At 59.3% G+C, this 57,446-nt stretch carries 51 protein-coding genes, 1 tRNA gene and 1 pseudogene (1 of these 53 running past the window's edge); 41 read left to right on the top strand and 12 right to left on the bottom strand.

The features are described 5' to 3' along the window. A protein-coding gene (locus tag V3W39_RS15280; protein WP_330212896.1) for a colicin E3/pyocin S6 family cytotoxin crosses the window boundary here: on the bottom strand, positions 1–354 show its start. It extends 801 nt beyond the left edge of the window; 354 of the gene's 1,155 nt are visible here — the first part of the coding sequence; its start codon is at positions 352–354; its stop codon lies off the left edge, out of view. Between the two features lie 256 nt (positions 355–610). Here V3W39_RS15280 and V3W39_RS15275 point away from each other — a divergent pair, with 256 nt between their 5' ends. After that, on the top strand, positions 611–2,365 hold the full coding sequence (locus V3W39_RS15275) for a hypothetical protein (protein ID WP_330212895.1): 1,755 nt from the start codon (positions 611–613) through the stop codon (positions 2,363–2,365). A 104-nt stretch (positions 2,366–2,469) separates the two neighbouring features. Here V3W39_RS15275 and V3W39_RS15270 read toward each other — a convergent pair whose 3' ends face one another. After that, a complete protein-coding gene (locus V3W39_RS15270; protein ID WP_003210321.1) occupies positions 2,470–2,838 on the bottom strand; it encodes a PH domain-containing protein in 369 nt (122 codons plus the stop codon). A gap of 157 nt (positions 2,839–2,995) precedes the next feature. On the opposite strand from V3W39_RS15270, the gene V3W39_RS15265 reads away from it, so the two are divergent. Further along, entirely contained in the window at positions 2,996–3,631 is a 636-nt protein-coding gene (locus tag V3W39_RS15265) for a LysE family translocator (RefSeq protein ID WP_177114802.1), read from the top strand. On the opposite strand, the gene V3W39_RS15260 is transcribed toward V3W39_RS15265, so the two are convergent. Together V3W39_RS15260 and V3W39_RS15255 are read right to left on the bottom strand one after the other, a co-directional pair. Next, a complete protein-coding gene (locus V3W39_RS15260; RefSeq protein WP_177114800.1) occupies positions 3,628–3,957 on the bottom strand; it encodes a hypothetical protein in 330 nt (109 codons plus the stop codon). The genes V3W39_RS15265 and V3W39_RS15260 overlap by 4 nt on opposite strands. A 94-nt stretch (positions 3,958–4,051) precedes the next feature. Continuing rightward, positions 4,052–4,136: transfer RNA gene (locus tag V3W39_RS15255), tRNA-Leu, on the bottom strand. A gap of 108 nt (positions 4,137–4,244) precedes the next feature. On the opposite strand from V3W39_RS15255, the gene queA reads away from it, so the two are divergent. The 6 genes from queA to V3W39_RS15225 all read left to right on the top strand — a co-directional run bounded on the left by queA (position 4,245) and on the right by V3W39_RS15225 (position 10,324). Beyond that, on the top strand, positions 4,245–5,294 hold the full coding sequence (queA, locus tag V3W39_RS15250; protein ID WP_177047065.1) for a tRNA preQ1(34) S-adenosylmethionine ribosyltransferase-isomerase QueA: 1,050 nt from the start codon (positions 4,245–4,247) through the stop codon (positions 5,292–5,294). 5 nt (positions 5,295–5,299) lie between these two features. After that, entirely contained in the window at positions 5,300–6,415 is a 1,116-nt protein-coding gene (gene tgt, locus V3W39_RS15245) for a tRNA guanosine(34) transglycosylase Tgt (RefSeq protein WP_330212966.1), read from the top strand. Positions 6,416–6,458: 43 nt separating this feature from the next. Further along, on the top strand, positions 6,459–6,797 hold the full coding sequence (yajC, locus tag V3W39_RS15240; protein ID WP_076017553.1) for a preprotein translocase subunit YajC: 339 nt from the start codon (positions 6,459–6,461) through the stop codon (positions 6,795–6,797). Between the two features lie 62 nt (positions 6,798–6,859). Then, on the top strand, positions 6,860–8,728 hold the full coding sequence (gene secD / locus V3W39_RS15235; protein ID WP_010176872.1) for a protein translocase subunit SecD: 1,869 nt from the start codon (positions 6,860–6,862) through the stop codon (positions 8,726–8,728). A 9-nt stretch (positions 8,729–8,737) separates the two neighbouring features. After that, complete coding sequence (gene secF / locus V3W39_RS15230; protein ID WP_003210311.1) at positions 8,738–9,652, top strand: protein translocase subunit SecF; 915 nt, start codon at positions 8,738–8,740, stop codon at positions 9,650–9,652. 123 nt (positions 9,653–9,775) lie between these two features. Continuing rightward, positions 9,776–10,324, top strand: a complete 549-nt coding sequence (locus tag V3W39_RS15225) for a glycine zipper 2TM domain-containing protein (protein WP_003210309.1) — start codon at positions 9,776–9,778, stop codon at positions 10,322–10,324. Between the two features lie 51 nt (positions 10,325–10,375). Here V3W39_RS15225 and suhB read toward each other — a convergent pair whose 3' ends face one another. Beyond that, positions 10,376–11,191 carry a type III secretion system regulator SuhB gene (suhB, locus tag V3W39_RS15220; RefSeq protein WP_003175971.1) on the bottom strand — a complete coding sequence of 272 codons (816 nt, stop codon included), beginning with the start codon at positions 11,189–11,191 and terminating at the stop codon, positions 10,376–10,378. 145 nt (positions 11,192–11,336) lie between these two features. Here suhB and trmJ point away from each other — a divergent pair, with 145 nt between their 5' ends. The 21 genes from trmJ to V3W39_RS15115 all read left to right on the top strand — a co-directional run bounded on the left by trmJ (position 11,337) and on the right by V3W39_RS15115 (position 30,206). Continuing rightward, positions 11,337–12,107 carry a tRNA (cytosine(32)/uridine(32)-2'-O)-methyltransferase TrmJ gene (gene trmJ, locus V3W39_RS15215; protein ID WP_330212894.1) on the top strand — a complete coding sequence of 257 codons (771 nt, stop codon included), beginning with the start codon at positions 11,337–11,339 and terminating at the stop codon, positions 12,105–12,107. Between the two features lie 2 nt (positions 12,108–12,109). Next, a complete protein-coding gene (gene cysE, locus V3W39_RS15210; RefSeq protein WP_177114798.1) occupies positions 12,110–12,892 on the top strand; it encodes a serine O-acetyltransferase in 783 nt (260 codons plus the stop codon). Between the two features lie 299 nt (positions 12,893–13,191). Further along, entirely contained in the window at positions 13,192–13,683 is a 492-nt protein-coding gene (gene iscR, locus V3W39_RS15205; RefSeq protein WP_003210305.1) for a Fe-S cluster assembly transcriptional regulator IscR, read from the top strand. Positions 13,684–13,733: 50 nt separating this feature from the next. Continuing rightward, positions 13,734–14,948, top strand: a complete 1,215-nt coding sequence (locus V3W39_RS15200) for an IscS subfamily cysteine desulfurase (RefSeq protein ID WP_008438290.1) — start codon at positions 13,734–13,736, stop codon at positions 14,946–14,948. A 102-nt stretch (positions 14,949–15,050) separates the two neighbouring features. Then, positions 15,051–15,437, top strand: a complete 387-nt coding sequence (iscU, locus tag V3W39_RS15195) for a Fe-S cluster assembly scaffold IscU (protein ID WP_003209682.1) — start codon at positions 15,051–15,053, stop codon at positions 15,435–15,437. Positions 15,438–15,464: 27 nt separating this feature from the next. Then, complete coding sequence (gene iscA, locus V3W39_RS15190) at positions 15,465–15,788, top strand: iron-sulfur cluster assembly protein IscA (RefSeq protein WP_003209680.1); 324 nt, start codon at positions 15,465–15,467, stop codon at positions 15,786–15,788. Positions 15,789–15,796: 8 nt separating this feature from the next. Beyond that, positions 15,797–16,318, top strand: a complete 522-nt coding sequence (gene hscB, locus V3W39_RS15185) for a co-chaperone HscB (RefSeq protein ID WP_330212893.1) — start codon at positions 15,797–15,799, stop codon at positions 16,316–16,318. A gap of 51 nt (positions 16,319–16,369) precedes the next feature. Continuing rightward, entirely contained in the window at positions 16,370–18,232 is a 1,863-nt protein-coding gene (gene hscA / locus V3W39_RS15180) for a Fe-S protein assembly chaperone HscA (RefSeq protein ID WP_177047062.1), read from the top strand. A 3-nt stretch (positions 18,233–18,235) separates the two neighbouring features. Then, positions 18,236–18,577: an ISC system 2Fe-2S type ferredoxin gene (fdx, locus tag V3W39_RS15175; protein WP_010176867.1), complete on the top strand. Its 342-nt coding sequence runs from the start codon at positions 18,236–18,238 to the stop codon at positions 18,575–18,577. A 14-nt stretch (positions 18,578–18,591) separates the two neighbouring features. After that, on the top strand, positions 18,592–18,792 hold the full coding sequence (gene iscX, locus V3W39_RS15170) for a Fe-S cluster assembly protein IscX (protein WP_177047060.1): 201 nt from the start codon (positions 18,592–18,594) through the stop codon (positions 18,790–18,792). A gap of 91 nt (positions 18,793–18,883) precedes the next feature. Further along, on the top strand, positions 18,884–19,309 hold the full coding sequence (gene ndk / locus V3W39_RS15165) for a nucleoside-diphosphate kinase (protein WP_003175956.1): 426 nt from the start codon (positions 18,884–18,886) through the stop codon (positions 19,307–19,309). Positions 19,310–19,339: 30 nt separating this feature from the next. Then, positions 19,340–20,488, top strand: coding sequence for a 23S rRNA (adenine(2503)-C(2))-methyltransferase RlmN (gene rlmN / locus V3W39_RS15160; RefSeq protein ID WP_003209670.1), 1,149 nt, complete (start codon positions 19,340–19,342; stop codon positions 20,486–20,488). A 12-nt stretch (positions 20,489–20,500) separates the two neighbouring features. Continuing rightward, complete coding sequence (gene pilW, locus V3W39_RS15155) at positions 20,501–21,259, top strand: type IV pilus biogenesis/stability protein PilW (protein WP_330212892.1); 759 nt, start codon at positions 20,501–20,503, stop codon at positions 21,257–21,259. Further along, positions 21,259–22,242: a RodZ domain-containing protein gene (locus V3W39_RS15150; RefSeq protein WP_177114792.1), complete on the top strand. Its 984-nt coding sequence runs from the start codon at positions 21,259–21,261 to the stop codon at positions 22,240–22,242. The genes pilW and V3W39_RS15150 overlap by 1 nt, the downstream gene beginning before the upstream one ends. A 4-nt stretch (positions 22,243–22,246) precedes the next feature. After that, positions 22,247–23,356 carry a flavodoxin-dependent (E)-4-hydroxy-3-methylbut-2-enyl-diphosphate synthase gene (ispG, locus tag V3W39_RS15145; protein WP_003209666.1) on the top strand — a complete coding sequence of 370 codons (1,110 nt, stop codon included), beginning with the start codon at positions 22,247–22,249 and terminating at the stop codon, positions 23,354–23,356. Between the two features lie 23 nt (positions 23,357–23,379). Then, positions 23,380–24,669, top strand: a complete 1,290-nt coding sequence (gene hisS / locus V3W39_RS15140; RefSeq protein ID WP_330212891.1) for a histidine--tRNA ligase — start codon at positions 23,380–23,382, stop codon at positions 24,667–24,669. Positions 24,670–24,709: 40 nt separating this feature from the next. Further along, positions 24,710–25,351: a YfgM family protein gene (locus tag V3W39_RS15135; RefSeq protein WP_177047046.1), complete on the top strand. Its 642-nt coding sequence runs from the start codon at positions 24,710–24,712 to the stop codon at positions 25,349–25,351. Next, the gene (gene bamB / locus V3W39_RS15130; protein ID WP_177047044.1) at positions 25,344–26,495 is read left to right on the top strand and encodes an outer membrane protein assembly factor BamB; all 1,152 of its coding nucleotides are present in this window, start codon (positions 25,344–25,346) and stop codon (positions 26,493–26,495) included. The genes V3W39_RS15135 and bamB overlap by 8 nt, the downstream gene beginning before the upstream one ends. 205 nt (positions 26,496–26,700) lie before the next feature. Next, complete coding sequence (der, locus tag V3W39_RS15125) at positions 26,701–28,170, top strand: ribosome biogenesis GTPase Der (protein ID WP_088423691.1); 1,470 nt, start codon at positions 26,701–26,703, stop codon at positions 28,168–28,170. A 108-nt stretch (positions 28,171–28,278) separates the two neighbouring features. After that, complete coding sequence (locus V3W39_RS15120; RefSeq protein WP_330212890.1) at positions 28,279–29,427, top strand: pyridoxal phosphate-dependent aminotransferase; 1,149 nt, start codon at positions 28,279–28,281, stop codon at positions 29,425–29,427. Further along, positions 29,415–30,206, top strand: coding sequence for an amidohydrolase (locus tag V3W39_RS15115; RefSeq protein ID WP_177047040.1), 792 nt, complete (start codon positions 29,415–29,417; stop codon positions 30,204–30,206). The genes V3W39_RS15120 and V3W39_RS15115 overlap by 13 nt, the downstream gene beginning before the upstream one ends. 198 nt (positions 30,207–30,404) lie before the next feature. Here V3W39_RS15115 and leuA read toward each other — a convergent pair whose 3' ends face one another. From leuA to V3W39_RS15090, 5 genes are all read right to left on the bottom strand, one after another. Then, a complete protein-coding gene (leuA, locus tag V3W39_RS15110; RefSeq protein ID WP_330212889.1) occupies positions 30,405–32,084 on the bottom strand; it encodes a 2-isopropylmalate synthase in 1,680 nt (559 codons plus the stop codon). Positions 32,085–32,461: 377 nt separating this feature from the next. Continuing rightward, the gene (locus V3W39_RS15105) at positions 32,462–36,472 is read right to left on the bottom strand and encodes a membrane-targeted effector domain-containing toxin (protein ID WP_330212888.1); all 4,011 of its coding nucleotides are present in this window, start codon (positions 36,470–36,472) and stop codon (positions 32,462–32,464) included. Between the two features lie 137 nt (positions 36,473–36,609). After that, on the bottom strand, positions 36,610–37,431 hold the full coding sequence (locus V3W39_RS15100) for a peptidoglycan DD-metalloendopeptidase family protein (protein ID WP_177114788.1): 822 nt from the start codon (positions 37,429–37,431) through the stop codon (positions 36,610–36,612). A 3-nt stretch (positions 37,432–37,434) separates the two neighbouring features. Next, on the bottom strand, positions 37,435–38,814 hold the full coding sequence (xseA, locus tag V3W39_RS15095) for an exodeoxyribonuclease VII large subunit (RefSeq protein WP_177129113.1): 1,380 nt from the start codon (positions 38,812–38,814) through the stop codon (positions 37,435–37,437). A 10-nt stretch (positions 38,815–38,824) separates the two neighbouring features. Next, on the bottom strand, positions 38,825–39,715 hold the full coding sequence (locus V3W39_RS15090) for a LysR family transcriptional regulator (protein ID WP_177047030.1): 891 nt from the start codon (positions 39,713–39,715) through the stop codon (positions 38,825–38,827). 99 nt (positions 39,716–39,814) lie between these two features. Between V3W39_RS15090 and V3W39_RS15085 the strand changes: the two genes are divergently transcribed. The 4 genes from V3W39_RS15085 to guaA all read left to right on the top strand — a co-directional run bounded on the left by V3W39_RS15085 (position 39,815) and on the right by guaA (position 44,508). Further along, a complete protein-coding gene (locus tag V3W39_RS15085; RefSeq protein ID WP_177047028.1) occupies positions 39,815–40,582 on the top strand; it encodes a sulfite exporter TauE/SafE family protein in 768 nt (255 codons plus the stop codon). Between the two features lie 144 nt (positions 40,583–40,726). Then, positions 40,727–41,275: a hypothetical protein gene (locus V3W39_RS15080; RefSeq protein WP_003209647.1), complete on the top strand. Its 549-nt coding sequence runs from the start codon at positions 40,727–40,729 to the stop codon at positions 41,273–41,275. Positions 41,276–41,379: 104 nt separating this feature from the next. Continuing rightward, on the top strand, positions 41,380–42,849 hold the full coding sequence (gene guaB / locus V3W39_RS15075; protein ID WP_010176852.1) for an IMP dehydrogenase: 1,470 nt from the start codon (positions 41,380–41,382) through the stop codon (positions 42,847–42,849). A gap of 81 nt (positions 42,850–42,930) precedes the next feature. Continuing rightward, on the top strand, positions 42,931–44,508 hold the full coding sequence (guaA, locus tag V3W39_RS15070) for a glutamine-hydrolyzing GMP synthase (RefSeq protein WP_155581705.1): 1,578 nt from the start codon (positions 42,931–42,933) through the stop codon (positions 44,506–44,508). Between the two features lie 164 nt (positions 44,509–44,672). Here guaA and V3W39_RS15065 read toward each other — a convergent pair whose 3' ends face one another. Beyond that, positions 44,673–46,367 (bottom strand): TerD family protein, encoded by a 1,695-nt coding sequence (locus tag V3W39_RS15065; protein WP_330212887.1) that lies wholly within the window; start codon positions 46,365–46,367, stop codon positions 44,673–44,675. A 650-nt stretch (positions 46,368–47,017) separates the two neighbouring features. Between V3W39_RS15065 and V3W39_RS15060 the strand changes: the two are divergent. The 3 genes and pseudogenes from V3W39_RS15060 to V3W39_RS15050 form a co-directional block, all read left to right on the top strand. Continuing rightward, positions 47,018–47,155: pseudogene (locus tag V3W39_RS15060) on the top strand (GMP synthase (glutamine-hydrolyzing)); the annotation flags it as partial. Between the two features lie 135 nt (positions 47,156–47,290). Beyond that, positions 47,291–47,536, top strand: a complete 246-nt coding sequence (locus tag V3W39_RS15055) for a helix-turn-helix domain-containing protein (protein WP_330212965.1) — start codon at positions 47,291–47,293, stop codon at positions 47,534–47,536. Further along, a complete protein-coding gene (locus V3W39_RS15050) occupies positions 47,529–48,761 on the top strand; it encodes a type II toxin-antitoxin system HipA family toxin (protein ID WP_330212886.1) in 1,233 nt (410 codons plus the stop codon). Before V3W39_RS15055 ends, V3W39_RS15050 begins: the two co-directional genes overlap by 8 nt. Before the next feature lie 57 nt (positions 48,762–48,818). On the opposite strand, the gene treR is transcribed toward V3W39_RS15050, so the two are convergent. Further along, positions 48,819–49,523, bottom strand: coding sequence for a trehalose operon repressor (gene treR / locus V3W39_RS15045; protein ID WP_330212885.1), 705 nt, complete (start codon positions 49,521–49,523; stop codon positions 48,819–48,821). A gap of 318 nt (positions 49,524–49,841) precedes the next feature. On the opposite strand from treR, the gene treP reads away from it, so the two are divergent. The 5 genes from treP to V3W39_RS15015 all read left to right on the top strand — a co-directional run bounded on the left by treP (position 49,842) and on the right by V3W39_RS15015 (position 57,432). Further along, a complete protein-coding gene (gene treP / locus V3W39_RS15035) occupies positions 49,842–51,284 on the top strand; it encodes a PTS system trehalose-specific EIIBC component (protein ID WP_177047024.1) in 1,443 nt (480 codons plus the stop codon). A 119-nt stretch (positions 51,285–51,403) separates the two neighbouring features. Further along, positions 51,404–53,050: an alpha,alpha-phosphotrehalase gene (treC, locus tag V3W39_RS15030; RefSeq protein ID WP_330212884.1), complete on the top strand. Its 1,647-nt coding sequence runs from the start codon at positions 51,404–51,406 to the stop codon at positions 53,048–53,050. Positions 53,051–53,252: 202 nt separating this feature from the next. Next, a complete protein-coding gene (locus tag V3W39_RS15025; RefSeq protein WP_330212883.1) occupies positions 53,253–54,473 on the top strand; it encodes a maltoporin in 1,221 nt (406 codons plus the stop codon). A gap of 129 nt (positions 54,474–54,602) precedes the next feature. Continuing rightward, positions 54,603–57,134, top strand: a complete 2,532-nt coding sequence (ptsP, locus tag V3W39_RS15020; RefSeq protein ID WP_330212882.1) for a phosphoenolpyruvate--protein phosphotransferase — start codon at positions 54,603–54,605, stop codon at positions 57,132–57,134. A 1-nt stretch (position 57,135) separates the two neighbouring features. Continuing rightward, positions 57,136–57,432, top strand: a complete 297-nt coding sequence (locus V3W39_RS15015) for a PTS transporter subunit EIIB (protein WP_177075507.1) — start codon at positions 57,136–57,138, stop codon at positions 57,430–57,432. The last annotated feature ends 14 nt before the right edge of the window (positions 57,433–57,446 follow it).

The following is a 57,446-nucleotide window of genomic DNA, read 5'->3' as shown; positions in this document are numbered from 1 at the left end:
ACGCAGCACAAGCTGGCCAAGCCCCAAGGGTAGGGCACTACCACTGATTTTCCTTAGGGCCACACCGCCGTGGCTATCCACCTCGCGCCCGCCTAGCAGCGTGAAGTGGCCGTAGTCCTTGATCTGCTCAAGCGGCACATAACCGGTGGGGTTGTTGTAGCTGATGATCCCGTCGGGTAGTTGGCAGGACTTGGCGAACACATGGCCTGGAATCCTTGTAGGTTCAGGCGATGGCGCAGGAGGCGCTTTATACAAATCAATGAACGGTGAATACGGAATCTGCTTAGGCTGCGGCGTCAGAATTCGCCGCTTCAACTGTTCTTCTTCGGTAATCGGATACGCGCGCTCTGTCATGACGACTCACTTCCCTGTGCAAGGAAGCGAGCCTATGAGAGCTGAGAAGAACCTGAAATTCTCGTTGTTCGATGGTGTGCGTAGGAAAACTCACTTTCTGAATGGGTGCTCACCTCCTAATCAAGTGTAGGAAGCTTCCAGTTCGCGTTCAGGCGTCGAAAAACCGGTGTGTCGATATGCTACGGTCGTGCCCCATAAACGATTAGGGATGAGGCGAGTGCCGGCCCTCCGTGGAAATTAGACAGGACGTCAGTTGATGATTTATGAAGATGTAGACCCGCAACTACTCGCCTTTTTGCATAACCCTATGGCGAACACGACTGCCCTCCCTCCAGCTGGCAAACGCCTCAATTGGCGCAGCCGAATGCTCTACAAAATACCCGCACTGCGTCGGTTGATTTGCCCCGAACAGGTTCAGTCAATACTCTGGGAGAAACTTCAGGCAAACCTGGAACAGGCCCGACAATCGCTGCCGCAGTATCTATTCGAAGACAACACACCGCTCAACCCTAATACGGTGCACAGGTTCACAGATCAACTGAGCCGCTATTTCAGGATTGAGGTAGCGCCTGAAGGTCATGGTGTGTCATCAGCGCCGGGAAGTGATACGTACGCTGACTTTAGTAAAGCTTACACATGGGCGGCGCTTGAATATACGTGCAACAGGATTGCCGAAAACCTGCAGCTGCGGGCCGTCCATAACTTATCCATCTTGAAAAATGCCAACTTGTGGTTGTGTTATTACCTCAGTGAAATCTATTTTCTTATTGGTCATGGACTTCTGACAGCCAGGTTGGTTGGGAGCACTCTTCACATTGTGCCTACCGCGAAACTGCAGCGACGGATCAAGGGGTATTGGTTGGCAGAGGTCACTGAGGCTAATTCTAAAATAAGTGATACACGCACACTATATGATATGGCGGAACTGTTGCAGAAACACGGCCGTTTGAATCCGGATTTGCGTGGGCTTTTGATAAGTCAGACTCTCGATAAATGCCTCTCTATACATTCGGAATACTTGTCCGCGGCCATGATCCGGCATCCCAAGTATCATTACTTGCGAGAAATAGTCGATTTTGCTGTTCACCTGGAGCTGCGTGTAATGTTGGGTGAACGTACAACCGAGGAAGCTTACCTTAGGACTATTGTCAGTCCTGCCACGGTGGATATGATCAATAGTGCCTTGGCCGGACGCGCACCAACGTTGGACTCCGCCAGCAGTTTCATAGAATACAAGGGCGGCATGTATGTGCGGGGAGCACTAAACTTTAAGTACGGGTTGAGAAAGTTCGTCAGGTATTTGCTGGGTACGGCAACCGTCAACGGCAAAGAGGCGGACTTTGGTCAGTTGCTCGGAGCCGGCTTCGAAAAAGACTACGTTTTAAATTACATAAGAAAACTCAACGATCCGCGCCTGGAAGTATTTGGGGAGTTCAAGTCCGGCAATAATGCGAAAGTCAAGGGCTATGATATTGATTTGATAGTTCGGGATGTTGAGGAAGATATTTATTACTTTATTCAAGTTAAATATCAGTTGTCTGAAATTCCAACCTATCTTTCGGAGCAGTGCCAGCTATTTCTAAATGCTAATTTTCGTACCGGCTTTGTAAGGCAGCTGGCCGTGCTCAGGGATAATATCTGCGATGAGAGTATTCGCCAGAAACTGAGCCAGCATGGCCTGGCCGGTGCTCATGCGGGTAATAGTCACTTCGTGTTGTTGCACAATATCCCGTTCCTGAACTTTTATGAGCTGGATGGTATCTTCTTTTATGAATGGAATCTGCTTCGGAACATTCTACGTGACGGGCGGGTGCAGGTTCGAAAAGATCAACACATTACCGAAGAACGAGTGTTGAGCAAGCCACGGATGCATCGGCCTCAGGAGATGGTAGATGCTTACTTCAACCAGTCGCAGAGTGGAACGCAGATGACCGAGCACTATGATGTCTATTGCAGGGCTAATACGCGCTTTGTTTTTGATGAACTGGACGTGATCTGCAAACTGTTGTGAAATCCAGGGGGCGGCCTGAGTGGGCGTTATTGTTTACGCCCAATCAAGGGTAAGGCTGGCTCCTTCATTAATTTGTTTTAGGTAGTCCTGAGCGGGGCATTGGTTCAGAGTACATGCCTGGAAATCACCCTCGATATCTCCACAATCGACGTCTTCCCCGTGAACTCGAACTTCACTTTCCCCACCGCCGAAAAGTAAATCTCCAGCTCCGAGTCCAGATCAAACGTCCCGGACGTTTCCACCGAATACGCGACGATGTTTTTGTACGGCAGGGACGTGAAGTCTTTCTTGCTGCCGGTAATTCCTTGCACGTTCACGGCGATGATGCGCTTGGTGGTGAACACCACGCCATCGCGCATGGCCTTGTAGGAATCGATGACCTGCTCATCATCCAGCAGCAACGACGATACGCGTTCGGCGTATTCGTTGTTTTGCTTGAGCTTGAAGAAGCCTTTGTTGTTGAAGTCGATCATGTGCCTTTCCTTGGGTGGGTGGTGCGGTAAACGCTGGTGCCTGTGTATGACGTTTTGCTCGCAGATCTGTATCTAACGGCGTTCCTTTTATCGCCCTACCATGGCGCCAACAACCCGCCGGCCATTACAAAGTTTTACCTCGTCAAGGAGCCACACCATGCCCGAACTGTCCAGCCTGCTTGCCTACGGCCTGATCTCTCTTGGTATGGTGCTGACGCCCGGCCCGAACATGATTTACCTCATTTCGCGGTCGATCTGCCAGGGCCGAGTGGCCGGGCTGATATCCCTGGGCGGCGTTGCGATGGGTTTTGTCGTCTATATGTTCTGCGCGGCATTGGGCATCACGGCGTTGGTGATGGCGGTTCCTTACGCTTATGACGCGCTGCGGCTCGGCGGGGCGTTGTACCTGATGTACCTCGCCTGGCAGGCGGTCAAGCCGGGTGGTCGCTCGCCGTTCCAGGTGCGGGATTTGCCCAAGGACAGCCCGCGCAAGCTGATCATGATGGGTTTTGTCACCAACCTGCTGAATCCCAAAGTGGCGGTGATGTATCTGTCGTTACTGCCGCAGTTTATCGACCCTAACGGCCACGCCAGCGTGCTCTCGCAATCCCTGGTGCTGGGTTTTACGCAGATCATGATCAGTGTGAGCGTCAACGGGCTGATCGCTCTTATGGCGGGCTCGATCGCGGGATTTTTCATCCGCAAACCGGTCTGGCAAACTGTACAGCGCTGGTTGATGGGCTCGGTGCTGATGGGCCTGGCCGTGCGCATGGCGGTGGAAGGGCGGCGTTAAAGGATCGCTTTCAGGTAATCCTTGAGCGCGTTGAGCGGGGCATTGAGTGCTTCCAGTGTCGTCGCTTGGCGCACATCCGCCGCAAGCCGTTGCAGCTCGCGGCCCATCACGGTGTTCGCACCGCCCAGGGCTTCGAGGGCCAACGCCAGGCATTCGTCGATCTTCTGTTGGATGGCATTGATATCGCCATTGCGCACCAGCAAGCCAAACACTTCCCGCTCATAGCCGTCCATGACCAGGTCGTCCCGCAGAATCGGGCTCGCGCCTTCTGTCTCATATACCAACTTGAGAGCAAAAAGCGCTACAGCTTCCAGCGTCAGTTCCATGGCCAAGGTTCCTCTTTTCTCGCGTTCGCCCGCTGATCATCACTTTCCTGCAGGCGAAAAAAAAGACCTTGAATTTCAAGGTCTTTTTTTAAGATGGTGCCCCGAGGGAGACTCGAACTCCCACTCCTTTCGAAAACGGATTTTGAATCCGCCGCGTCTACCAATTCCGCCATCAGGGCTCAATGGCGGCGAAGTATAGAGATGAGATTACCGTTGGTCAATCACGTTTCATGGTCAATTTTCACTATTTCCGCTAGACTTCCCGGCCCTGCTAGACGAACCCCATCATGCGCGTTGCTGACTTTACTTTTGAGCTCCCTGATTCGCTGATCGCTCGCCATCCTTTGGCCGAGCGTCGCGCCAGTCGACTGCTGACCCTGGACGGGGTCAGTGGTGCCCTCGCACACCGTCAATTCACTGATTTGCTTGAGCATTTACGCCCGGGCGACTTGATGGTTTTCAACAATACCCGGGTGATTCCGGCTCGCCTTTTCGGCCAGAAAGCGTCCGGCGGCAAGCTGGAAATTCTGGTGGAGCGGGTGCTGGACAGCCATCGCGTGCTGGCCCATGTGCGCTCCAGCAAGTCGCCGAAACCGGGTTCGAAGATCCTTATCGATGGCGGTGGCGAAGCTGAGATGCTCGCCCGTCACGATGCGTTGTTCGAGCTTGGGTTTGCCGAGGAAGTGTTGCCACTTCTTGAGCGTGTCGGCCACATGCCGTTGCCTCCTTATATAGACCGCCCGGACGAAGACTCGGACCGAGAGCGCTATCAGACGGTGTATTCCGAGCGCCTGGGCGCGGTGGCTGCACCGACGGCGGGGCTGCATTTCGATCAGCCGCTGCTGGATGCGATTGCCGCCAAGGGTATCGAGTCGGCCTTTGTGACCCTGCACGTGGGGGCCGGCACGTTTCAGCCGGTGCGTGTGGATAACATCGAAGACCATCACATGCACAGCGAATGGCTGGAAGTCAGCCAGGAAGTGGTGGATGCGGTCAATGCGTGCAAGGCGCGCGGCGGACGTGTGGTGGCGGTCGGTACCACCAGCGTGCGTTCGCTGGAAAGCGCGGCGCGCGATGGCGTGCTCAAGCCGTTCAGTGGCGACACCGATATCTTTATCTACCCGGGCCGGCCGTTCCATGTGGTCGATTGCCTGGTCACCAATTTCCATTTGCCGGAATCCACGCTGTTGATGCTGGTGTCGGCCTTCGCGGGTTATCCCGAAGCCATGGCCGCCTATAAAGCCGCCATCGAGCATGGATACCGTTTTTTCAGCTACGGTGATGCGATGTTTATCACCCGTAATCCGGCGCCGCGCGGCCCAGAGGAACAATCATGAGTCGTATGTCGTTTGAATTGCTGGCCACGGATGGTAAAGCTCGCCGCGGCCGTTTGACGTTCCCTCGCGGTACCGTCGAGACCCCGGCCTTTATGCCGGTCGGTACCTACGGCACCGTAAAAGGCATGCTGCCACGGGATATCGTTGCCACCGGCGCCGAGATCATCCTGGGCAACACCTTCCACCTGTGGCTGCGCCCGGGCACCGAAGTGATCAAGAAGCACGGTGACCTGCACGACTTCATGAAGTGGAAAGGCCCGATCCTGACCGACTCCGGTGGTTTCCAGGTGTTCAGCCTGGGCGCCATGCGCAAGATCAAGGAGGAGGGTGTGACCTTCGCCTCCCCGGTGGACGGCGCCAAGGTGTTCATGGGGCCGGAAGAGTCGATGCAGGTCCAGCGCGACCTGGGCTCCGATATCGTGATGATTTTCGACGAATGCACGCCGTACCCGGCCGATGAAGATGTGGCACGGGTCTCGATGGAGCTGTCGTTGCGTTGGGCCCAGCGTTCGAAGAATGCCCATGGCGATAACACCGCTGCACTGTTCGGTATCGTACAGGGCGGCATGCATGAAAGCTTGCGCAAGCGCTCCCTGGAAGGCCTCGACAAGATCGGCTTCGACGGCCTGGCCATCGGCGGTCTGTCGGTGGGCGAGCCCAAGCACGAGATGATCAAGGTGCTGGACTACCTGCCGGGCCTGATGCCGGCTGACAAACCTCGTTACCTTATGGGCGTTGGCAAACCGGAAGATCTCGTAGAGGGTGTGCGCCGCGGTGTGGACATGTTCGATTGCGTGATGCCAACCCGTAATGCCCGCAATGGGCATCTGTTCATCGATACAGGCGTGCTGAAGATCCGTAACGCGTTCCATCGCCATGATGAATCGCCGCTGGATCCCACCTGTGATTGCTACACCTGCCAGAACTTCTCGCGCGCTTATCTGCATCATCTGGACAAGTGCGGGGAAATGCTGGGTAGCATGTTGAATACCATCCACAATTTGCGTCACTACCAAGTCCTGATGGCTGGTTTGCGCGAGGCTATTCAACAGGGTACATTGGCCGCCTTCGTCGATGCCTTCTATGCCAAGCGCGGGCTGCCTGTGCCGCCCTTGGACTGAGTTTTCCGACCCTAAGATTCACTATTTGCAACTGGAGTGCTAAATGAGCTTTTTTATCTCTAATGCCATGGCTGATGCCGCTGCACCGGCCGCTGCCGGCCCGTTGGGCGGTGGTTTTGAGTGGATTTTCCTGGTCGGCTTCCTGGTCATCTTCTACCTGATGATCTGGCGTCCACAGGCCAAGCGCGCCAAAGAGCAGAAGAACCTGCTGGGCAGCTTGCAGAAAGGTGACGAAGTCGTGACCACCGGCGGCATCGCCGGCAAAATCACCAAAGTGTCCGACGCTTTCGTGGTTCTGGAAGTCTCCGACACCGTAGAAATGAAGTTCCAGAAGGGCGCCATCGCCGCCACGCTGCCAAAAGGCACGCTCAAAGCGATCTGAGTAACAACCTTTACCAATCGACGGGGCGCGCAAGGCGCCCCGCGTTATAAGCGGGCGGCGTGATGCTGAACAAATACCCTCTGTGGAAATACGTACTGATCCTGGCGGTGCTGGCGATCGGTTTTATTTATTCCGCTCCCAATCTCTATCCTGATGACCCGGCGATCCAGATCACTGGCGCCAGCACTGCGCTGCAGGTCAATCAGGCTGATCTGGACCGTGCGAGCAAAGCGCTCACCGACGCGGGTATCCAGGTTAAAGCGGCAAGTTTGGCTGCTGATGCGAAGGGCGGCTTGTTGCGCCTGACCAAGCAAGAAGACCAATTGCCGGCCAAAGATGTTGTGCGCAAGGTCATGGGTGATGACTACGTCGTCGCGCTGAACCTGGCTCAGACCACGCCAAAATGGCTGCGCGCGATTGGCGCACACCCGATGAAGCTGGGTCTGGACTTGTCCGGTGGTGTGCACTTCCTGCTGGAAGTGGACATGGACAAGGCCCTCGACGCTCGCCTGAAAGTCTACGAAGGCGATGTGAAGAGCCTGCTGCGTAAAGAGCGCCTGCGTTATCGCAGCCTGCCGCAGCTCAACGGCGCCATCCAGCTGGGCTTTGCTGACGAAGCAACCCGCGAACAGGCCCGTGCACTGATCCGCAAGAACTTCAACGATTTCGACATTGTTCCGGCCGACCTCAATGGTCAGGCGGTACTGCGTCTGGCGATGACCCCGGCCAAGCTGGCGGAAATCCGTGAATACTCCATCAAGCAGAACTTGACCACGGTACGTAACCGCGTCAACGAGCTGGGTGTGGCCGAGCCGATCGTTCAGCGCCAGGGTGCCAACCGCATCGTGGTTGAACTGCCGGGCGTGCAGGACACTGCTGAAGCCAAGCGTATCCTGGGTAAAACAGCCAACCTGGAATTCCGTCTGGCAGCTGAGCCGGGTGCTACCCGCGCCACTGCCGAAGAATTCGAGTTCCGTGAAGGCAACCGTCCACCTGCACTGATCGAGCGTGGCTTGATCATCACCGGTGACCAGGTGACCGACGCCAAGGCCGGTTTCGGCGAGCACGGCACGCCTGAAGTGAACATCCGCCTGGATGGCCACGGCGGCGAACTGATGAGCCGCGCAACCCGCAGCAACGTCGGTCGCAGCATGGCGGTGATCTTCATCGAACAGCGTCCTGTCACCACCTACACCAAGCAAGTGGTCGACGGCGTCGAGAAAGACGTACCGGTACAAACCTTCAAAGAAGAGAAGAAGATCATCAGCCTCGCGACCATCCAGTCGCCGCTGGGTGCTCAATTCCGCATCACTGGCCTGAACGGCCAGGGTGAGTCGTCCGAACTGGCGCTGCTGCTGCGTGCCGGTGGCCTGGCGGCTCCGATGTACTTCGCTGAAGAACGCACCATCGGCCCGAGCCTGGGTGCTGACAACATCACCAAGGGTATCGACGCTGCGCTGTGGGGCATGCTGTTCGTTTCCCTGTTCATCATCGCCATCTACCGCTTCTTCGGCATCATCGCCACCGTCGCGCTGGCGGGCAACATGGTGATGCTGCTGGCCCTGATGTCGCTGCTGGGTGCAACGCTGACCCTGCCGGGTATCGCCGGTATCGTACTCACCATGGGTATGGCGGTGGACGCCAACGTACTGATCTTCTCGCGGATTCGTGAAGAGATCGCGGCGGGCATGACCGTGCAACGGGCAATCAACGAAGGCTTCGGCCGGGCATTTACCGCGATCCTCGATTCCAACCTGACCACTCTGTTGGTCGGCGGGATTCTCTTTGCCATGGGCACCGGCCCGGTCAAAGGTTTTGCGGTAACCATGTCCCTCGGTATCTTTACCTCGATGTTCACGGCCATCATGGTGACCCGCGCAATGGTCAACCTGATCTTTGGCGGACGTGACTTCAAGAAGTTGTGGATTTAAGGGGCTGCCATGTTACGTACAATCAACTTCATGGGCGTTCGCAACGTTGCGTTCGGCTTCACCATGCTCCTTACCGTTCTGGCGTTGTTCAGCTGGTTCCATAAGGGCCTGAACTACGGTCTGGACTTCACCGGCGGTACGCTCATCGAGCTGACCTACGAGAAGCCGGCCGACGTTAGCCTGGTGCGCAACGAGCTGGTCAAGGCCGGCTATCACGAAGCCATCGTGCAGAGCTTTGGTGCAACCACCGACCTGCTGGTGCGGATGCCCGGCGAAGACCCGCAACTGGGTCACCAGGTAGCCGAGGCCTTGCAGAAGGTCGGCGGTGACAACCCGGCGTCGGTCAAGCGCGTCGAGTTCGTGGGCCCGCAAGTGGGTGAAGAGCTGCGCGACCAGGGCGGCCTCGGCATGCTGATGGCGCTGGTCGGCATCATGATCTACCTGGCTTTCCGCTTTCAGTGGAAGTTCGGTGTCGGCGCCATTGTGTCGCTGATCCACGACGTGATCGTGACCGTGGGCATCCTGGCCTACTTCCAGATCACCTTCGACCTGACGGTATTGGCGGCGGTGCTGGCGATCATTGGTTACTCCCTCAACGACACTATCGTGGTATTCGACCGGGTTCGTGAGAACTTCCGGGTACTGCGCAAGGCGACGTTGATCGAGAACATCAACATCTCCACCACCCAGACCCTGCTGCGCACCATGGCGACCTCGATCTCCACCTTGCTGGCGATTGCCGCACTGATGGTGTTCGGTGGCGACAACCTGTGGGGCTTCTCGCTGTCGCTGTTCATCGGCGTACTGGCGGGTACCTACTCGTCGATCTACATCGCCAACGTGGTACTGATCTGGCTGAACCTCAACAGCGAAGACCTGATCCCTCCTGCCAGCACCGGCAAGGAGGTCGACGACCGCCCTTGATGGGCGATTGTTGATCTGCTGTTACAAATAAGGCGCGAGTATTGAACTCGCGCCTTTTTTTTTGCTCCAAGGCTGGGTATAGCGCGGATCGTTCGGTCCGTTTGTGATGGTCAGGAGGTTCACGTGAACAAGTCGTTACTGGTTGGTGCGGTATTGGGTGCTGTCGGTGTGACTGCCGGGGGTGCTGTTGCCACCTACAGCCTGGTAAAAAGCGGCCCTGAGTATGCGCAAGTGCTGGCGGTGCAGCCGGTGAAAACCCAGATTAAAACCCCGCGTGAGGTCTGCAAGGACGTTGCGGTAACCCGGCAGAAGCCTGTGCAGGATCAGCATCAGATCGTTGGTACGGTGGTCGGTGCGCTGGCGGGCGGCCTGTTGGGTAACCAGGTCGGCGGCGGTAATGGCAAGAAGCTGGCCACGGTGGCCGGTGCGGTCGGTGGTGGTTATGCCGGTAACAAGGTTCAGGAAGGTATGCAGAACCGCGATACCTACACCACCACGCAAACCCGTTGTAACACCGTTAACGACATCAGCGACAAGGTTGTCGGGTACGACGTGCGTTACACCCTGGACGGCAAGGAAGGCTCTGTGCGCATGGATCGCGATCCAGGTAACCAGATCCCGGTCGACAAGGAAGGGCGTCTGGTTATTGGTCAGAACCAGCCGCAGCAGTAATTTCAGGTATAAAAAAAGCACCCCTAGGGGTGCTTTTTTGTGCTCGCTCGCTTAGCGCTTCAGCGAAGCCGGCAGGTGCGGCTGGATCGCCGTCAGTACTGCCTTGAAGCATTTGGTGTTGCCAGCAACCACGTGGCCTTTCTCAAGGAAGTCGTGACCACCGGTGAAGTCGCTCACCAGGCCGCCGGCTTCTTGAATCAGCAGTGCGCCTGCCGCCATGTCCCACTCGGACAGGCCCGACTCCCAGAACGCATCAAAACGACCGGCAGCCACATAGGCCAGGTCCAGGCTGGCTGCACCGGCGCGGCGGATGCCGGCGGTCTGGCCAACCAGGGCGCGGAACATGCCCAGGTAGTTTTCCAGGTTGTCCATCTGGTCGTCACGGAACGGGAAGCCGGTACCCAGCAGGGCGCCGTCGAGGCTGGTGCGACCGCTGACACGCAGGCGGCGACCGTTCAGTTGGGCGCCACGGCCACGGCTTGCAGTGAATTCTTCCTGGCGAACCGGGTCCAGCACAACGGCGTGTTCCAGGCGGCCACGGTATTTGCAGGCAATGCTCACGGCAAAGTGCGGGATGCCGCGCAGGAAGTTGGTGGTGCCATCCAGTGGGTCGATGATCCACAGGTAGTCTTCGCCTTCGCCGCTACCTTTGTGCAGGCCGGTTTCTTCACCGAGGATGCCGTGGGTAGGGTAGGCCTTGCGCAGCGCGTCGATGATTTTCTGCTCGGCGGCGCGATCCACCTCGGATACGTAATCCTTGGCGTCTTTTTCGTCGACCTTGATGGTATCCAGGCGCTCGATGGAGCGGAAGATCAATTCACTGGCGCTGCGGGCGGCGCGCAGCGCGATATTCAGCATGGGCTGCATGGATGTGTCACCTAAGGTTGTTAAAGAAAGCCGAGCATTCTAGCAGAAACTTTCTTCAGGTGAAGGACGACGTTACCTTTCATGGCATAACCTTAGGCTGTTCTGTAAGATTTGCTCCCCTTTCCCGTGTCCGAGAGCGCCTCCCTTGCTGCAAAACATCCGTGTCGTCCTCGTCAATACCAGTCATCCCGGCAATATCGGCGGGGTGGCGCGAGCCATGAAGAACATGGGGCTGACGCGCCTGGTGCTGGTCGAGCCGCGTGTGTTTCCGCACCACGAGGCCGATGCCCGCGCGTCTGGCGCCAATGACATCCTCGAAAAAGCCCAGGTCGTCGCCACTTTGGAAGACGCCCTGGTTGGCTGCAATCTGGTGCTCGGCACCAGCGCTCGCGACCGTCGCATCCCCTGGCCACTTCTGGATCCTCGCGAATGTGGGACCAAGGTCGTGGAAGAGGCTGCCGGCGGCGCTGAAATCGCCTTGGTATTCGGTCGTGAAGACTCCGGCCTGACCAATGAGGAGCTGCAGCGATGTCAGTATCACGTGCACATTCCATCAGACCCTGAGTTCAGTTCGCTGAACCTCGGGGCAGCGGTGCAGGTGTTGAGTTATGAAGTGCGCATGGCCTGGCTGGCTGCAGAAGGCCAGCCGAGCAAGGTAGAGAAGGACGAGGTTGCATCGACCAAGAGTGGCGAACTGGCCACCATGGACGAGCTGGAACGCTTCTATGAGCACCTGGAGCAAACCCTGGTGGCCATCGAGTTTCTCGATCCGGAAAAGCCGCGGCACTTGATGGCGCGCCTGCGCCGGCTATACGGACGCAGCTCGGTCAGCCGGGCGGAAATGAATATATTGCGTGGCATCCTCACGGAAACCCAGAAAGCGGCCCGTGGCGAGCTTCTTAAGCGGAAGGATTAAAAATGTTCGAGCGTTTGCGAGAAGATATCCAGAGTGTTTTCCACCGTGACCCGGCGGCGCGCAACGCCTTTGAAGTGCTGACCTGCTACCCGGGCATGCACGCGATCTGGATCCATCGCCTGTCCGGCGCCTTGTGGAATATGGGCTGGAAATGGCTGGCTCGGCTGGTGTCGAACTTTGGTCGCTGGTTGACCGGGATCGAGATTCATCCGGGCGCCAAGGTGGGTCGCCGCTTCTTTATCGACCACGGCATGGGCATCGTTATTGGTGAAACTGCCGAGATTGGTGATGACGTGACTCTGTATCAGGGCGTGACTCTGGGCGGTACCACTTGGAACAAGGGCAAGCGCCACCCGACACTGGAAGATGGCGTGGTGGTAGGAGCGGGCGCCAAGGTGCTCGGTCCGTTTACCGTCGGTGCGGGTGCCAAGGTCGGTTCCAACGCTGTGGTGACCAAGGCCGTGCCGCCTGGCGCAACGGTTGTCGGTATTCCGGGGCGGATCATCGTCAAGCCGGAAGTTGGCGATGAGCAGGAAGCCAAGCGCAAGGCCATGGCCGAAAAGATTGGCTTTGATGCCTATGGCGTCAGCGAAGACATGCCCGACCCGGTGGCACGTGCCATCGGCCAGTTGCTCGACCACCTGCAAGCGGTGGATGGCAAGCTGGATGGCATGTGCGGCGCCCTGAAAGACCTCGGCAGCAACTACTGCGCCAAGGACCTGCCTGAGCTGCGCACCGAAGACTTCGCCGAGATCAAGAGCGAAAGCGCTACCAAAGCCGGCTGACTCTTGAGCCGGTCGCGATCTCTGTGGGAGCTGGCTTGCCTGCGATGGCGGCAAGTCAGTGCCGGATAGGCTGGCTGGCAAACCGCTATCGCAGGCAAGCCAGCTCCCATATTTGAGCCCCATTGGTCTTGAGGTTGGGGGCTTGACCCTGTTCCCGCTGTTCCATCAGCCTGCGCCCTGCTATTATTCGCGCGCCCTTTTTGCGGGTATTCCTGACTAAAGTACTAGGTCTTATAGTTGACTTAAATACTCGGGAATCGCATACTTGCTCCCATTCTGAAACACCTTGGTACTTGTCCATGAGACTGACTACAAAAGGCCGATACGCGGTGACCGCCATGCTTGACCTGGCCTTGCACGCGCAAAATGGGCCGGTGTCCCTGGCCGATATCTCCGAGCGCCAAGGCATTTCCCTGTCCTACCTCGAGCAGTTGTTCGCCAAATTGCGCCGCAGCAATCTGGTTTCCAGTGTTCGTGGTCCAGGCGGTGGCTATCAACTGTCCCGCGACATGCAGGGCATCCAGGTAGCCCAGGTGATCGACGCGGTGAACGAATCCGTCGATGCCACCAAATGCCAGGGCCTGGGTGATTGTCACGCCGGCGACACCTGCCTGACGCACCACTTGTGGTGTGACCTGAGCCTGCAGATCCATGAGTTTTTGAGTGGTATCAGCTTGGCTGATCTTGTGACTCGCCGTGAGGTACAAGAAGTAGCCCAGCGTCAGGACCAGCGCCGTTGCAATACAAAGGCGCCGCGTCTGGACAAGATTGAAGCGTCCGCCGTCGAGTGACAGCCGAAGAGCTAACGGCACGCCAGCCAGCCTGATTTAGGAGAAAGTCCATGAAATTGCCGATTTACCTTGATTACTCAGCGACCACCCCGGTTGATCCGCGTGTCGCGCAAAAGATGAGCGAATGCCTGCTGGTTGACGGAAACTTCGGCAACCCGGCGTCCCGTTCCCACGTGTTCGGCTGGAAAGCTGAAGAGGCCGTGGAAAACGCTCGTCGCCAGGTCGCTGACCTGGTGAATGCCGACCCGCGTGAAATCGTCTGGACCTCCGGTGCCACCGAGTCCGACAACCTGGCAATCAAGGGTGCGGCGCATTTCTACGCGACCAAAGGCAAACACCTGATCACCACCAAGATTGAGCACAAGGCTGTCCTCGACACCATGCGCCAACTGGAACGTGAAGGTTTTGAGGTCACCTACCTCGAGCCAACCACCGACGGTATCGTGACCCCGGCGATGATCGAAGCCGCGATGCGTGAAGACACCATCCTGGTTTCCGTGATCCACGTGAACAACGAAATCGGCACCATCAACGACATCGCCGCCATCGGCGAGTTGACCCGCTCCAAGGGCGTGTTGCTGCACGTCGACGCCGCTCAGTCCACCGGCAAGGTCGACATCGACCTGTCGAAACTGAAGGTCGACCTGATGTCGTTCTCTGCCCACAAGACCTACGGCCCTAAAGGCATTGGCGCGCTCTACGTGAGCCGCAAGCCACGCGTGCGTATCGAAGCCACCATGCACGGCGGCGGTCACGAGCGCGGCATGCGTTCGGGCACCCTGGCGACCCACCAGATCGTCGGCATCGGCGAAGCATTCCGTGTAGCCAAGGAAGACATGGCTGCCGAAAACGTGCGCATCAAGGCCCTGAGCGATCGCTTCTACAAGCAGGTCGAGCACCTTGAAGAGCTGTACATCAACGGCAGCATGACCGCCCGTGTACCGCACAACCTGAATTTGAGCTTCAACTACGTCGAAGGCGAGTCGCTGATCATGGCGCTCAAGGATCTGGCGGTTTCGTCCGGTTCGGCCTGCACCTCGGCTTCCCTTGAGCCGTCCTATGTCCTGCGCGCCCTGGGCCGCAACGACGAACTGGCTCACAGCTCGATCCGCTTTACGTTCGGCCGTTTCACCACCGAAGAAGAAGTCGACTACGCCGCGCAGAAAGTCTGCGAGGCCGTCACCAAGCTGCGTACCTTGTCCCCGCTGTGGGACATGTACAAGGACGGTGTCGACATTTCCAAGATCGAGTGGGCGGCACACTAAATATAGAAGCCGCCACCCAAAAGGCTCTGTAAAGACGTGGCGGAAAACGCAGGCGTGTTTACAGGGTTCCAGAGCGGCCCTGATGAGTGAGGATTCAGTACCATGGCTTACAGCGAAAAGGTCATCGACCACTACGAAAACCCGCGCAACGTCGGCAAGATGAACGCGGAAGACCCTGATGTCGGCACCGGTATGGTCGGCGCTCCGGCGTGCGGCGACGTTATGCGTCTGCAGATCAAGGTCAACGAAGCTGGCGTTATCGAAGACGCCAAGTTCAAGACTTACGGTTGCGGTTCGGCCATCGCCTCCAGCTCCCTGGCGACCGAATGGATGAAAGGCAAGACTCTGGATGAGGCTGTGACTATCAGCAACACCCAGCTGGCCGAAGAACTGGCCCTGCCGCCAGTGAAAATCCACTGCTCGGTACTCGCAGAAGACGCCATCAAGGCGGCTGTTCGCGACTACAAGCAGAAGAAAGGCTTGATCTAAGCATTTGGCGACGAGTAAGGAGTCACGATGGCTATCAGCATGACAGAAGCGGCTGCGCAGCACATTCGCCGTTCCCTGAATGGGCGCGGCAAAGGTGAGGGGATTCGTCTGGGTGTTCGCACCACGGGCTGTTCCGGCCTTGCCTACGTGCTGGAGTTCGTCGACGAGGTGGTTGAGGAAGATCAGGTGTTCGAAAGTCACGGCGAGAAAGTGATCATCGACCCGAAAAGCCTGACCTACCTGGACGGCACCGAACTCGATTTCGTCAAGGAAGGGTTGAACGAAGGCTTCAAGTTCAACAACCCCAACGTACGCGGTGAATGTGGCTGCGGCGAAAGCTTCAACATCTGAGGCTGATTGTGGGTACTCCTTGTCATTTCGCTTTGTTCGAGCTGCAGCCGAGTTTTCGGCTGGACCTTGAACAGCTTGCCACGCGCTACCGTGAACTGGCGCGTGGGGTGCATCCGGACCGCTTCGCTGACGCTTCCGAGCGTGAGCAACGCCTGGCGCTGGAGCAATCAGCCAGCCTCAACGAAGCCTATCAGACGCTCAAGAACCCTCCCAAGCGCGCGCGTTACCTGCTCGCCATGGGCGGTCGCGAGCTGCCGCTTGAAGTCACGGTCCAGGACCCTGATTTCCTGATGCAGCAGATGCAATGGCGCGAAGAACTCGAAGAGCTGCAGGACGAGGCCGATCTGGCCGGTGTCGCAGTCTTCAAGCATCGTCTGAAAGTGGCCCAGGATGAACTCAACGAAAGCTTCGCAGCCTGTTGGGATGATGCAGCGCAACGTGAGCAGGCCGAGCGCCTGATGCGGCGCATGCAGTTCCTCGACAAGCTCACCTACGAAGTGCGCCAGTTAGAAGAGCGCCTCGACGATTAACCCAGTGCCGCCCAGGTTGCACGCCTGATATACAGATAAGTCCTGATTACCATGGCCCTACTGCAGATCGCCGAACCCGGCCAAAGTCCTCAACCGCACCAGCGTCGTCTGGCGGTCGGGATTGACTTGGGCACTACCAATTCTCTGGTCGCTGCGTTGCGCAGCGGTCTTTCCGAGCCGCTGCCCGACGCTGATGGCCAGGTTATCCTGCCGTCTGCCGTGCGCTATCACGCTGACCGCACCGAAGTCGGTGAGTCGGCCAAACTGGCAGCGTCTTCCGACCCTTTGAACACCGTGCTGTCGGTCAAGCGCTTGATGGGTCGTGGTCTGTCCGACGTCAAGCAACTGGGCGACCAGCTGCCGTACCGCTTTGTCGGTGGCGAATCCCATATGCCGTTCATCGACACCATCCAGGGTCCGAAAAGCCCGGTGGAAGTGTCGGCCGATATCCTCAAGGTGCTGCGCCAGCGTGCAGAAACCACCTTGGGCGGCGAACTGGTGGGCGCGGTGATTACTGTTCCTGCGTATTTCGATGACGCTCAGCGTCAAGCCACCAAGGATGCGGCGAAACTGGCCGGCCTGAACGTGCTGCGCCTGCTCAACGAGCCGACTGCGGCCGCTGTGGCTTACGGCCTGGATCAGCATGCCGAAGGCCTGGTGGCTATTTACGACCTGGGCGGCGGCACCTTTGATATTTCGATTCTGCGCCTGACCGGCGGTGTCTTCGAAGTGCTGGCTACCGGTGGCGACACTGCCCTGGGCGGCGACGACTTCGATCACGCCATTGCTGGCTGGATCATCACCAGTGCCGGCTTGTCTGCCGACCTGGACCCGGGCGCGCAACGTAACCTGCTGCAAACTGCCTGCGCCGCTAAAGAAGCGCTGACTGATGCAGCCTCGGTTGAAGTTTCCTACGGTAGCTGGTCGGCCCAACTGACCCGTGAAGCCTTTGATGCGCTGATCGAGCCGATGGTTGCTCGCAGCCTGAAAGCCTGTCGCCGCGCAGTGCGCGACTCGGGTATCGAGCTGGAAGATGTGGCCGCCGTGGTCATGGTGGGCGGTTCGACCCGCGTGCCGCGTGTTCGTGAAGCGGTGGCTGAGGCCTTTGGTCGCCAGCCGCTGACCGAAATCGATCCGGATCAAGTGGTGGCCATTGGTGCTGCGATCCAGGCCGATACCCTTGCCGGTAACAAGCGCGATGGTGGCGAACTGCTTCTGCTCGACGTGATTCCGTTGTCCCTGGGGCTGGAAACCATGGGCGGCCTGATGGAGAAGGTGATTCCACGCAACACCACCATCCCCGTTGCCCGCGCCCAGGACTTCACCACTTACAAAGATGGCCAGACAGCCATGATGATTCATGTGCTGCAAGGCGAGCGTGAGCTGATCAGCGATTGTCGCTCCCTGGCACGCTTCGAATTGCGCGGTATTCCGGCGATGGTGGCCGGTGCGGCGAAGATTCGTGTGACCTTCCAGGTCGACGCCGACGGCTTGCTCAGCGTTGCCGCGCGCGAATTGGCCTCTGGCGTCGAAGCCAGCATCCAGGTCAAGCCGTCCTACGGCCTGACCGACGGCGAAATCGCCAAGATGCTCAAGGATTCGTTCCAGTACGCCGGTGACGACAAGGTCGCCCGCGTGTTGCGTGAGCAGCAAGTCGATGCCCAGCGCCTGCTTGAAGCGGTGCAGGGCGCCCTTGAGGCTGACGGCGAGCGTTTGCTGGATGCCGAAGAGCGCATGGTCATCGACCTGCAGATGCAGGAACTGGCTGAATTGATGAAAGGCACCGATGGTTATGCCATTGAGCAACAGACCAAGCGCCTGTCGCAAGTGACCGATGCCTTTGCCGCCCGTCGTATGGACCAGACGGTGAAAGCCGCCCTGGCGGGCCGCAACTTGAACGAACTTGAGGATTAACTGATGCCGCAGATCATTTTTCTGCCACACGCCGAGCATTGCCCGGACGGTATGGTTGTGGAGGCTGAGACCGGCAAGTCCATTCTCGAAGTCGCTCACGACAACCACATCGAGATCGAAAGCGCCTGCGGCGGCGTCAACGCCTGTACCACTTGCCACTGCATCGTCCGTGAAGGTTTCAACAGCCTTGAAGAGGCTGATGAGCTGGAAGAGGACTATCTTGATAGGGCGTGGGGTCTGGAGCCGACATCGCGTTTGAGCTGTCAGGCAAAAGTGGGAACAGAAGACCTCACTGTCGAAATTCCGAAATATTCGCTCAACCATGCCGCTGAAGCGCCGCACTGATTCAAGGAAGTGTCATGAGTCTTAAATGGGTTGATGTACAAGATATCGCTATCCTGCTGGCCGACGGTCACCCGGACGTGAACCCTTATTCACTGAACTTTGTAGCTTTGCGTGACATGGTCATGGCCTTGCCAGGGTTTGAAGATGATCGGGAACGCGGCGGTGAAAAGGTTCTTGAAGCTATTCAGACTGCCTGGAAAGAAGAGCAGGACTGAAGCCTCCCTTACGCAGTTAGGCAATACCCAAGAACCCGCGTATAATTCGCGGGTTTAATTTTTCGCAAATTACCGTTTCTGGAGTTACACCATGGCTGTTCAACGTACTTTCTCCATCATCAAGCCTGACGCTGTTGCAAAAAACGTCATCGGCGAGATCACCACTCGTTTCGAAAAAGCCGGCCTGAAGGTTGTAGCTTCGAAACTCAAGCAACTGTCCAAGGCTGAAGCTGAAGGCTTCTACGCTGAGCACAGCGCTCGTGGTTTCTTCGGCGACCTGGTTGCCTTCATGATCTCCGGTCCTGTTGTTGTTCAGGTTCTGGAAGGCGAAAACGCTATCGCTCTGAACCGTGAGCTGATGGGCGCTACCAACCCTAAAGAAGCTGCTGCCGGCACCATCCGTGCTGACTTCGCTGAATCGATCGACGCCAACGCCGTTCACGGTTCGGACTCCGAAGCCGCTGCTGCCCGCGAAATCTCGTACTTTTTCGCTGCTACTGAAGTAACCGCTCGCTAAGCATTGGCTTAAAAGAGCGAAGGTGAATCCATGACTACATTGACTGCAAAAACCAACCTGCTGGGTCTGACTCAACAGGAAATGGAAAAATTCTTCGACTCAATCGGGGAGAAGCGTTTTCGTGCCGCTCAGGTAATGAAGTGGATTCACCATCTTGGCGTCGATGATTTCGACGCCATGACGAACGTCAGCAAGGCCCTGCGCGACAAGCTCAAGGCCATTGCCGAAGTTCGCGGCCCCGAAGTGGTCAGCGAGGACATTTCCACCGACGGTACCCGTAAGTGGGTAGTGCGCGTGGCGTCCGGCAGCTGCGTCGAGACCGTGTACATTCCCCAGGGCAAACGCGGCACTTTGTGCGTTTCGTCCCAGGCAGGCTGTGCCCTGGATTGCAGTTTCTGCTCCACCGGCAAGCAAGGTTTCAACAGCAACCTCACCGCCGCCGAAGTGATCGGCCAGGTGTGGATTGCCAATAAATCGTTCGGCAGCATCCCGGCGACCGCCGACCGTGCCATCACCAACGTGGTGATGATGGGCATGGGCGAGCCGCTGCTGAACTTCGACAACGTGGTTGCGGCCATGCACCTGATGATGGACGACCTGGGCTACGGCATCTCCAAGCGCCGTGTGACCCTGTCGACCTCCGGCGTGGTACCGATGATCGATGAGCTGGCCAAGCACATCGACGTCTCCCTGGCGTTGTCGCTGCACGCACCGAATGACGCATTGCGTAACCAATTGGTGCCGATCAACAAGAAGTATCCGCTTAAGATGCTGCTCGAATCTTGCCAGCGCTACATGGCGACCTTGGGCGAAAAACGTGTGTTGACCATTGAGTACACCATGCTCAAGGACATCAACGACAAGGTCGAGCACGCGGTCGAGATGATCGAGTTGCTCAAGAATGTACCGTGCAAGATCAACCTGATTCCGTTTAACCCGTTTCCCCATTCTGGCTACGAGCGGCCGAGCAACAACGCCATCCGCCGTTTCCAGGATCAACTGCACCATGCAGGCTTCAATGTCACCGTGCGCACCACCCGCGGCGAAGACATCGATGCGGCATGTGGCCAATTGGTAGGACAGGTGCTGGATCGCACCCGTCGCAGCGAACGTTATATCGCCGTGCGTGAACTGAGTGCCGCCGACGATATGCCGCAAAGCGCCGCGACTCGAACCTGAGAGAGGATCTCTATGCCCTTGCGCCTTGCGCTGCTTTTGCTTGTTGCCAGCCTCTCGGCTGGCTGTGTTTCATCGGGCCATGACAGCCCGTTGCAAACCGGCAAGGGCCGTGACGAAGCGCGGGCTGCCTACGTGCAGTTGGGCTTGGGGTACTTGCAGCAAGGGATGGCCGAACAGGCCAAGGTGCCGCTGAAGAAGGCCCTTGAACTGGATGGCCGCGATGCTGACGCCAATGCTGCATTGGCCCTGGTGTTCCAGGCCCAGGCCGAGCCCGAACTGGCCGATCAATATTTCCACAATGCCCTGGCCACACGTCCTGGCGATCCAAGACTGCTGAACAATTACGGCAGTTTTTTGTTTGCGCAGAAACGTTATGACCTGGCGTCCGAATATTTCCAGCAGGCTGCGGCCGATACCCTCTATCCTGAGCGCTCGCGGGTTTTCGAGAACCTCGGGGTTACCTCGATGCGTCTCGGTCAGCGCGACACCGCCCGCCAGCAACTGGAAAAAGCCCTGCACTTGAACCAGCGCCAGCCACGAGCGTTGCTCGAAATGGCTGAGTTGTCCTTCGAAGACAGGCATTATGTGCCGGCACGTGACTATTACGAGCGTTTTAGCCTGCTGAGCGGGCAAAATGCACGTAGTCTATTGCTCGGTGTGCGCCTGGCTGCGGTTCATGAAGAACGCGACAAGGCTGCACGTTTTGGCCAGCAACTCGAACGACTCTATCCCGGTACGCCGGAATATCAGCAATACCTGTCGGAGCAATGATGAAAGCGGCGCACCCGGAAGTTGTAGCAGCTAATCGTGGAAACCCAGGCGAGACCTTGCGTCAGGCCCGCGAAAGCAATGGTTGGTCGCTGGCAGAAGTGGCCCTCAAGCTCAATTTGACCACGACTTCATTGGGCAACCTTGAAGCTGGCGCGTTCGACAAGCTGCCAGGGCATACCTTCGCCCGCGGCTATATCCGCGCCTACGCCAAGTTGCTCGGTATCGACCAGGCCGCATTGGTCCAGGAATTCGACCAGATTACCGGTACCGATTCCCAAGGCAGTAATGTCCATGGCCTGGGCCGCATAGAAGAGCCTGTGCGGGTTTCCCACACTATTTTGCGAATTGTCAGCCTGCTGCTGCTGATCGCCGTGATCGGCGGTGGTTTTGTATGGTGGCAGGACCAGACCGCCCAGCGCGGCAAGGACTTGTCCAGCAACGCCATGGAGCACGTCGAAGTCGAAAGCGCCGACGGCACCACCCAGATTCATCCATTGGACGAGCCGGAAGACCAGGCCGTGGCCCAGGGCCAGGCGGCGCCTGAGGCAGAGCCAGGCGCCGAGCAGCCTGCGCCCGAAGCAGGTACTGCCGCCGCAGTGGCACCCGTCGCACCCGCTCCAGCGGTTGCAGTGACGCCTGCTGCTCCAGCTCATACGCCAGCAGTACCGGCGCAGGCTCCGGCAACAACGGCTCCCGTCGCCCCGGCGATTTCCGCGCCAACCACCCCGGTACTGATCGCCGGTGATGGCCGAGTACAAATTACCTACGTCGCTGACTGCTGGACGCAAGTCTCCGATGGCAACGGCAAGGTGCTGTTCAGTGGTCTGAAGCGTAAGGGAGATACACTTGACCAGGGCGGCAAGCCTCCTTTGACGCTGCGTCTGGGCTTCGCCCGTGGCGCGCAAGTGGCCTACAACGGCCAGCCTGTGGACGTGGCGCCGTTCACCAGTGGCGAGACTGCTCGCCTCAAGTTGGGACAATAAAGTCATGCACGGCGAATCTCCAATCAAACGTCGCGTATCGCGCAAGATCTGGGTCGGCTCGGTGCCGGTGGGCGGCGATGCCCCCATTGCTGTACAGAGCATGACCAACAGCGACACCAATGATGTGGCAGCCACTGTCGCCCAGATCAATCGTCTGGAAGCGGCTGGCGTCGACATCGTGCGGGTTTCTGTGCCGGACATGGATGCTGCCGAAGCCTTTGGCCGCATCAAGCAGTTGGTCAAGGTGCCGCTGGTCGCCGATATCCACTTCGACTACAAAATCGCGTTGCGCGTGGCCGAACTGGGCGTCGATTGCCTGCGTATCAACCCGGGCAACATCGGTCGCGAAGACCGGGTTCGCGCCGTGGTGGATGCCGCCCGTGATCGCGGGATTCCAATCCGCATCGGCGTCAACGCCGGTTCCCTGGAAAAAGACCTGCAAAAGAAATACGGCGAGCCGACTCCGGCTGCATTGGTCGAGTCCGCGTTGCGCCACGTTGAACACCTTGAACGCCTGAATTTCCAGGACTTCAAGGTCAGCGTAAAGGCTTCCGACGTGTTCATGGCGGTAGAAGCGTACCGCCTGCTGGCCAAGGAAATCGTCCAGCCATTGCACTTAGGGATTACCGAAGCCGGCGGTTTACGCTCAGGCACAGTGAAATCTGCGGTGGGTCTCGGTATGCTGCTGGCCGACGGGATTGGCGATACCATTCGCATCTCCCTCGCGGCAGACCCGGTAGAGGAAGTGAAAGTCGGCTACGACATTCTCAAGTCCCTGCATTTGCGTTCCCGTGGCATCAACTTCATTGCCTGCCCGAGCTGCTCGCGGCAGAACTTCGACGTGGTGAAAACCATGAACGAACTGGAAGTACGCCTCGAAGACCTGCTGGTGCCGCTGGATGTTGCGGTGATTGGCTGTGTGGTCAACGGGCCGGGTGAGGCCAAAGAGGCCCATGTGGGCCTGACCGGTGGTACGCCAAACCTGATCTACATCGACGGCAAGCCGTCGCAGAAATTGACGAATGACAATCTGGTGGATGAGCTGGAACGGCTGATCCGCCAGAAAGCGGCCGAAAAGGTCGAAGCTGACGCAGCGGTTATCGCGCGCGGCTGATCGAACGAATTTAAGGATTTGATGTGAGCAAGTCTCTGCAAGCCATTCGTGGCATGAATGACATCCTGCCTGAGCAGACGCCGCTGTGGCGCTACTTCGAGGGCGCTGTCGCGCGTCTGTTGGATAACTACGGTTACAAGCAGATCCGCATGCCGATCGTCGAGTTCACCGAGCTGTTCAAGCGCTCCATCGGTGAAGTGACCGATATCGTCGAAAAAGAGATGTACACCTTCGAAGACCGCAACGGCGATTCCCTGACCCTGCGTCCCGAAGGTACTGCCGCCTGTGTGCGTGCGGTGCTCGAACATGGCCTAACCGGCGGTGGCCAGCCGCAGAAGCTCTGGTACATCGGCCCGATGTTCCGCCACGAGCGTCCGCAAAAAGGCCGTTATCGCCAGTTCCACCAGATCGGCCTGGAAGTGTTCAACCTCGACGGTCCGGACATCGACGCCGAGCTGATCGTGCTGACCTGGCGCCTGTGGGGCATGCTGGGCATCCGTGATGCGGTCAAGCTTGAACTCAACAGCCTGGGCACCAGCGAATCCCGGGGCCGCTACCGCGAAGCCCTGGTTGAATTCCTGTCGGGCCACCTGGACAAGCTGGACGAAGACAGCCAGCGCCGCCTGAAAACCAACCCGCTGCGGGTACTGGACACCAAGAACGCCGAGACCCAGGCCGTACTCGTGGACGCGCCGAAAATGGCCGACTACCTGGACGACGAGTCCCGTATCCACTTCGAGGGCCTCAAGGCTCGCCTGGATGCGGCCGGTATTCCTTACGTCATCAACCCGAAACTGGTGCGTGGCCTCGATTACTACAGCAAGACCGTGTTCGAGTGGGTCACCGACAAGCTCGGCGCCCAGGGCACCGTGTGTGCCGGTGGCCGTTACGACGGCCTGGTCGAGCAGATGGGCGGCAAGCCGACCACCGGTGTTGGTTTTGCCATGGGTATCGAGCGGCTGATCCTGCTGCTGGAAACCCTGGAGCAGGTTCCCGAAGAAATCTCCCGTCAGGTGGACGTGTACTTCTGTGCCTTTGGCGAGGCGGCCGAACTGGTTGCCCTGGCCCTGAGCGAGAAGCTGCGCGACCAACTGCCGAACCTGCGCCTGCAAGTCAATGCCGGCGCCGGCAGCTTCAAAAGCCAGTTCAAGAAAGCCGACAAGAGCGGTGCGCTGTATGCACTGATCCTGGGTGATGATGAGTTGGCCCATCAAGTGGTAAGTTTCAAACCCCTGCGTGGTCAGGGTGAACAACAAAGCATTGCCTTTGATGCGCTTGCAGCGCACCTGGCCACCTGCATCGTGCAGGGTTGAAGCTGTCAAACAGCCGATTTAGCGATTAAGGAGTATTGGGGTGTCGAGTACTGATGATGACCAGCTGGCCGAGTTCAAAGACTGGTGGCAGCGCAACGGCAAGCCCCTGGTCACTGGCGGCTTGCTGGCTTTAGTAGTGGTGTTCGGCTGGCAAGCCTGGCACAAGTATCAGGCTAACCAGTCGCAAGGCGCCTCGATTATCTATCAGCAATTGCTGGAAACCACGCTGACGCCAAGCGGCAAGCCGGACCTCGCCCAAGTGGCAGACCTGGCCGGCAAGCTGAAGAGCGAATTCGGTGGTAGCACCTACGCGCAATACGGCAGCCTGTTCGTCGCAAAAGTTGCGGTGGACAACGGCAAGCTGGATGACGCAGCCTCCGAGCTGAAAGCCATCACCGACAAGCCGGCCAACCCGACACTGGGTGAAATCGCACGTCAGCGTCTGGCTCAGGTATTGGCGGCACAGAACAAGGCCGACGACGCACTGAAACTGCTCGACGGCGATGCTGACAAGGCATTCCTGGCCACTCGTGAAGAGCTCAAGGGCGACCTGCTGGTCCAATTGGGTCGCACCGACGAAGCCAATGCTGCGTACCAAAAAGCCAAGGCGGCGCTGTCTGATGAAGCGGCGGTCGGTGGCTTACAAATCAAGCTCGACGACTTGGCCAAAGGGGATGCGTGACGTGATCCGTTGGAAACATGCAGCATTGCTGGCTCTGGCCGTTTTGGCCGCGGGTTGCAGCAGCAACAGCAAAAAAGAACTGCCTCCGGCCGAGCTGACCAGCTTCAAGGAAGAAGTGGTCCTGCAAAAGCAGTGGAGCCGCTCCATTGGTGACGGTCAGGGCGACCTGTACAACCTGATGGTCCCGGCGATCGACGGTGACACCATCTTCGCCGCAGACTCCACCGGCGTTGTGGTCTCCATGGATCGCATGAACGGCGACGTCAAATGGAAGAAAGACCTCGAACTGCCTGTGTCCGGCGCCGTTGGCGTGGGTTCCGGCCTAGTGCTGCTCGGCACGCTGAAAGGCGATGTCGTGGCACTGGATTCGAGCACCGGTGAAGAGAAATGGCGCGCTCGCGTGACCAGTGAAGTGCTCTCGCCACCGGCTACCAACGGTGACGTGGTTGTGGTTCAGACCCAGGATGACCGTGTGATCGGCCTCGACGCCGCCACTGGTAACCAGCGCTGGTTGTACGACAGCACGCCGGCGGTCCTGACCTTGCGCGGTACCAGCGGTCCGGTTGTGACCAGTAACTTGGCACTGGCAGGCCTGTCGACCGGTAAAGTGGTCGCCCTGGACACCCAGAACGGCGTGCCGGCCTGGGAAACCCGGGTCGCTATTCCTCAGGGCCGTTCGGAGCTGGACCGCGTAGTGGACATCGACGGTGGCTTGCTGCTGTCGGGTGATACCCTTTACGTCGCCACTTATCAGGGCCGTGTCGCGGCGCTGGACGTACAGAGCGGCCGGATCAACTGGCAGCGTGATGCTTCCAGCTACGCCGGTGTCGCCCAAGGGTTTGGCAGCGTCTACGTAAGCCTGGCGTCCGGCACCGTTGAAAGTGTCGACGAGCGTTCCACCACTGCATTGTGGAGCAACGACTCTCTGGCCCGCCGTCAACTGTCGGCACCGGAAGTGTTCTCCAGCTACGTAGCGGTAGGCGACTTTGAAGGTTACCTGCACCTGCTGAGCCAGGTGGACGGTCGCTTCGTGGGTCGCGAACGCATCGACAGCGACGGCCTGCGTGCCCGTCCGCTGGTGGTAGGCAACATGCTTTACGTGTATGGCAACAGCGGCAAACTGGAAGCGCTGACCATCAAGTAAGAACTATGCTTGGGGGGCTACCCCTCAGGCAGCTTCACCTGTAGGAGCAAGCTTGCTCGCGAAAATCGTCAACGATAACGCGTGCAGTCTGGATAAACGCGGTGCCTTTGCGTTTTTCGCGAGCAAGCTCGCTCCTACAGTCGAGCACCAGCCGCTGCCTTGCAGCGGCTTTTGTATTTTCTGAAATAACGAAGTGGAGAGCCGCATGGTTCCCGTAATCGCCCTGGTGGGCCGACCGAACGTCGGCAAGTCCACCTTGTTCAACCGCCTGACCAGGACTCGCGACGCCATCGTCGGCGACTTGTCCGGTCTGACCCGTGATCGCCAATACGGTGAGGCAAAGTGGCAAGGGCGCTCCTACATTATTGTCGACACCGGTGGTATCTCCGGTGACGAGCATGGCATGGACGAAAAGATGGCCGAGCAGTCGCTGCTGGCCATTGAAGAAGCCGATGTCGTGTTGTTCCTGGTGGACGCCCGCGCGGGCTACACCGCTGCCGACCAGATGATTGGCGAGCACCTGCGCAAGCGCAACAAGCGTTCCTACGTGGTGGCCAACAAGATCGACAACATCGATCCTGAGATGGCCCGTGCCGAATTCAGCCCGATGGGCCTGGGCGACGCGATTCCGATCGCCGGTGCCCACGGTCGTGGCATCACCCAGATGCTGGAAATCGCCCTGCGCGACTTCCCGCGTGATGACGTGGATGAAGTCGAAGGCGAAGAAGAGATCGTTGCCGAAGGCGAGGAGGCCAAGCGCATTCCTGGCCCAAGCGAAAAAGACGGTATCAAGATCGCGATCATCGGCCGCCCGAACGTCGGCAAGTCGACCCTGGTCAACCGGATGCTCGGTGAAGACCGGGTCATCGTCTATGACGAGCCTGGTACCACCCGCGACAGTATCTACATCCCGTTCGAGCGTAACGACGAGAAGTACACGCTGATCGACACAGCCGGTGTGCGCAAGCGTGGCAAGATCCACGAGGAAGTTGAAAAGTTCTCGGTGGTGAAAACCCTGCAGGCGATCAAAGACGCCAACGTGGTGATCTTCGTCATGGACGCCCGCGAAGGCGTGGTAGACCACGACCTGAACTTGCTGGGCTTTGCCCTGGAAGCCGGTCGCGCCCTGGTGATCGCGATCAACAAGTGGGACGGCATGACGCCGAGCGAACGTGATTTCGTCAAGATCGAGCTGCAGCGTCGCCTGTTCTTCGTCGAGTTCGCCGATATCCACTTTATCTCGGCACTGCACGGTACCGGCGTGGGCAACCTCTACGCTTCGGTGCAGAACTCGTTCAAGTCCGCGGTCACCCGCTGGCCAACCAACCGCCTGACCCAGATTCTTGAAGATGCGGTCAGCGAGCACGCGCCACCGATGGTCAACAACCGTCGGATCAAGCTGCGTTACGCTCACTTGGGTGGTGCCAACCCGCCGATTATCGTGATCCACGGTAACCAGCTGGAGAAAGTGCCGAAGTCTTACGTGCGTTACCTGGAAAACACCTATCGCCGTGTCTTGAAGCTGGTCGGCACGCCGATCCGTATCGAGTTCAAGGGCGGTGAGAACCCGTACGAAGGCAACAAGAACAGCCTCACCGACCGCCAGGTAAACAAAAAGCGCCGGATGATGACGCACCACAAGAAAGCCGACAAAAAGCGCCGCGACAAGCGCTGATCCTGATCGGTTGAAAAAGGGCTCTTTCAGAGCCCTTTTTTGTGCCTGGCGGTTGACCCTTCGCGGCATGCAGCTTAAAACTTGGAGCTCACCGCAAGGGGCGCCCCGATGATCACCAGCAAGCTGCCGAATGTCGGCACCACCATCTTCACCACCATGTCACAACTCGCTGCCGAAACCGGTGCGCTCAACCTGTCCCAGGGTTTTCCCGACTTCAACGGGCCTCAGGGTTTGCTTGATGGCGTGGGCAAGCATATCGCCCTCGGCCATAACCAATACGCCCCCATGACCGGCCTGTCGGTACTGCGCCAGCAAGTGGCGGCCAAGATCGCCCGCAGCTATGGCGCAACGGTGAATGCCGACAGCGAAGTGACCATCACCCCAGGCGCCACCGAAGCGATCTTCTGCGCGATCCAGGCGGTGATCCGCAGTGGTGATGAGGTCATCGTGTTCGATCCTGCCTACGACAGCTACGAGCCCTCGGTAGAGCTGGCGGGCGGTCGCTGCGTGCATGTGCAACTGGGCCTGCATGACTTCGCCCTGGACTTTGAGCGGCTGCGTGCTGCGTTGTCACCGCGCACCCGCATGATCATCCTCAACAGCCCGCACAATCCCACAGGCGCCCTGATCAGCCGTGCCGAGCTGGACCAGTTGGCCGAGTTGATCCGCGACCGCGATATCTACCTGGTCAGCGACGAGGTCTACGAGCACCTGGTATTCGACGGTGTGCCCCACGTCAGCGTGCTGGCCCACGAAGAGCTGTACCAGCGTGCGTTCGTGGTCAGCTCGTTCGGCAAGACCTACCACGTCACGGGCTGGAAAACCGGCTACGTTGTCGCGCCGCCGGCCCTCAGCGCCGAGCTGCGCAAGGTGCATCAATATGTCAACTTTTGCGGCGTGACCCCGTTGCAGTACGCTTTGGCAGACTTCATGGCCGAACACCCGGAGCATGTCGAGGAGCTGCCGGCTTTCTATCAAGGCAAGCGCGACCTGTTCTGCGACCTGCTGGAACCTTCGCGTTTCAGCTTTACCCGGGTGGCCGGTACCTACTTCCAACTGGTGGATTACTCACAGATTCGCCCGGACCTGGATGACGTCGCCATGTCGCTGTGGATGACCCGCGAACATGGCGTGGCCACCATCCCGGTCTCGGTGTTCTACCAGAACCCACCGCAAGGCCAGCGCCTGGTGCGCCTGTGCTTTGCCAAACGCGAGGAGACGCTGCGCCAAGCAGCCGAGAAACTATGCGTGATCTGAGTACGTTACCCAACCTGAACATTGCCCTGGTGCAAACCACCCTGGCCTGGCACGACCGCCAGGCCAACCTCGAGCATTTCGATCTGCTGCTGGAGCAGGCGAGGGGGGCCGACCTGATCGTGCTGCCGGAGATGTTCACCACCGGTTTTTCGATGGAATCGGAAACGCTCGCCGAGCCCGAAAACGGCCCCACCCATCAATGGCTCCAGGCCCAGGCGAAGAAGTACAACGCGGTGATCACCGGCAGTGTGATCATCCAGGCCGCCGACCGCAGTCATCGCAACCGCTTGCTCTGGGCGCGCCCGGATGGCGAGGTGTTGCACTACGACAAGCGCCACTTGTTCCGCATGGCCGGTGAGCACGATCACTACACCCCCGGCGAGCGTCAGGTGCAGTTCGAACTCAAGGGCTGGCGGATTCGTCCGTTGATCTGCTACGACCTGCGCTTCCCGGTGTGGAGCCGTGACGCCCAGGACACTGACTTGCTGCTGTACACCGCCAACTGGCCGGGCGCACGGCGACAGCACTGGAACCGCCTGCTGCCGGCACGGGCCATCGAAAACCTGTGCTACGTGGCGGCGGTGAACCGAGTGGGCACCGACGGCAAGGGCTTTGCCTATACCGGTGACAGCCAGGTCCTGGACTTCCAGGGAGAAAGCCTGCTGAGCGCAGGGGAGGCGGACGGCGTGTTCCAGGTGTGCCTGGATGCCTCGGAATTGGCGGCGTATCGCACACGCTTTCCGGCGAACCTGGATGCGGATAGCTTCGAGTTCACCTGAACGGTTTTCGTCGCCTGATAGATTGCTATCGCGGGCAAGCCCGGCTCCCACATATGATCTGAGTTGTCTGGAGGAAGGCATTCCCCTGTGGGAGCCGGGCTTGCCCGCGATGGGGCCCTGACAGCCACCACAAATTCTGAGCCCAAAAAAGGCCCCTGGACGCTCATCCAGGGGCCTTTTGCATTTGCGCGGCAGTGTTTACGCCGCTTTCGCTTCCAACTGGCTCAACGAACGGTTCAGCGCGCTGAACACGGCCTTGAAGCTCGCCGTGGTGATGTTTTCATCAATGCCCACGCCGTGCACCGGACGCTCACCGTTCACCCGCAGCTCAATGTAGGCTGCGGCCTTGGCATTGGTGCCCGCGCCAATCGCGTGCTCGTTGTAGTCCATGATCTCCACGCCAATCGGCAGCCCGGCCACCAGCGCTTCCAGGGCGCCGTTGCCTTTGCCGTGCCAGCGCAGGTTGGTTTCGCCCTGGCCCTTGCCGGAGACTTCAACTTCCACCGAGCTGTTGCCGTTCTCTTCCTGCAAGCGATGGCTCACCAGCGCGTACGGCGTGTTGGCTTGCAGGTATTCACGCTGCAACAGGCTGTAGATCTGCGCTGCGGTCATCTCCAGGCCCACACGGTCGGTCTCGGCCTGTACCACCTGGCTGAACTCGATCTGCATGCGGCGCGGCAAGCTGATGCCGTATTCCTGCTCCAGCAGGTAGGCGATGCCGCCTTTGCCCGACTGGCTGTTGACGCGAATCACCGCCTCGTAGCTGCGGCCAATGTCGGCCGGGTCGATCGGCAAGTACGGCACTTCCCACAGGGTATCGTCTTTCTGCTGGGTGAAGCCCTTGCGGATCGCGTCCTGGTGGGAGCCGGAGAAGGCGGTGTGAACCAGATCGCCAACGTACGGGTGGCGCGGGTGCACCGGGATCTGGTTGCACTCTTCGACGACTTTGCGGATGCCGTCGATGTCGGAGAAGTCCAGCTGCGGGTCGAGGCCCTGGGTGTACATGTTCAACGCCACGGTCACCAGGTCGACGTTACCGGTACGCTCGCCGTTGCCGAACAGGCAGCCTTCGACGCGATCAGCGCCGGCCATCAGGCCCAACTCAGTGGCGGCGACGCCAGTGCCACGGTCGTTATGGGTGTGCAGGCTGATGATCACGCTGTCACGGCGGTTGATATGGCGACCGAACCACTCGATCTGGTCGGCATAGATGTTCGGGGTGGCGCATTCAACGGTGGCTGGCAGGTTGAGGATCACCTTGTGCTCGGGCGTCGGGTTCCAGACTTCGATCACCGCGTCACAGACTTCCTTGGCGAACTCAAGCTCAGTGGCGCTGAAAGTCTCTGGCGAGTACTCGAATGTCCACTGGGTTTCCGGCTGCTGGGCAGCGTATTTGACGAACAGCTTGGCCGCGTTGACGGCGATGGCCTTGATGCCGTCCTTGTCCTGGTTGAACACGATGCGGCGGAACGACGGTGAGGTGGCGTTGTACAAGTGAACGATGGCTTTCTTCGCGCCGCGCAGGGATTCGAAGGTGCGGGCGATCAGGTCTTCACGGCCCTGGGTCAGCACCTGGATGGTGGTGTCCGCGGGGATGTGGTTGTCTTCGATCAGGGTGCGCACGAAGTCGAAATCGGTTTGCGAGGCAGCCGGGAAGGAAGCTTCGATTTCCTTCACGCCGACGGCGACCAGGGTCTTCCAGAAGCGCAGCTTTTTCACCGCGTCCATCGGTTCGATCAGCGACTGGTTGCCGTCGCGCAAGTCGGAGCTGCACCAGATCGGCGCGGCGGTGATGGTCTTCGACGGCCAGGTGCGGTCCGGGATATCAATGGTCGGAAACGCGCGGTACTTCGAAGACGGGTCTTTGAGCATGCTCATCGGGAAATCCTTTGTTTAGGGGCCGAGAAGAGGCGGCCTGCCGTAGAACTGTTATTGGGGATAAAGCAGAAGACGAGGCAGATCGATTCAGCCTGGCAGTCGTGCGCTGACTAGGCACAGGCTGCGGTGCTGGCGAAGCTGAATGAGGGTGTGAGAGGTTTTCATAGGTCCAACCCTAACCGCGGGGCGTAAGGATGGCAAGTTGTGAAAAAAAATTGAGATAACTTCTAATTTATTTTGTTTTTTCGCTATTTTATTGTCGTTTTTATTGTTTTGTGTTTGTTTTGTTGCTGCGTGCTCCGCTTGCACGCAATCATCATTGATGGGGCCGTGCTGCTTTCAAGCGGCACGGCCTGGGTGCAATTGCGGTATATCTCCTAGAGGGTGATTTTGTCGATGTTGTAGTCGATATGAATATCACCAATCGGTTCGGGATTGCTCATACCTTGCAGCAGTTTCAAAGGCGGGGGAGGCGTGTAGGGTGGCTGGCTGACGATACTCCCATCACCTTTAGGGGTCGGAGAAATGGACACCCCGACGCTTCCCGTCAGTTCCGAGATGCCCGGAACATTCTCATAAGTATTCATATGTGCATTGCCCACAACGGCCACGAACTTTTCGCCAGCAGGGGTCTGATTGATGATTTGGGTGGCGGCGTAGTTCAACTCTTGCAAGCGCTGTTCATAGAAACGAACGTTGGTGCTCCTCTGGGCGCGGTTGTCGCTGTGGAATGTCAACTCTCGATGTTCCAGGCCAATGACCTTGATGCCGTGTTTGTCTGCGGCATTGATCACGTCCAGCGTTGTAGGGCTGTTTGGTGAGTAAGCCTCGTCATAGAGCCTTGGCGCATAAATGGCGTCTTCAAGAGCATAGGCGCCTGCGCCAAACCCAGGTCCTCTCTGGAGAAAAAGGCCTCCCTCCAGATAGATTGTGGTGACGCCTGCGTTTTTTAGTGTTTGCATTTGATCGATCAAGAATTGAAAACTGGCCGGTTCGTCATGGAGCTCGCCCAGCACCAACCCCTTTACGTCTGCTTGGGCAAGAGCGTCCTGAACGATGCTCTTGGGCGTTGCGTTGACCCCAATGGGTGGAAGTTGAGGGCGTGCAGGCATTTGCCCCGAAGCCATGCTGGTGTAGAAGTCATTCATGTCTCGCTGGAACCAGCGCCTCAGTTGACCGATAGTGGCAGCGTCAGCGTTAAAGTCACCCGCCCCACTTCCTGTGATAACACGGTTCAGATACTCATCCAGCGGTGGTGAAGCTCTGCCGCGGTGTCGCCTGCCACCGGGCAGTTCGCTCAGGCGCCACTCCCCATTTCCGGCTGCCAGCAGGGATGCCTTTATTCGGCTGCTTTTGGGCACCGTCAGGGGCGCGCTGGGGTCCACGATGTTGACCATCCCGCTACGCGCATGAAATGCCGAGTCGATCTGATAGACCTTGTTGGTCCCCGTGCTGTCGGTAAAGCGGATGTACCAATTGTCGCCGACGTTGTACGTTCCGTCGGGCCTCAAGGGGCGGCCCTGAATCAGTTCGTTGGGTACGGCATAGGCGCTGAGGTCGCGGTTGGGTAGCGCCTGCGTCGAGGAACCTGGGCCGGACGGTGCCGGCAGCGCTCTGGGGACGGTACGCGTTGCCGCCGTCACGGGCCTTAAGGGCGGCGATCGATACAGCGGAATGCCCGCTGCGGAAGTCGCAAAATCTGCGTAGATCAATCGTCCCAGGGCCGGGTTCTTTATCAGGGCTGGCAGTACTTTGGTGTTGGCGCGCAAGGCTTTCACGCCCGCCTTGCCGAGCCGGATTCCCAGCGATACGCCTTTACCTGCCACGGGCAACAGGTCGAGGAATATCGAGGCGACTTCGATGCCGAACTGAATCTTGTTGGTCTTCGATTGAGCCGCGACTTCCGCGCTGCTGATGGACTGGGCGTCGGCGTTGTCTATCAGCATTTTGACCTGTTGTTTATACAGCTCATCCTGGATATTTTCGCTGATCGGCTTGAGCTTGTTGCCAATGTCCTTGGTCTTGGGAGCGTTGATGAGTAGGTTGGCGAGGGTTATCTGGGGGTTCGTGAAGGTAGTGATCCAGTTTGAATTCGCCCTGTCCGCCAGTTGTGTAACGCTGTCTTTTTCTACCGGCGACTTTCTGTTGGCGGTGTAGAGTTGCCATTCTTTTTTTGCCATCAGGGCATTCAGCGCGCTTTGGTCCGCCACCTCTCGAAACACCACGCCGTCGGGCGAATCCGGTGTGTACAGCACCAACGGTGAGTCGCTCTGGTTGCCGATGACCATCACCCCTTGAACTGTTAAACCATTCTGGACGAAGGCGTTTGCGACAATGGTTTTACCGTCGACCTGTGCACGGTTGGCCGGGTGGGGATGTTTCAGGACCGCGGCGACCCATTGCGCACCGCGCTTGGTGGTGGTGTTGGTGGTGGCCGCAGTCTTGTAGGCATCGGGATTGAGCTCTGCGAGAAAGGCCTCTTTCTCCATCAGGTCGGCCAAGTTGGCTTTCCAGGCGCTACGCACTTCGCCGGCACGGCCTGAATCGGTGTCAGTCGCCAACTCCCTGCCAAGCAGCTCGGTGTATTCGCCCCCTGCATCTGCCGTATTGACCAGCGTTTTGAGTTGGTCCGTGTCCAGGGTCACGGGGTTGCCGTTGGCGTCGAGTATCGGCTTGCCCTGTGTGTCCTTGAGCGGCAGCGTGAAGGTGACCTGAGTGTGTTTCCCGCTCTCGCCTGCTGGAAACTCGGTGGGGTTTTTCAGGGCCAGATCGGTCAGTGACAACTCACGGTTTTGCACGCTGCGTGTTTCGTTACCACTTGGTCGACCGGTGTGGATTCGGGTATTGGTTTGCACCTGAACCATCAATTTATCCGCATCCACCTGCGCAGTCGGGTACTGCTTTTGGATCGCCTCATTCATCCGGTCTCGTGCAAAGTTCGGCAATGTCGTGATCTTTTCCAGCAGTGGCCTCAGTCGGCTCGCGCTTTTCTCCTCTGCGCGTTCCAAGTGCGCGAAAAGGGCCGCTTTGACGGGGGGCAGGTTTTTCAGCCAGTCGGGTTGCAGTTTGTCGGCCAGTTTCTGGTTGCGTGCCTGCATGGCGTTGCTGCCATCCAGCAGGTAGGACCAGTCGGCAGCCTCATCAATGACCGGGTGCAATGGATAGGTGAGTTGGGTGGATATTTTTGCAAAGCTCGCGTTGATTTCGGCCTGCTGGCGCTTGAGCAATTGAGGTATCCCTTCAGCCAGCACATCCCCTGCAAGGGGCTCGACGCGGAGCATCAGGTCGTCCCCGGTGGGTGGGTTCGGCCGGTTTTGCAACGATAGCGGTAGCGTCTGCAACAGCAGGTCGGCGTCTATTGCGCCTTGATCCAGGCGTTGCGCCAACGTTTCGCGTGCCTGGGCGGGGGTTGCGAACTCTTCGAAGCCTTCGCCGGGTGTATACAGCACGACCGGGCCATTGGCCTCGTCGAGCGCCAGGGATCTGCCTTTGGGCCAGGTCGGCGGGGTGGAGAAGGCCCCGTCAGTCTGGGTGATGAGAAAAGTGCCCGCGAGCAAAGCACCACGCTCGGTGCCGTCATCCAGGGTGAGCGGATACACACCCGGACGGGCGCCATCGGCAAAGACGTTCTCCCGTTCGGCGAGTGTGGGGTATTGCAGTGCGGCGTCGATCAGTTGTTTTCCTGCCGGGCTCAGGGTGCCATCGCTTGCGCGCAAGGCTGCCAGTGTCGACAGTTGGCGCTTGTGCAGGGTCAACAGCTCGTCCTGCGGCGCCTTCAGTACCAGTGGGTTTGTTTTTGACGGGCGTGGTGTTGTCCAGAAGGCGAGTGTCGCCTCGGGATATTGCGTGGTGATGTGCTGGGCGATGGTGCTTAACGAGTGCGTTGTGTCGATGAGTGCGGGCGGTTGACTGGCTTTGCCTTGGCTGAATATGCCCGACTGCACGTTGGCGCCTTCGTCGGTATTCTTCCAGGGCTGACTCGACAGTTCTGCAATCTTTTTATCCAGTGCCTCCAGAAGCGGTTGTTCAGAGAGTGTCTTGATAATGCCGTCGCTTTGTCTGATCCAGCGTTTGAAGGTCAACGTTGCTGGATTGAGATGAGGCTGGTCGGCAAGCATCGCGGCCACTTGTTGCAGTTGGACATCCTTGAAGTTCGGTTGCTGGCCATGCAGCTTTTGCATGGCGAGCGCGAGGGAGTTGTGTTGAGTGATGAAGGCTTGCTGATCGCCGACGTTGAAGTGTCCCGCGAGCGTTGAGCGTTGCTCCGGTGGTATGCCTGTCGAGCCGGGCAACGGGGCAGGCTGGGTGATATTGGCGGCGGACGTCAGTGCGAAGGCGGGCGGCTGGATCGAAGGGCGATGTATCGGCGTCACGGCGGGACTGACCATAAACGAAACCTCACAGTATTTGAATGTCGTCGTTACGCTCCTTGTAAGTCGTCAGATGGGTGAGGGTTCACGGTGAGTCGGTTCCTGATGAAACTGTAAACAAAGTGCGCCGCACCGATTCGGGTGCAGCGCAGCCTTCAAGGCTGAAACGCCCCGATAAAGATCGCCGGATCAACCCGAGCGTCGTTCAGGCTGATGTTCCAATGCATATGCGGTCCGGTCGCCCGGCCCGTGGAGCCGACCTTGCCCACCACTGCACCGCGTGCCAGTTGCTGGCCCACGCTCACATCAATCTTCGACATATGGCAGAACATGCTGATAAAGCCCTGGCCATGGTCGACAAACACGGTGTTACCGTTGAAGAAGTAGTTACCGGTGAGAATCACCTTGCCCGCCGCCGGCGTCTTGATCGGCGTTCCTGCGCCCACGGCAAAATCCAGCCCCGAATGCGGATTACGCTCCTCGCCATTGAAGAAACGCCGTACGCCGAACTTGCTCGACAGCGGCCCGTTCACCGGCTTGTCCAGCAACAGGTTGCTCGGTGTATTCGGGCTGAAACTGCGATACGCCTTGAGCTGGACCGCCAGCTCGCCTTCGATGCGTTTGAGTTGCGCCGGGTCCGGGTTCACCTGGCTTTTGTTCTTCAAGGTGATGTGCTGCTCGGGGTACTTCTTGAAACCGACGATAAACGGCAGGTTCTGGCTGCCGCTGGTGATGCGCTGGGTGCCGGGTTTTACCGTCAGCGGAATACCGACAATGGCCAGCCAGTTGTTCTGCTCCTTCACCACCAGCACTGGCCGGTTCAGGTAAGTGGCCTTGGGCGCCGTCGCCGAAGGGCCGAGGTCGATCACCGCGACGCCGCCGGGCACCGGCTTGTTCAGCAGCCGGGTGATGTAGCTGTCGGCGTGGGCATTGAAGGTCAGGCACAACAGCATCAACAAACTTAAAAAGCGTGGCATCAATCAATCCAGTAACGAGAGGGTGACGGGCGTCAGGTGGTTGTCTTCCACCCGCACCTGCAATTGGCCTTCACCGAGGCGCGCGGTGAGGCGCTGGCCGGTGTGGGTTTGCGCGGCATTGCGAATCGCCTGGCCGCGTTCGTCCAGCAGGATGCTGTAGCCACGGCCGAGGGTCGCCAGCGGGCTGACCACGTGCAGCGTCTGCACCTGGCTTTGCAGTTGCAGGCGACGGGCCTTGAGGCCTTCGCGCATGGCGCGGGGCAGGCGCTCGGCGAGGCTGTCCAGGCGTTGGCGCAGCAGGGCCAGTTGGCGGCCGGGGTGTTGGCCGGCGAGACGTGTTTCCAGGCGGATCAGCCGTTCGCGACGAGTATTCAGGCTGCGCTCAAAGGCCCGGCGCAGGCGCATGTCCAGGTCGTCGAGGCGTTGGGCTTGCTGGCGCAGGCGCTCGCCCGGATGACGCAGGCGACGGGCCATGCCTTCCAGGCGCAGGCGGTCGTGGCTCAGGCGGTTGCGCATCAGCATCACCAGGCGGCGGTGCAGATTCTCTACCTGGCGAGTCAGGTGACTGGAGTCCGGCGCTAACAGCTCGGCAGCGGCGGAAGGGGTAGGCGCACGCACGTCGGCGACAAAGTCACTGATGGACACATCGGTCTCGTGGCCGACCGCACTGACGATGGGCGTCACGCAGGCGTCCACCGCACGTGCCACGGCTTCTTCGTTGAAGCACCAGAGGTCTTCCAGCGAGCCGCCGCCACGAGCCAGGATCAATGCGTCAAAGCCGCGGGCATCGGCCAGCTTCAGGGCGCGGACAATTTGCGCCACGGCCTCACGGCCTTGCACGGCCGTCGGGATCAACGTCAGTTCGACGTTGGGCGCCCGGCGGCGGAATACGCTGATGATGTCGCGAATCACCGCGCCAGTGGGCGAGCTGATAATCCCGATGCGCCGAGGGTGGGCGGGCAGCGGCACCTTGCGCTCGGCACTGAACAAACCTTCGGCGCTGAGTTTTTCCTTCAGTGCATCAAAGGCCAGGCGCAACGCGCCATCACCGGCCGGCTCCACCGTGTCGAGAATCAGCTGATAGTCGCCACGGCCTTCAAACAGCGAGACCTTACCCCGTACCTTCACCGCCAAACCGTCTTTCAACGCCTGGCGCACCCGTGCGGCGTTCTGCCGGAACAGTGCACAACGCACTTGGGCGCCGCTGTCCTTGAGGGTGAAATACACGTGGCCGGAGGCCGGGCGGGCGAGGTTGGAGATCTCGCCTTCAACCCAGATATTGGTGAACACGTCTTCCAGCAACACCCGCGCGCGGCCGTTGAGCTGGCTGACAGTCAGGACTTCGCGGTCCAGGCCCAGACGGGCAAAGGGATCTTTAATCATGGGCGGCAGTTTATAGGCATTCGTGCAGGGTTTGACAGAACTGCTCCACCAGCGCGCTCGGCGTTTGCTGGCAGGCGAGGGCGACGGTGCTTTGGCAATCGGGATCGGCCAGGGGCAAAAAGTGAATGTTGGCCGGCGCGATGTCCTGCATCGATTCCGGCAGCAGGGCAATCCCGAATCCGGCCTGGATCAGCTGCAACTGCGTGGTCTTGCGCGACATCACCCGGGCTGCCTTGGGGAAAAATCCGGCACGCATGCACAACTCGGCTGACAGGTAACTCAGCCCTCCGCGTTGGGGATGAGGGATAGAGATAAACGCTTCGTTTTTTAACTGCGCCAAATCTATACCGGATGTGTGCCCGGCCAACCGATGGTTCGGCGGCACCGCCAATAGCAACCGCTCGCTGTATAAAGGCACGATGCGCACGCCTTCGCGCTGGCGCAACACCGGCAAGCGCAACAGCCCGACCTCCAGCCGACCGTCGGCGATTTCTTCCAACTGCGCTTCGGAGGACAGTTTGGCGATGTCCATTGAAACGCCCGGGCATTGCTCCAGCCAGGCGCCGATGCCGCGCAGCAAGCGGCCACTCATCGGCACTGTGCTCGAATGGCTCAGCCGCAGCGTCCCGAGCTGGCCGTTGCCCACCTGTGTCGCCATCTCACTGGCCTTCAGCAGCTCGCCCAGCAGGTTACGTGCCCGCGGATAAAACGCTTCGCCCGCGGCTGTCAGCCTTGGTTGGCGTGCGGTGCGCTCAAACAGCGGCGTTTGCAGCAGGTTTTCCAGCTCCTTGATCTGCCGGCTCAGCGCCGATTGCGCCACAAACAGCCGCTCGGCCGCCGCGCTGAAGCTGCCGCTCTCGGCGATTTCGACGAAGTAACGCAATTGCCGGGTGGAAATCACAAGTCATGCCTTTTCGAGATGAGTGATGGGCTTTGAAGATATTAGTCGCAACGCTCGCCGATGGCTAAAGTGATGGTCATCTTGAATAAGGAAGACTTCATGAGCCCGGTCGAACTGTTGAGTCACTGGTCATTGGGTGGTGTGGACTGGCTGGTGATCGGCGTGGCGATTGCCCTGGCCTATATCGTGTTCGGCATCGCCGGTTTTGGCACCGCGCTGGTGGCGGGGCCGATCCTGATTCTGTTCATGCCGCTGTCGAAGATCATCCCGTTGCTGGTGTTGCTGGATTTTGTCGCGGCTTTCGGCAACCTCCTGCAATCGCGGCGGGATGTGGTGAAGCCGGAATTGCTCAGGTTGCTGCCGTGCATGGCGATTGGCTGCACCCTGGGGGTAATCTTCCTGCTCAACCTGCATTCGGATTTATTGCTGCTGCTGATGGGGCTTTTCATCAGCGCCTACGCGATCTACAGCCTGGCGGTGAAGGTCAAGCCCACGCAGATGGCGGCCGGTTGGGCGATTCCCATGGGTGTGGTCGGCGGATTGTTCGGGGCGTTGTTCGGCAGTGGTGGCTTTTTATATGCGATCTACCTCAACAGCCGCTTGCCCAAGGACGGTGCGCGGGCGACCCAGAGTGCGTTGATCAGCTGCAGCACGGTGGTGCGCCTGAGCCTGTTCCTGATCGCCGGCGTGTATGCCGAGCTACCTTTGTTGATGTTGGCGGTGTGCCTGTTGCCGGCCATGGCGCTCGGGCTGTGGGCGGGGCGTCGGCTGACCCTGCGCATGTCCCGCGAGGCGTTCGTGCGGCTGGTGACCTGGCTGGTGCTGGCCAGCGGCATTGCCTTGATTGCCCGTTACTTGAGTACTTGACCTGTGGGTGTCAGGGATTAAGCTGCCGTGCTCTAGGGCCCCATCGCGGGCAAGCCCGGCTCCCACAGTTGATCGCATTCCAATGTGGGAGCCGGGCTTGCCCGCGATGAGGCCAGAAGCCACACCGCAGGACACCCAGGCACCATGAATTCCCAAAGCATCCTTGTCCCCAAGATCTCCACCTTGCCCGTCCACGAACCCCGCGCCCGGGCGATCGTGCGCTGGCTGGTGCGCAAGAACATCGTCAAGGAAGAACTCACCACCTGCGGGCGCACCGGCAATCGCATGGGCTACGCCCTGGCCGACGGTGCCCGCGCCGTGGTGCTGCACCCCGACGCGCTGCCGTTCAACGAGCCGATCAACGGCCTGGAGATCATCTACAAGCGCTGCATCTACACCCCGGCCAAAGGCTTCCTGGAAGAAGCCGGTTGCCCCGAGTGCCTCAAGGAAGTCGGCGAAGCCCTGTTCGAAAGCCTGGAAGACTGGATGCCCGGCCACACCGACAACTTCACCTGCCCGCTGTGTGGGCATGAAGACGACATCAACGGCTTCCTGTTCCTGCAGGAATGCGGCTTCTCCAACCTGGGATTCATCTTCAATAACTGGGCGGAGGCGGGGTTCAAGCAGAGTTTTATCGACGAATTTGCCGACTGGCTGGACCAGAAGATGAGTTGGGTCAAAGTCGAACTTTAATCCATCTATCAGTATTACCAAGTTTGTCAGAGTTTTACATTGAACCCGAGGGGGTGTCTGACTATAATGGCGCGCTTCCATTTTCCCGCTCGGGAGCCCCCGCGATGCTGCGTATCAGCCAAGAAGCTCTGACATTCGACGACATTCTCCTAGTGCCCGGTTATTCCGAGGTGCTTCCTAACGAAGTCAGTCTCAAGACCCGCCTAACCCGTGGCATCGAGCTGAATATTCCTCTGGTTTCCGCTGCCATGGATACCGTCACTGAAGCCCGTTTGGCAATCGCCATGGCTCAGGAAGGCGGCATCGGCATCATCCACAAGAACATGACCATCGAGCAGCAAGCTGCCGAAGTGCGCAAGGTCAAGCGTTACGAAGCCGGTGTGGTCAAGGACCCGATCACCATCGAGGCCGATGCCACCGTTCGTGACCTGTTCGACCTGACCCGCCTGCACAACATCTCCGGCGTTCCGGTACTGCACGATGGCGACCTGGTCGGCATCGTCACTTCCCGTGACGTGCGTTTCGAGAACCGTCTTGAAGTCACCGTCCGCGAAGTGATGACGCCTAAAGAGCGCCTCGTTACTGTCAAGGAAGGCGCTGACAAGAACGACGTTCGTGAGCTGTTGCACAAGCACCGCATCGAACGCGTACTGATCGTCGACGACAAATTTGCCCTCAAGGGCATGATGACCGTCAACGACATCGAAAAAGCCAAGGCTTACCCGCTGGCCAGCAAGGACGACCAAGGTCGCCTGCGCGTTGGCGCTGCGGTCGGCACCGGCAAGGACACCGGCGAGCGCGTCTCGGCCCTGGTAGCAGCCGGCGTTGACGTGGTGGTGGTCGACACTGCCCACGGTCACTCCAAAGGTGTGATCGACCGCGTGCGTTGGGTCAAAGAGAATTTCCCTGAAGTACAAGTGATCGGCGGCAACATTGCCACCGGCGCTGCCGCCAAGGCACTGGTTGCTGCGGGCGCAGACGCGGTCAAGGTCGGTATCGGCCCTGGCTCGATCTGCACCACCCGTATCGTTGCCGGTGTAGGCGTGCCGCAAATCAGCGCCATCGCCAACGTTGCCGCTGCCCTTGAAGGCACCGGCGTACCGTTGATCGCCGACGGCGGCATCCGTTTCTCCGGTGACCTGTCCAAGGCCATCGTGGCCGGTGCTTCCTGCGTGATGATGGGCTCGATGTTCGCCGGTACCGAAGAAGCGCCGGGCGAGATCGAACTGTTCCAGGGTCGTTCGTACAAGGCTTACCGCGGCATGGGTTCCCTGGGCGCCATGTCCCAGGCTCAAGGTTCTTCCGACCGTTACTTCCAGGACTCCTCAGCGGGCGCCGAGAAGCTGGTACCGGAAGGCATTGAAGGGCGTGTTCCGTACAAGGGCACCCTGAGCGCCATCATCCATCAACTGATGGGCGGCCTGCGTTCCTCGATGGGCTACACCGGCAGCGCCGACATCGAAGAAATGCGCACCAAGCCTGAGTTCGTGCGGATCACCGGTGCCGGCATGGCCGAGTCCCACGTCCACGACGTACAGATCACCAAGGAAGCGCCAAACTACCGCGTAGGTTGATGCTTCCAGCAAAACGTTAAGTAACCGGGGCTGTTCTTCAGCCCCGAGTTGTTTCTGAATTACATAGACGAGACTGACTCCATGGCCCTCGACATTCACGCCCACCGCATCCTGATCCTCGATTTCGGTTCCCAGTACACCCAGCTGATCGCCCGCCGCGTGCGTGAAATCGGCGTGTACTGCGAACTGCATCCGTTCGACATGGACGACGAAGCGATTCGCGAATTCGCTCCAAAAGGCGTCATTCTCGCCGGCGGCCCCGAGTCCGTGCACGAAGCCAACAGCCCGCGTTGCCCGCAGGCAGTGTTTGACCTGGGCGTGCCGGTCTTCGGTATCTGCTACGGCATGCAGACCATGGCCGAGCAACTGGGCGGCAAGGTTGAAGGTTCCGAGCTGCGTGAATTCGGTTACGCTCGTGTCGACGTGGTCGGCAAGAGTCGCCTGCTGGACGGTATCGAAGACCACATCGACGCCGACGGCCTGTTCGGCCTCGACGTGTGGATGAGCCACGGTGACAAGGTCACCCGGATGCCGGAAGACTTCCACATCCTGGCCAGCACCCCGAGCTGCCCGATCGCCGGCATGTTCAACGACGAGCGCGGCTACTACGGCGTGCAGTTCCACCCGGAAGTGACCCACACCAAGCAAGGCGGTCGCATCCTGTCGCGCTTCATCCTCGACATCTGCCAGTGCGAAGCGCTGTGGACCCCGTCGAAAATCGCTGAAGACGCCATCGCCAACATCCGTGCCCAGGTCGGCACCGACAACGTCCTGCTGGGCCTGTCCGGCGGTGTTGACTCCTCCGTGGTCGCGGCCCTGCTGCACAAGGCCATCGGCGACCAACTGACCTGCGTGTTCGTCGACAACGGCCTGCTGCGCCTGCACGAAGGCGAGCAAGTGATGGCCATGTTCGCCGAGAACATGGGCGTCAAAGTGATCCGCGCCAACGCTGAAGACCAGTTCCTGAACAACCTGGCCGGCGAGTCCGACCCGGAGAAGAAGCGCAAGATCATCGGCCGCACCTTCATCGACGTATTCGATGCCCAGTCCAACAAACTGGACAACATCAAGTACCTCGCCCAGGGCACCATCTACCCGGACGTGATCGAGTCGGCTGGCGCCAAGAGCGGCAAGGCCCACGTGATCAAGTCCCACCACAACGTGGGTGGCCTGCCTGAGGAAATGAACCTCAAGCTGGTAGAACCGCTGCGCGAACTGTTCAAGGACGAAGTCCGCCGTTTGGGCCTGGAACTCGGCCTGCCGTACGACATGGTCTACCGCCACCCATTCCCGGGCCCGGGCCTGGGCGTGCGGATCCTCGGTGAAGTGAAGAAGGAATACGCCGACCTGCTGCGTCGCGCCGACCACATCTTCATCGAAGAACTGCGCAAGGCCGACTGGTACCACAAGGTCAGCCAGGCGTTCGTGGTGTTCCAGCCAGTCAAGTCGGTTGGCGTGGTCGGCGATGGCCGTCGTTACGCCTGGGTTGTGGCCCTGCGTGCGGTAGAAACCATCGACTTCATGACCGCCCGTTGGGCACACCTGCCGTACGAACTGCTGGAAACCGTCAGCGGTCGTATCATCAATGAGATCGAAGGTATTTCGCGCGTGACTTACGACGTGTCGAGCAAGCCGCCGGCGACGATTGAGTGGGAGTAACAGGGCTCCCGGCACGGACTAGAGTGCGGCGCTAGATTCGGAGTAGCGCAGGAAGGGATTTAGCCAATGCCAGTCAGTTATGCTGACTGGCATTTTTGTTTTTGGGTACAACGCTCTGAAGCCAGACTGTCGCTTGCAATGAGCGGCAAAGGCTGGCGCAGGTATTAGAGAAACTGTGATCGAATTAAATCCGTATCGAACGGTGTTACCCCTTGATCAGGAGCAAACACCGCCTCTGCCTGCTGCGGTGTGGCTACTCGTTCTCCCCGTGCTCGAACATGTAAATCGAACAGGGTCTCCAAGTCCGGCCTTGGTGTATGTACCAAGGCTCGCAGCATCAGCGATACGCCACTGAGGTTGGTCTGGACGTTGTTCCAGCGCGGAGATGACGTCAGCCCCAGATCAGCCCAAATCATGCATCGTTCCTGCAAGTCCATCACGAATGGCAGACAGATTCCTGTGTCGGATGCGATATCGATACGGTCGAATACGGAACGCGGCTCGAATACTTCACCCGACGCCGCGTCGGCGCGGGCCATCCAGCCAGCGAAGCATTCTGGAAGATCGCAGTACGGCTGTTCGGTGAATGAGTTGATAGACGTGACGACATAGCGGATACCCTTCTCGACGAGGACATTGAGGTCAAGGTCGATGAACTCCGAAGCTCCTTCGGGCGCGTCGACGATGTCGCCACTGTGGTAGCCGCCGAAGCCCTTCAAGTTGTAGTACGCGACCGTTTGTTTGAATACGAAGTTGGCGTCGAAAAATGCTGCGGACAAGTCGATATCAGTGCGTTCACGGCCGTTCTTCCACCACAGGAACAGGCGAATGAAACGTGTGTCAGGCATAGGTAACCGACTGCCCCGCACCAGCGTGCGTAGCGATTTCGATGAGGCACGCTGCGCCAACGGCACCTTGTATTCGCGTAATGCTGGGTCGACGAAGCAGCGACCGAGTGGTGGTAGCGACGAAAAACGCGTTACGAGAGCGCCCTCGCAGATTCTGGCCGCACGAGCCAACACGTCGGGGGCAATAGGTTCGCGTCGATCCTTGATGCCATAGATTTTGGCAAATGCACCTTTAGGTGTGAAGGCTCGCAGGGGGAGGGGGCGCGGCGCACGTACCTGGGCCAGCAACTGCAGCAGGACAGGTGAGGACACCTGCGTCGCAACCGTTTCGAACGCGTCGAGAACCGACTCTGGTTCCGTCGAGCGCCTCAGGGTCGCGTCCAGCCGTCGTGCGAGCTCACCAGGACGGCTCTGTAGTATGGGCATAAGCGTGGAGATGTGACGCTGGGCAAGCAATGTTTCGACACGTGATCCGAATGAGTCTGGTGCTTCGTTGCGACGTGCAGCCGTTATGGCGGCTAGTGCTCGTGGGTACTTATCGGCGTAGTCGCCCGGATGCAGTACTTCGGGCAGGCGCTTCCATCGCTCAGCATGTCGCATCACGTCTTCTGCAGCGTTAGGTATTTGGTCGAGATGGCGCAAAAGCAGACGGCGCATTGAGCGCTTCATCGCTTTGAAACGTGTCGAAGCTGTCGTCAGTGACACGTCTCCTCCACTCAGCGCGACCGCGAGTCGTAGTACATCAGTCGCCGTTTCGACGTTTCGTTCCAAGAATTCGTCTACCCGTGCATCACCGGCGACATGCAGGATAAGTGCGCCGCCAACCTGTGCACGGATCTCCCGGAACGGAACGGTCTCTGGTAGCAGACGGAACACATCGCTTTTGTACTTTCGGATAAACCAGACGACATCGGCAGTTTCCTCTTCGGAGAGCGAGGTGCGCGATGAAACCAGCGGCTCAAGCAGTGACTCGAATTCAGAGACGCTTCCCGGTTCGATAACGCGGGACATGAAATTGCCTTCAAGCATCGCAGGTCGATGGTGTTCAGTCGGGGGTAAACGCCAACGCGTGAGGTAGTGTATGACGGCGTTAAGGTACAACTCCGCCTCTGAGGCCGCCAGAACCTGCTCTGGAAAGTCTGGATAAAATGGCCTGTGGTGTACATGAGCGCCATTTTTCCGCCGAAGGACTCCGACAATTTCGCTCAACCAGTGCTTTAGCTCTGTGGCTGACAACATGCCGATTTGCTCAATCAGAGGCTCTGATAGTACGCATCGGAACGCCGCGACTTCCCGGACAGCCGACGCGACCTGAGCGCGAGTGGCTCCGCCAGTGCCCATCGGGACGTGAACTTTGCTACGGCGACGCAGGAACAGCTCCTGATTCATGCTTGATTTTCTCCCTTGGCCGCCGTCGTGGACGAGCTGCAGCATTGTTCTGCAACTGATGTAAAAACGCCTGCAAGAAGCAGGCGCGGTGTGGAGAGCGGAGCCCCTAGGTCATCAGAGGTTAGAAGGAAGGTGTTCCATAGCCACGAAGGCATTCTACGAAAGGTTTTATCTGTTTGTCAGGTAGCTGCGTATCTCAACGGTAACAAGCTGCTTCGCCAGAATAATAGGGGCGGTTAAGCGACCATACGAGTGGCGGTACGATTGGGTAAGTGTGCCTTCAAGGTCGGTGGAGTTCCCACAAGGTCAGTCAGGCGTTTGTGGCGTTCCAGTCGGTAAAATCGGTTGGCGTGCTGGGGGATTGCCGTCGCTACGCGTGGGGCATGGCCCTGCTTGCGGTGGAAACCATTTCCGGGATGCGAATGTTCAAGCGAAAGCTGCACCTGGTCGTTTACCCGAATAAAGGACTATTCAATAGGAATTGCATCGTATACGGTTCATATATTCATATTTATCTATTTTTGCATTATATAGGATGCAATTTGATGGGCGAGTTAGGAATACTGATCAAGAGTCTCCGCAAGGCTGCTGGTCTTTCACAAAGCCAGCTCGCGCAACGGCATGGCATGAGTCGCGCAACCATTTCGGGGATTGAGAACAACACCGTCCCTGAAATCGGTATTCGCAAGGTGGCTGCGATCCTTGAGGGGTTGGGATACGAACTGACCGCCATCCCCATGCGTCGGCGTAAAACCCTCGATGAACTGAAATCAGGAAACGTCCATGACTAGTCAACGTGATCGGCTGTACATCGGCGCAGGTGGCGTACCTGCCGGAACGCTGGGGCGGCGTGAAGAAAATCGGCGTGATTCGGTCTTCTCCTATCACGAGGGAGTCGCCGACGAGAACGCTGTTTCCCTGACCATGCCGGTGCGCCTGGAAAGCTACAACTGGGAGTATGGGATTCACCCGCTGTTCGAGATGCATATCCCCGAGGGGCATCTCAAGGACGAACTGGTGCGACGTTTCAGCAAGTCAGTGCGCGGCTTTGACGACTTCGCCTTGCTGGGCATTGTGGGGCCGCACCAACTGGGTCGCATCAGCGTTGCCCATGAAGCCGCAGATGGGGCGTTGCCTCAGGTCAAGCTTGCCGAGCTGTTGGTTTATGACGGGGCGCAAGATCTATTCAATGACCTTCTGAGCACCTACGCGGCCTACTCGGGGGTATCGGGCGTTCAACCGAAGGTGCTGGTGCGCGACGTTGACGATGGGGCCGCCGACATTGAGCGTCTCACCCATCGGGGCGCCACGCACCTGGTGAAGGCGTTCAACGAGACAGAGTTTCCGCAACTGGCGGCCAATGAGTTCTTCTGCATGCGGGCCGCGTTGCATTGCGGTCTTGAGGTGCCTGAATTCCAGCTCAGCCATCAAGGGAAGCTCCTGGTGGTGAAGCGGTTCGACATCGGTGAAAGCGCCTACCTCGGGTTTGAGGACATGTGCGTTCTATCGGGTTGGGGAACCGCGAAGAAGTACGACGGCAGTTACCAGGGATGCGCAAAGCTGATTCGGTCTTTTGTCACGCCAAGCCGTATAACCAGAACGCTGGAAGACTTCTTCATGATGGTGGCGCTGTCCGCCGGTATCCAGAACGGTGACGGGCACTTGAAGAACTTCGGCCTGCTTTATGAAAACTGTGCCGAGGATGCTGACGTTTGGCTCGCCCCTGCTTACGACCTGGTGACCACCACCGTGTACAACGGCAACGACATCATGGGACTGTTGCTCGGCGGTTCGAAAGCCTGGCCAAAGCGCAAGATGCTGGTTCAGTTCGGGCGTAGTTCCTGTGGTTTGACAGAGGCCCGCTGCAACGATTTGCTCGCCAGGGTGCGTGATGGAATGAGCCTCGCCATGGAAGAGCTTTCCGAGTATCGAAGCACCCATCCAGCGTTCGACACAGTGGGGGAAAAGATGACCGCTGCCTGGGCGGCAGGGTTGGCGAGGAGTATTGCTGTGTAATAAGAAGCCCGGTTTTTTTTGCCGGGCGCTGGGTGACTCGCTAGCGGCTTTCTTCGCTCACCGCCGCGCAATATCCGAAAAGTAAAACTTATCCAGCGTATGCCGCGACTCGGTGTACTCGAACTGCCGCCCATCCTGCAAAAACGTCTGGTTGCTCACCACGATCACATGGCTTTGCCCATCCAGGTCGAGGTGCAGTTGATCATCCTTGCCTCGCGGCAACGCCTCGATGGTGCGCTGGGCATAGCTGATCTGCAGCTGCAGCGTCTGCTCGATAAACGCATAGATCGACTGCTCGGCAATCGAGCGATCAAGCCCCGGAATCAGGTCGGCGACGAAGTGGTTGATGTCGAGGATCACCCGCTTGCCGTCGATGCGCCGCACCCGTTTCACCCGGGTGATCAGGCTGCCGGCTTCGGCCTCGATGTGTTGCAGCAGCGGGCCTTCCAGTGGGAACTGGCTGAACTCCACCACTTCGGTGCTGACGTCGTCCCCCAGTGCGGCATGGGTTTCGCGAAAGCTGACAATCCCGCCCAGCTGGAATTCGATGGGGTTGGGTGAGAGCACGAAGGTGCCCTTGCCATGAATCTTTTGCGCGAAGCCGCGCTCCTGCAATTGCTCGATTGCCCGGCGCACCGTGCCACGGCTGGCCTGGTAGGCGTCCATCAGTTCGGTTTCGGAGGGCAGGCGCGTGCCGCGTTGCAGGCGTTCGGTGGTGATGCTGGCAAGCAGATCGGTATAGATCTGGTTGTATTTGCTCATGGAGGAGGGCTCTGTGCCGCGATTGCATTCAAGGCACGAACCTTAGTGGCAGAGGTAAGGTTTGTCCATTCGACCCTTGGATATTCGTGCCTTCTGTAGGAGCGAGCTTGCTCGCGAAGGTCGTTAACGATGATGCGGAAAACCTGATGCCCGGCAGTGCCCTCACGGTCTTCGCGAGCAAGCTTGCTCCTACAGGGAGCAAACAATTTGCAACTCGTACAGACGAGTTGTTGCTTTAACTCGTACAGACGAGTACTTTTGCCCTCGGCGTGCTGCCAATGACCGCCCCCAATAAAAAAAACCAAGTGGATACCAAGCATGAGCCACGACTATCCGAATATTGCCCGCGAGATTCTCGAGAACCTCGGTGGCAGCGACAACCTTGAGCAAGCTGCCCACTGTGTGACCCGCCTGCGCCTGGCCCTCAAGGACCCGAGCCTGGCCAACAGCGGCGCGTTGAATCAGGTCGATCTGGTCAAGGGCTCGTTCTTCACCGGCGGCCTGTTCCAGATCGTGATCGGCCCCGGCGAAGTGGAAAAGGTCTACGCCGCCCTGCGTGAGCAAACGGGCCTCGCCGCGTCGACCATCGCGGACGTGAAGCAAAAAAGCGCCGACAAAATCAACCCCATGCAGCGCCTGGTGCGGGTGTTCTCCGACGTGTTCATGCCGATCCTGCCGGCGCTGATCATTGCCGGCTTGCTCATGGGGGTGAACAACCTGATGGGTGCCAAGGGCATGTTCATCGAGGGCAAGACCCTGCTCGACGCCTATCCGAACCTGGATGGGTTGTGGAGCCTGATCAACCTGATGGCCAACACCTCGTTCGTGTTCCTGCCGGCATTGGTGGGCTGGTCGGCCGCCAAACGTTTTGGCGGCAGTGAGATCCTCGGCATCGTCCTCGGCCTGATGCTGGTGCACCCCGATTTGCTCAACGCCTGGAACTACGGCAAGGCCGTCGCCGGCCTCGATGGCCAGAGCCTGCCGTACTTCGATATTTTCGGCTGGTTCAAGATCGAGAAGGTCGGCTACCAGGGCCAGATCCTGCCGATCCTGCTGGCGGCCTACGTGATGAGCGTGATTGAAAAATGGCTGCGGGCACGGGTGCCGAATGCCATTCAATTGCTGGTGGTGCCGATCACCACCATCGTCGTCACCGGTGTGCTGGCGCTGGCGATCATCGGCCCGGTGACTCGTCACCTCGGCATCCTGATCACCGAAGGCGTGGTCACCCTGTTTGACCTGGCCCCCATGGTCGGCGGCGCGATTTTCGGCCTGCTGTACGCACCGCTGGTGATCACCGGCATGCACCACATGTTCCTCGCGGTGGACCTGCAACTGATCTCCACCCAGGGCGGCACCTTTATCTGGCCGATGATCGTCATGTCCAACCTGGCCCAGGGCAGTGCGGCGCTCGGAGTGTTCTACATGAGCCGCAATGCGCGGGATAAAAGCATGGCCTCGACTTCGGCGATTTCCGCTTACTTCGGCATCACCGAACCGGCGATGTTCGGGGTCAACCTGCGCTTCAAGTTTCCGTTCTATGCGGCCCTGACCGGCTCGGCCCTGGGCAGCATTTTCCTGTCGCTGAACAAGGTCCAGGCCTCGGCCATCGGTGTCGGTGGCTTGCCCGGGTTCATCTCGATCATCCCGCAGTACATCCCAAGCTTTGTCATCGGCATGGTGATCGCGATTGTCGTGCCGTTTGTTTTGACCTGTGCACTGAGCATGAAGATCGTTCGGCCTGGATACCGGGTCGCCTGATCTATCGCCATCGCAGGCAAGCCAGCTCCCACAGTTGAAATGCGTTCCCCTGTAGGAGCCGGGCTTGCCCGCGATGGGGCCCTCAAGGCCAACACACACCTTATTTGAAGGAACCCACCATGCAAGACTGGCAACACTCGGTGATCTACCAGATCTACCCCAAAAGCTTCCACAGCCACGCGGGTAACGCCACCGGTGACCTGCTGGGCATCGTGGACAAGCTCGACTACCTGAAGTGGCTGGGCGTCGACTGCCTGTGGATCACCCCGTTCCTGCGTTCGCCCCAGCGCGACAACGGCTACGACATCAGCGACTACTACGCCATCGACCCCAGCTACGGGACCATGGCCGATTGCGACCTGCTGATCAGCGAAGCGGCCAAGCGCGGCATCACGCTGATGCTCGACATCGTGGTCAACCACACGTCCATCGAGCACGAGTGGTTCCAGCAGGCCCGCAGCAGCCTCGACAACCCGTACCGCGACTTCTACATCTGGCGCGACCAGCCGAACAACTGGGAATCCAAGTTCGGCGGTTCGGCCTGGGAATACGAGGCGCAAACCGGCCAGTACTTTCTGCACCTGTTCGACCACACCCAGGCTGACCTGAATTGGGACAACCCCAAGGTGCGCGCCGAAGTGTTCAAGCTGATGTGCTTCTGGCGCGACAAGGGCGTGGGCGGTTTCCGCCTGGACGTGATCAACCTGATCTCCAAGCCGGCGGATTTCCCCGAAGACAACACCGACGGTCGGCGCTTCTACACCGACGGCCCGAACGTGCATGAGTACCTGCAGGAAATGCACCGCGAAGTGTTCGAGGGGCATGACCTGATCAACGTCGGCGAGATGTCGTCCACCAGCCTTGAGCACTGCATTCGCTATTCGAATCCGGCGTCGAAAGAGCTGTCGATGACCTTCAACTTTCATCACCTGAAAGTCGATTACCCGAACCTGCAAAAGTGGGTCGCGGCCGACTTCGACTTCCTGCAGCTCAAGCAGATTCTGTCGGACTGGCAACTCGGCATGCAGGCCGGTGGCGGTTGGAATGCATTGTTCTGGTGTAACCACGACCAGCCGCGGGTGGTCTCGCGTTTTGGGGATGACGGCGAGCACCGCGTGGTCTCGGCGAAGATGCTCGCCACCGCGTTGCACTTCCTCCAGGGCACGCCGTTTGTGTACCAGGGCGAAGAGCTGGGCATGACCAATCCGGGCTTCGACACGATCGACCAGTACCGTGACGTCGAGACCCTGAACATCTATCGGCTCAAACGCGAGGCCGGTGAATCCGAGGCGTCGAGCATGGCCGCGATCATGCAGAAGTCCCGCGACAACGGCCGCACGCCGATGCAATGGAATGCCGATAAAAACGCCGGCTTCAGCAGCGGTGAACCGTGGATCGGCATCCCGGCCAACGCGGCGCAGATCAATGTGCAAAGCCAGCTGGATGACCCGCAATCGGTGCTGCATCACTACCGCGCCCTGATCGAATTGCGTCGGCACGAGCCGCTGATCCAGGAAGGTGTTTATCGCCAACTGCTGCCACAGCACACCCAGGTGTGGGCGTACCTGCGGGAAGGGCAGGGCGAGCGGCTGCTGGTGCTGAACAACTTTTACGGCACGCCATGCGACATCGAATTGCCCGATGGCCTGCTGACGGCGGCCAGCGCGCAACGCCTGCTGATCAGCAACTACCACGACTGCCCACAGCGTTCGAGCCAGGTCTCGCTGCGCCCGTATGAATCGTTTGTGCTGCACCTCAAGGACTGAGACCCGGAACTGCCGTAGCAGCTGTCGAGCACCAGCGAGGCTGCGTCAGGCGCGACTCGATGCCTGCGCCTGACGTGATTGAGGCGCTGCAGCCAACGCAGCCTCGCTGGTGCTCGACAGCTGCTACGGGATACGACGAGTTAAACCCTGCGTGGGAGCGCAGGGCGCTTTGAAAAACATAATAAAAATATCGGAGTGCTTCATGAAAACAACAATAAAGCTGGGCCTCGTTGCATCCTGCCTGACCTTGCCGATGGCCGCCCAGGCCTTGGAATTCGCCGGCTATTTGCGCAGCGGCGCGGGCACTTCAACCGGCAGCGGCAAGCAGCAGTGCTTCCAGTTGCCGGGGGCACAATCGAAGTACCGCCTGGGCAACGAATGCGAGCAGTACGCCGAACTCGAATTGCGCCAGGACCTGCTGACCCTCGACGACGGTTCGGTATTCAGCGTCGATGCCATGGCCTCGCTGTACAACAAGTACGACCGAGCGCTGAAGTTCCAGGGCGAAGACAACGGCTCGGCGCGCATGCCGCAGATGTATGCGCAGTGGTCGAACCTGCCCAGCCTCAACGGCGGTTCGCTGTGGGCCGGCCGGCGTTACTACAAACGAAACGACATCCATATCTCCGACTTCTACTACTGGAACCAGAGCGCCACGGGCGGCGGTATCGAGGACGTGAAAATCGGCGATCTGAAATACAGCTACGCGCTTTCCCGCAAGGACAACCTGTACCAGAAGGAATACGCCACCCGTCACGACTTCAACGTGGCCGGCTTCAAGACCAACCCCGGTGGCGAGGTGGAGCTGGGCTTGAGCTACATCGAAAAAGCCGGTGGCCGCGACACCAACAGCGGCTGGGCCATTACCGTCCAGCACGTGCAGAAACCCTTCCTCGGCGGGCGCAACAAGTTCGCGTTGCAGTACGGTGAAGGCCCCGGCACCGGCCTCGGCTACACCGGCGATACGTTCCTCGACAAAAGCAGCAAGAGCTACCGCGCGGTGGAGTTCTTCGACTGGCAAGTGACCCCGCGTTTTGGCGGGCAGATCGAGGCCGTGTACCAGAAAGACATTCGCCCGGGCAGCCAGGATCAGACCTGGATGTCGGTGGGTGTACGCCCGGCCTATGCGATCTCCGAACAGTTCAAACTGGTCACCGAACTCGGTCATGATCAGGTCGAGGCCACCGGTGGCACGCGCAAGCTGAGCAAATTTACCTTCGCCCCGACATGGTCGCCCAAAGGCCCGGATTTCTGGGCGCGGCCGGAGGTGCGCTTGTATTACACCTACGCGACCTGGAACGAAGCGGCCAAGCGTGCGGCCAATGAACTGGCGGCAGGTTCGGCGTTGTCCGACACCGGCAGCTACGGCAGTGCGTTGCATGGTTCCAACTTTGGTGTGCAAGTCGAATATTGGTGGAAATAACACAATCCCTGCAGGAGCCCGGCTTGCCGGCGATGGCGTCCCTGAAATCATCGCACTATCGACCGACCTCATCGCCGGCAAGCCGGTTCCTACAGGTGTTTTTTACAGAACAAAACAGCAGGTGAAGTCATGACCACAACCCATTCCCTGGAATTGCTGGCGCCATTGTCCGGGGTGCTGCTCGCTCTGGACCAGGTGCCTGACCCGGTGTTCTCCAGTCGCCTGATCGGCGATGGCCTGTGCATCGATCCGACCTCGCAGACCCTCTGTGCGCCGCTGGCCGGGGTGATCAGCAATATCCAGGACAGTGGTCATGCGGTGAGCGTCACCGACGACAATGGCGTCCAGGTGCTGCTGCACATCGGCCTGGACACCGTGAATCTTGCGGGCAAGGGCTTCACCCGGTTGGTGGAGGAAGGCCAGCGGGTGGACGCCGGGCAACCGCTGATTGAATTCGATGCCGACTACGTGGCGCTCAACGCCCGCAGTTTGCTGACCCTGATGCTGGTGGTCAGTGGCGAGCCCTTCAAGCTCTTGACCCCGGAGCAGGGCCTGGTGGACGTGGGGCAACCGCTGTTGCGAGTAACGCCTGAGGCGAGCGCGGCAGAGGTCGAGGAAGAGCAGGGCGACGCCCTGTTCTCCAAGCCGCTGACGTTGCCCAATGCCAACGGCCTGCATGCCCGCCCGGCGGCGGTGTTTGCCCAGGCAGCCAAGGGTTTCAACGCGAGCATTTACCTGCACAAGCAAACCCAGAGCGCCAATGCCAAGTCCCTGGTGGCGATCATGGCGTTGCAGACGGAGCAGGGCGATACCTTGCAGGTGAGTGCGGCGGGCGACGATGCCGATGCGGCGATCACGGCCCTGGTTGCCTTGCTGGCAGACGGTTGCGGGGAGACGGTGGCGGCGCAGGTCGAAGGCGTAGAGCCGGTGTTGCCTGAGTCATCGGCGACCTTGCTGCGGGGTGTGTGTGCTTCGCCGGGTTCGGCGTTTGGCCAGGTGGTTCAGGTGGCCGAGCCTGATCTGAATATCACTGAGGCCGGTGCCGGTGAAGCGGTCGAGCGCGCCGCGCTGGAACGTGGCCTGCGCGAAGCGACCGAGGCACTGCAAGCTTTGCAGGCCAAGGCGGTTGGCAGTGCCCAGGCGGAAATTTTCCGCGCTCATCAAGAGCTGCTGGAAGACCCGACGCTGCTGGAACAGGCCCATGAATCACTGGCCCAAGGCAAGAGCGCGGCGTTTGCCTGGAACAGTGCGACAGTCGCCACCGCCACGCTGTTCCAGGGCTTGGGCAACGCCTTGCTCGCCGAGCGTGCGGCGGACCTGGCCGACGTCGGCCAACGGGTGCTGAAGCTGATCCTTGGGATCAAGGACAGCGCCTGGGACTTGCCGGAGCAGGCGATCCTGATTGCCGAACAACTCACGCCTTCGCAAACCGCCAGCCTCGATACACGCAAGGTATTGGGCTTCGTCACCGTGGGCGGCGGGGCTACCAGCCACGTTGCGATCCTCGCCCGTGCCCTGGGCCTGCCGGCGATCTGCGGCGTGCCGGTGCAGGTGCTGGAATTGGTGAACGGCAAACAAGTGCTGCTGGATGCCGACAAGGGCGAGCTGCACCTGGAGCCGAACCTGGACGAGATCGAGCAACTGCAAGCCACCCGCCAACAGCAAGTGCTGCGCCGCCAGCGCGAAGTGGAGCAGGCGTCATTGCCCGCCACTACCCGCGACGGTCATCACGTCGAGGTGACGGCTAACGTCGCGTCCCTGCAAGAGGTGGAGCAAGCGTTGTCACTGGGCGGCGAAGGCGTCGGTTTGCTGCGCTCCGAATTCCTCTACCTGGATCGCAACCGCGCACCGAGCCCTGAAGAACAGGCGGGCACCTACAGCGCGATTGCCCGTGCGTTGGGCCCCGAGCGCAATCTCGTGGTGCGCACCCTGGACGTCGGCGGCGACAAGCCGTTGGCCTATGTGCCGATGGACCCGGAGACCAATCCGTTCCTTGGCCTGCGTGGAATTCGCCTGTGCCTGGAACGTCCGGAACTGCTGCGTGAACAATTCCGCGCGATTCTCGCCAGTGCCGGTTTCGCCCGTCTGCATATCATGTTGCCGATGGTCAGCCTGCTCTCCGAGCTGCGCCTCGCGCGGCAGATTCTTGAAGAGGAAGCGCTGGCCCTGGGGCTGACGGAACTGCCGAAACTGGGAATCATGATCGAAGTCCCGTCGGCGGCGCTGATGGCGGATGTGTTTGCGCCGGAGGTGGATTTTTTCTCCATCGGCACCAACGACCTGACCCAATACACCCTGGCCATGGACCGTGATCACCCGCGCCTCGCCAGCCAGGCCGACAGCTTCCACCCGGCGGTACTGCGCCTGATCGCCACCACCGTCAAGGCGGCCCATGCCCATGGCAAGTGGGTGGGTGTGTGCGGCGCGTTGGCGTCTGAAGCGCTGGCGGTGCCGGTGCTGATCGGGTTGGGGGTGGATGAGTTGTCGGTCAGCGTGCCGTTGATCCCGACTATCAAGGCCACCGTGCGCGAGCTGGACCTGGCGGACTGCCAATCCATCGCCCGCCAGGTGCTGGGCCTGGAAGAAGCGTCGCAGGTGCGCGAGGCGTTGCGCCTGTATCACGCGGCTACCGTTGAAACCTCATTGGTTGTGGAGAACTGACATGTTCGAAAAATTTCAGCGGGCGTTCTGGAAGGCCCTGACGCCGGATTTGATTCTTGAGACGCCGCAGGCGGCTCCGGTGAGCGAATCACTATTGGCACCGGCGGTGTTGGATGCGCTGGGCGGCGCGCAAAACCTCAAGTCGCAGCAGCGGGTGGCACTGACTCGGGTGCGGGTGCAGTTGAAGGATGCGGGGCGGCTGGATGCGCAGGCGTTGAAGGCGGCGGGTGTGCCGGGGGTGATGGTGTTGGCGGGCGGGGTGGTGCACCTGATCACCGCTCTGAACACAGCTCTATAAATCAATGAAGATCA

Origin of the sequence: Pseudomonas sp. Z18(2022), assembly GCF_036346535.1 — a bacterium.
Lineage (GTDB): Bacteria > Pseudomonadota > Gammaproteobacteria > Pseudomonadales > Pseudomonadaceae > Aquipseudomonas > Aquipseudomonas yamanorum_A.
This window is presented reverse-complemented; position numbering and strand designations above follow the sequence as displayed.

What these genes read in the sequence shown, in the direction of transcription:
- V3W39_RS15015 (WP_177075507.1), top strand. Translation starts at nt 57,136, where the DNA reads ATGTTCGAAAAATTTCAGCGGGCGTTCTGGAAGGCCCTGACGCCGGAT.
- iscU (WP_003209682.1), top strand. Translation starts at nt 15,051, where the DNA reads ATGGCTTACAGCGAAAAGGTCATCGACCACTACGAAAACCCGCGCAAC.
- rlmN (WP_003209670.1), top strand. Translation starts at nt 19,340, where the DNA reads ATGACTACATTGACTGCAAAAACCAACCTGCTGGGTCTGACTCAACAG.
- V3W39_RS15200 (WP_008438290.1), top strand. Translation starts at nt 13,734, where the DNA reads ATGAAATTGCCGATTTACCTTGATTACTCAGCGACCACCCCGGTTGAT.
- V3W39_RS15050 (WP_330212886.1), top strand. Translation starts at nt 47,529, where the DNA reads ATGACTAGTCAACGTGATCGGCTGTACATCGGCGCAGGTGGCGTACCT.
- V3W39_RS15270 (WP_003210321.1), bottom strand. Translation starts at nt 2,838, where the DNA reads ATGATCGACTTCAACAACAAAGGCTTCTTCAAGCTCAAGCAAAACAAC.
- xseA (WP_177129113.1), bottom strand. Translation starts at nt 38,814, where the DNA reads ATGATTAAAGATCCCTTTGCCCGTCTGGGCCTGGACCGCGAAGTCCTG.
- guaA (WP_155581705.1), top strand. Translation starts at nt 42,931, where the DNA reads ATGGCCCTCGACATTCACGCCCACCGCATCCTGATCCTCGATTTCGGT.
- V3W39_RS15265 (WP_177114802.1), top strand. Translation starts at nt 2,996, where the DNA reads ATGCCCGAACTGTCCAGCCTGCTTGCCTACGGCCTGATCTCTCTTGGT.
- V3W39_RS15100 (WP_177114788.1), bottom strand. Translation starts at nt 37,431, where the DNA reads ATGCCACGCTTTTTAAGTTTGTTGATGCTGTTGTGCCTGACCTTCAAT.
- pilW (WP_330212892.1), top strand. Translation starts at nt 20,501, where the DNA reads ATGCCCTTGCGCCTTGCGCTGCTTTTGCTTGTTGCCAGCCTCTCGGCT.
- iscA (WP_003209680.1), top strand. Translation starts at nt 15,465, where the DNA reads ATGGCTATCAGCATGACAGAAGCGGCTGCGCAGCACATTCGCCGTTCC.
- V3W39_RS15065 (WP_330212887.1), bottom strand. Translation starts at nt 46,367, where the DNA reads ATGTCCCGCGTTATCGAACCGGGAAGCGTCTCTGAATTCGAGTCACTG.
- V3W39_RS15105 (WP_330212888.1), bottom strand. Translation starts at nt 36,472, where the DNA reads ATGGTCAGTCCCGCCGTGACGCCGATACATCGCCCTTCGATCCAGCCG.
- ptsP (WP_330212882.1), top strand. Translation starts at nt 54,603, where the DNA reads ATGACCACAACCCATTCCCTGGAATTGCTGGCGCCATTGTCCGGGGTG.
- iscX (WP_177047060.1), top strand. Translation starts at nt 18,592, where the DNA reads ATGAGTCTTAAATGGGTTGATGTACAAGATATCGCTATCCTGCTGGCC.
- V3W39_RS15080 (WP_003209647.1), top strand. Translation starts at nt 40,727, where the DNA reads ATGAATTCCCAAAGCATCCTTGTCCCCAAGATCTCCACCTTGCCCGTC.
- V3W39_RS15260 (WP_177114800.1), bottom strand. Translation starts at nt 3,957, where the DNA reads ATGGAACTGACGCTGGAAGCTGTAGCGCTTTTTGCTCTCAAGTTGGTA.
- ndk (WP_003175956.1), top strand. Translation starts at nt 18,884, where the DNA reads ATGGCTGTTCAACGTACTTTCTCCATCATCAAGCCTGACGCTGTTGCA.
- V3W39_RS15085 (WP_177047028.1), top strand. Translation starts at nt 39,815, where the DNA reads ATGAGCCCGGTCGAACTGTTGAGTCACTGGTCATTGGGTGGTGTGGAC.
- bamB (WP_177047044.1), top strand. Translation starts at nt 25,344, where the DNA reads ATGCGTGACGTGATCCGTTGGAAACATGCAGCATTGCTGGCTCTGGCC.
- treP (WP_177047024.1), top strand. Translation starts at nt 49,842, where the DNA reads ATGAGCCACGACTATCCGAATATTGCCCGCGAGATTCTCGAGAACCTC.
- secD (WP_010176872.1), top strand. Translation starts at nt 6,860, where the DNA reads ATGCTGAACAAATACCCTCTGTGGAAATACGTACTGATCCTGGCGGTG.
- fdx (WP_010176867.1), top strand. Translation starts at nt 18,236, where the DNA reads ATGCCGCAGATCATTTTTCTGCCACACGCCGAGCATTGCCCGGACGGT.
- queA (WP_177047065.1), top strand. Translation starts at nt 4,245, where the DNA reads ATGCGCGTTGCTGACTTTACTTTTGAGCTCCCTGATTCGCTGATCGCT.
- V3W39_RS15115 (WP_177047040.1), top strand. Translation starts at nt 29,415, where the DNA reads ATGCGTGATCTGAGTACGTTACCCAACCTGAACATTGCCCTGGTGCAA.
- suhB (WP_003175971.1), bottom strand. Translation starts at nt 11,191, where the DNA reads ATGCAGCCCATGCTGAATATCGCGCTGCGCGCCGCCCGCAGCGCCAGT.
- cysE (WP_177114798.1), top strand. Translation starts at nt 12,110, where the DNA reads ATGTTCGAGCGTTTGCGAGAAGATATCCAGAGTGTTTTCCACCGTGAC.
- V3W39_RS15120 (WP_330212890.1), top strand. Translation starts at nt 28,279, where the DNA reads ATGATCACCAGCAAGCTGCCGAATGTCGGCACCACCATCTTCACCACC.
- yajC (WP_076017553.1), top strand. Translation starts at nt 6,459, where the DNA reads ATGAGCTTTTTTATCTCTAATGCCATGGCTGATGCCGCTGCACCGGCC.
- V3W39_RS15275 (WP_330212895.1), top strand. Translation starts at nt 611, where the DNA reads ATGATTTATGAAGATGTAGACCCGCAACTACTCGCCTTTTTGCATAAC.
- treC (WP_330212884.1), top strand. Translation starts at nt 51,404, where the DNA reads ATGCAAGACTGGCAACACTCGGTGATCTACCAGATCTACCCCAAAAGC.
- ispG (WP_003209666.1), top strand. Translation starts at nt 22,247, where the DNA reads ATGCACGGCGAATCTCCAATCAAACGTCGCGTATCGCGCAAGATCTGG.
- guaB (WP_010176852.1), top strand. Translation starts at nt 41,380, where the DNA reads ATGCTGCGTATCAGCCAAGAAGCTCTGACATTCGACGACATTCTCCTA.
- treR (WP_330212885.1), bottom strand. Translation starts at nt 49,523, where the DNA reads ATGAGCAAATACAACCAGATCTATACCGATCTGCTTGCCAGCATCACC.
- V3W39_RS15150 (WP_177114792.1), top strand. Translation starts at nt 21,259, where the DNA reads ATGAAAGCGGCGCACCCGGAAGTTGTAGCAGCTAATCGTGGAAACCCA.
- secF (WP_003210311.1), top strand. Translation starts at nt 8,738, where the DNA reads ATGTTACGTACAATCAACTTCATGGGCGTTCGCAACGTTGCGTTCGGC.
- leuA (WP_330212889.1), bottom strand. Translation starts at nt 32,084, where the DNA reads ATGAGCATGCTCAAAGACCCGTCTTCGAAGTACCGCGCGTTTCCGACC.
- der (WP_088423691.1), top strand. Translation starts at nt 26,701, where the DNA reads ATGGTTCCCGTAATCGCCCTGGTGGGCCGACCGAACGTCGGCAAGTCC.
- iscR (WP_003210305.1), top strand. Translation starts at nt 13,192, where the DNA reads ATGAGACTGACTACAAAAGGCCGATACGCGGTGACCGCCATGCTTGAC.
- V3W39_RS15055 (WP_330212965.1), top strand. Translation starts at nt 47,291, where the DNA reads ATGGGCGAGTTAGGAATACTGATCAAGAGTCTCCGCAAGGCTGCTGGT.
- hscA (WP_177047062.1), top strand. Translation starts at nt 16,370, where the DNA reads ATGGCCCTACTGCAGATCGCCGAACCCGGCCAAAGTCCTCAACCGCAC.
- tgt (WP_330212966.1), top strand. Translation starts at nt 5,300, where the DNA reads ATGTCGTTTGAATTGCTGGCCACGGATGGTAAAGCTCGCCGCGGCCGT.
- V3W39_RS15025 (WP_330212883.1), top strand. Translation starts at nt 53,253, where the DNA reads ATGAAAACAACAATAAAGCTGGGCCTCGTTGCATCCTGCCTGACCTTG.